Source organism: Paracoccus sp. IB05 (assembly GCF_016405985.1).
In the GTDB taxonomy this organism is placed as follows: Bacteria; Pseudomonadota; Alphaproteobacteria; order Rhodobacterales; family Rhodobacteraceae; genus Pseudogemmobacter.
Genome location: NZ_JAEFCF010000007.1, coordinates 1 through 44,535, shown reverse-complemented (window position 1 = coordinate 44,535; position 44,535 = coordinate 1). Strand labels below are relative to the sequence as shown.

Below are 44,535 nucleotides of genomic sequence, written 5' to 3'. Positions count from 1 at the left end.
TCGCGGGTTCGAGCCCCGTCAACCGCGCCATTCTTCTATAAAACCATTCCATGCAGAACATAAAAACAGCCCGTTCCGGGCTGATTTGAGTATTTGTGTCAAGAGGAAGCCGGCATTTCCTCTTGACTTAAATACTCCCGCCGGAGGCATCCGCCCGCAGTCAGAGGCGCATTCGATAGCGGATATGCCCGTCGCTTTGCACGAATGTATCATAGAGCGCCCGGGCGCGGCTGTTCGTCTCATTCGTATGCCAGTAGAGCCGGTTCCAGCCTCTCTCCCGCCCAAGCGCGACCAGGTCTTCCAGAAGTGTGCGGCCGATTCCCTCACCCCGCGCCGCTTCGGTGACGCAGAGGTCTTCGAGGTAGCAATCCTCGCCGATCACCCAGGTCGAGCCATGTGTCAGGTAAAGCGCGAAGCCGAGCAGACGACCGTCCTGCACCGCCACCCTTCCGTTCAGCGGTGCGGCGGCGTCCATCAGGCGTGACCAGGTATGGCTGGTGATCCCGGGGGCGAGGCTGACCTCGTAATAGGTCAGATATTCATCCCAGATGCCGCGCCAGGCGGCTTCGTCCGCCGCTGCCAGATCGCGAATCTCCGGCGCCTTGTTTGTGACCGCGCCGCTCATGCGATGCGATCCAGCACGCGCGCCCAGGAGCGGATGCCTTTATGGAAACTTTTCACATCGTATTTCTCATTCGGCGAATGGATCGCGTCATCGTCATTCGCAAAGCCGATCAGCATGGCATCCATCCCGAGCACAGATTTGAAAAACCCCGCAATCGGGATCGAGCCGCCCATGCCGACAATCACCGCCTCGCGATTCCATTCGTCGGACAGCGCAAGGCGCGCGGCTTCGAATTCCGGGCGGTCGGTGTTCATCACCGCCGCCGGCGAGCCTTCGAGATTGTTATCCCAGGTGATCCGCGCATCTTTCGGCAGGCGGGCCTCGACATGGGCGCGGACCTTCCGGCGCAGATCATCGGGATCCATATCGCCCACGAGGCGGCAGGTGATCTTGCAATGGGCCTCGGCAGGAATCACCGTTTTTGACCCGGCACCCTGATAGCCGCCCCAAAGCCCGTTGATCTCCAGCGTCGGACGCGCCCATTGCTGTTCCAGCGTCGTATAGCCGGCCTCGCCATGCGGCACGGTAAAGCCGACCGATTCGAGATAGTCCTTCTCGTCAAAGCCGCTCAGCTCCCATTGCCGTTTCAGCTCGGCCGGGACCTCATCCACGCCCTCATAGAAGCCCGCGACCGCGACGCGACCCTGATCGTCATGGAAGCTCGCGATGAGTTTTGCGATTTCGCGCAAAGGGTTAAGGCCCGGGCCGCCGTAATGGCCGGAATGGAGGTCGATCTTTGGCCCGTACAGGGTGAACTCATCCTTGAGCATCCCCCGCAGCTGGCCCGCGATCGAGGGCACGCCGGGCGAGACCATCGATGTGTCGCAGATCAGCGCGATATCCGAGCTCAGCTCGGCCGCATTGTCGCGCATGAACGGGATCAGCGAGGGCGAGCCGGATTCCTCTTCACCTTCAAGGAAAATGGTGATGCGGCAGGGCAGGCTTCCATTCACCGCCTTCCAGGCGCGGCAGGCCTCGATAAAGGTCATCAGCTGGCCCTTGTCATCCGAGGTGCCGCGACCGCGGATCACATCGCCTTTGGGGGTGCTTTCCACAACAGGATCAAAGGGATCGCGGTGCCAAAGCGCCAGAGGGTCCACCGGCTGCACGTCGTAATGGCCGTAAAACAGGATATGGCGCGGCCCCTCGCCGGCATGGGCCACCACCATCGGATGCCCCGGCGTCGGGCGGGCGCTGGCCTCAAAGCCAAGGCTCTGCAGATCGGCGACCAGCCAGTCGGCGGCGCGGGCGCAATCGGCTTTCCAGGCGGGGTCGGTCGAGATCGACGGAATGCGCAAAAGCTCTTTCAGGCGTTCAATCGCATCGGGCAGGGCCCTGTCGATCCCTGCAAGGATCTCGTCCAGGTGATTGTTGGTCTCGGCGGCGCTCATCGCGGTCTCTCCCGGGTCATGTCGGGGAAACCTGCCAGGACCGGGCGCAACTGTCCAGAGCCAGCGCCTGCCATCCCTGCGCGCAAGGCGGTCCGGATCGCAATTTAAGCAATCCGGAGAGGTAGCATTCTGCGTCACACCACGCTAAAGCTGAGTTTAGAATGATTATATGGTGGCAGCGACAATTCGTCAGGTTCACTTGTGTCGTGACATGACGCATATCAAAGCCGGGCGGCGGCTTTAGGTCCATAAAGGGCGCCGCAAAGACGTGAGGACGGACCCATGAATTACGATGCAGCGCTCGATTCCGCGCTTGGCAGGCTTCATGACGAGGGGCGCTACCGCACCTTTATTGATATCGAGCGTCGCAAGGGCCAGTTCCCGCATGCGATCCGCACCCGTCCCGATGGCAGCGAGCAGCAGATCACCGTCTGGTGCGGCAATGACTATCTTGGCATGGGGCAGCATCCGGAGGTGCTGGGCGCGATGCATGAGGCGCTGGAGGCCACCGGCGCCGGTTCGGGCGGCACCCGCAATATCTCGGGTACGACCGTCTATCACAAGCGGCTCGAGACCGAGATCGCCGATCTGCATGGCCAGGAAGCGTCGCTGGTTTTCTCCTCTGCCTATACCGCCAATGATGCGACGCTTTCCACGCTGAAGGTGATTTTCCCCGGGCTGATCATTTACTCGGACGCGCTCAATCACGCCTCGATGATCGAGGGGATCCGGCGCGGCGGTGGGGAAAAGCGGATTTTCCGCCATAATGACGTGGCGCATCTGCGCGAATTGCTGGCGGCGGATGACCCTGCTGCGCCGAAGCTGATCGCGTTTGAATCGATCTATTCGATGGATGCCGATGTGGCGCCGATTGCGGCGATCTGTGACCTGGCCGAGGAGTTCGGCGCGCTGACCTATCTCGATGAAGTCCATGCCGTTGGCATGTATGGCGCGCGCGGGGCAGGGCTTGCGGAACGTGATCGCCAGATGCACCGGATCGACATTGTGAATGCGACGCTGGGCAAGGCTTTTGGCGTTTTCGGCGGCTATATTGCTGCATCTGCGAAGATGGTTGATGCCGTGCGCTCCTATGCGCCCGGTTTTATCTTCACCACCTCGATTCCGCCGGTGGTTGCGGCGGGTGCAGCGGCCGCGATCCGGTTTCTGAAGGGCGAGGGCGGTCGGGATTTGCGCAAACAGCACCAGGATCAGGCGCGCACTCTCAAGTTGCGGCTGCGCGGTCTTGGCCTGCCGATCATCGATCATGACACACATATTGTGCCGGTCCATGTCGGCAACCCCATCCATTGCAAGATGCTCTCGGATATGTTGCTCGACCAGTTCGGCATCTATGTGCAGCCGATCAATTTCCCGACCGTGCCGCGTGGCACGGAACGGCTGCGGTTCACACCCTCGCCGGTGCATGGCGCGGCGGAAATTGACCAGCTTGTGAAGGCGATGGATCAGCTCTGGGGGCATTGTGCGCTGAATCGCGCCGAAGCATCCGCCTGAGCATTCTCGCATGTGCAAAAACTCTTGCCCTGTGTTAGCGTTTTCGCAATACGAAGCGAGGTGAGTCGCGCGAACGTGATAAGGACGCGGAGACTCACCCGGTGGGACAACCCGAAGAGACCGATGCCAGATAAGGCGCGGCCAAACGGGTCCAGAGGCGCAGGCTGGGGGACGGGCATCGCATGATCAGCTGGAGGTCGAAACCTCAGGCAGCGGAAGACGAAAAGCCGAAAGGCTTTGACGATTTCGACTTGCGGCTTGGTGATATTATGCGCGGAGAGCGCGCAACGCTGGGCAAGTCCCTTCTTGATGTTCAGCGCGATCTGAAGATCAAGGCGACCTATATCGCCGCCATCGAGAATGCTGATATTTCCGCTTTTGAATCGCCCGGTTTCGTGGCGGGCTATGTGCGGTCCTATTCCCGCTATCTGGGCATGGATTCGGATATCGCTTTCGCGCGCTTCTGCAAGGAAGCGAATTTCACTCCCGCCCATGGCATGTCGGCCCAGGCCGGGACGCCGCGCGCCGCCCAGGCGCGCCCGCGCAGTGATTTCTCGGAACCGCTTGCCAATCCCAATCTGACCTTCGTGCCGCGCGGCGAAAGCTGGCTCTCGAAGATCGAGCCGGGGGCTGTGGGCTCGCTTGCCGTTCTGGTCGCGCTGATCGGTGCCATAGGCTATGGCGGCTGGTCGATCCTTCAGGAGGTGCAGCGCGTGCAGCTGGCGCCGGTGGATGAGGCGCCTGCGGTCGTCGTCTCCATCGATCCGCTGCAACAGGATGTGGCGCAGCAAACCGCCATGGGCGATGAGGCGAGCCGGACCCCGGTGACCCAGACCGCTCAGGCCGGGGCCGCGCCCGATCTGATGGACCGGCTTTACCGTCCGCAGGCGCTTGATGTGCCGGTGTTTGAATCGCGCAATGGCCCGATCGGCTCGATTGACCCGCGTATGGGCGGGGCCGCGGCTGGCACTGTCAGCGGCGTTGTCGCGGCAGAGACCGGAACTGCGCCGCAGGATGGTGTGATCCAGGTCACCGCCGATGCGCCTCCGGGTGTGCAGATCCTGGCGGTGCGCCCGGCCTGGATGCGCGTGAGTTCTGCCGATGGCACCGTCCTGTTTGAGAAGATCCTGAACACCTGCGAAAGCTATCAGGTGCCGGCGCTGGAAGAGGTGGCAAGCCTGCGCACCGGCAATTCCGGTGGCGTCTATTTCGTGGTGGGCGGCAAGACCTATGGTCCGGCCGCGCCCGGGGCCAATGTCGCGTCGAATATCGCGCTTTCGCCCGAAGCGGTGACCGGCAAATATGCCGAGGCCGATCTGGCGAAAGACCGCGATCTGGCGCGGATCATGACCGCCGATGCCAGCGGCGCGCTGCCCAATCTGGCATCCAGCTGCGCGACCACAAAGCCCGCCCAGTAATCCCGGCGCGGTAGCACGGGCGCGGTAATCTGCGACATTGCTGCAATGTGACCCGGCCCGTGCTGCGGGCCGGTTGCCGTGCGGCACCGCCAGGATTACATAGGGCGAGGCATCAACCGGAGTATGCGGGAATGAGTCTCAACCCGATCCGCCCCTGGCGGAATATCGAACGCCGTCAGAGCCGGAAGATCATGGTCGGCTCTGTACCGGTCGGGGGCGATGCGCCGATCTCGGTGCAGACCATGACCAATACGATCACGTCGGATGTGCGCGCGACGCTGGATCAGGTGATCCGCGCGGCGGAGGCGGGGGCGGATATCGTCCGTATCTCGACGCCCGATACGGATTCGACCGCCGCTTTGCGCGAGATCTGCCGCGAAAGCCCGGTGCCGATCGTGGCGGATATCCATTTCCACTACAAACGCGCCATTGAGGCCGCCGAGGCCGGCGCCGCCTGTCTGCGCATCAACCCCGGCAATATCGGCGACGCGAAACGCGTGGCCGAGGTGGTCAGGGCCGCGAAAGACCATGGCTGTTCGATCCGGATCGGGGTGAATGCCGGGTCTCTGGAAAAGCATCTCCTTGATAAATATGGCGAACCCTGTCCGGATGCGATGGTCGAAAGTGGCCTCGACCATATCAGGATCCTGCAGGATCACGATTTCCACGAATTCAAGATCTCGGTGAAGGCCTCGGATGTGTTCCTTGCAGCCGCCGCCTATCAACAGCTGGCGGCGGCCACCGATGCGCCCATTCACCTCGGGATCACCGAGGCCGGGGGGCTGATGTCGGGCACCGTAAAATCGGCGGTAGGGCTGGGGAGCCTTTTGTGGTTCGGCATCGGCGATACGATCCGGGTCTCGCTTTCGGCGGACCCTGTGGAAGAGGTCAAAGTCGGCTTTGAGATCCTGAAATCGCTGGGCCTCAGGACGCGCGGCGTGCAGATTATTTCCTGCCCCTCCTGCGCGCGCCAGGGCTTTGACGTGATCAAAACCGTCGAGAAACTCGAGCGCCGGCTGGAGCATATTAAGACGCCGATGAGCCTTTCGATCATCGGCTGTGTGGTGAACGGGCCGGGCGAGGCGCTGATGACCGATATCGGCTTTACCGGCGGTGGTGCCGGGAATGGCATGGTCTATATGGCCGGCAAGCAAAGCCATAAGATGAACAATGACCAGATGATCGACCATATCGTCGAGCTGGTCGAGAAACGCGCGGTCGAGATCGACGCCGAAACGGTCAAAGCGGCGGAGTGATCCGGTAAACATCAAAAAGCCCCGCAATCTGAAAGGATTGCGGGGCTTTTTTAATCTGAAATCTGAAGGTCAGCCCTTGCGCTGCCGCTCGACAATCTGGCGCATTCCGTCCAGCGGCACATAGCCCCGCACCATCGCATCGTCGATCACGAAGGTCGGCGTGCCATTGATCGCCATCGTATCGGCCAGCGCATAATTGGCGTCGATCACCGCCTGGACCTCAGGCGTTGCGGCCTTTGCCAGCAGCGCCGCCCCGTCATATCCCAGCCCTTCCGCCAGACGTGTCAGCGTCTCGGGCGTCATATCGCCACGCATCGCGAAAAGCGCGTCATGCGCTTTCTTATAGGCCTCGTCGCCATGGAGCATCTTCACCGCGATGGCGAATTTTGCCGCCAGCACCGACTGGTCGCCCAGAACCGGGAATTCCTTCAGCACGAAGCGGATATTGCCGTCGCTTTTCACCAGTTCTTCGACCTCTTCAAAGGCCTTGTGGCAATAGCCGCAGCGGTAATCCATAAATTCGACCAGCACCACATCGCCCTGGAGGTTGCCGCCCGACCAGTCGGCGGCATTGTTGAAGATCGCATCGCGGTTCGCGGCCAGCATGTCGATATCGCGCGAGGCGGCGGCATCATCCTCGCGGGATTGCAGAACCTTCATCGCCTCGATGATGATTTCGGGATTGGCCAGAAGGTAGTCGGCCACCGCGTCGTTGAAGACCTCCGGCTCGGCGGCGATCATGTCTTTCAGGCTTTCCGCCTTTACCGCAGGAACTGAGACAGCCGTCAGAAGCGCGGCAAGGGCGAGGGCGGGGCGCATAGGGGGAATCCTTCCGGGTTGACCTTGGCACGCGCAGGGTCCAGTCAGCCGGCTGGCGCGTGATTTCCGGCATTTTAGGGGGCAGCGGATGGGCAATTCAAGTCAGGGATCCAGGCGGGGTGATGTCGATCCCTTTATTGTGATGGATGTGATGGAACAGGCCCGCCGGCTTGAGGCCGAAGGCCGCCATATCATCCATATGGAGGTTGGCCAACCCGGCACGCCCGCGCCGAAAGCCGCCCGCGACGCGCTGATCCGGGCTCTTGATCAGCCGCTGGGCTATACGGTCGCGACTGGCCTGCCGGAGCTGCGCGCGGGCATCGCCGCGCTTTACCGGCGCTGGTATGATATCGACCTTGATCCTGCGCGGGTCATCGTGACCTCCGGTTCTTCCGGCGCGTTCCTGCTGGCGTTCACCGCGCTGTTCGATGCCGGCCAGCGGGTCGGGCTCGGGGAGCCGGGCTATCCGAGCTACCGCCAGATCCTGCGTGCGCTGTCGCTGGTGCCGGTCGGCATCCCGGCGCAGGATGAGAACCGGCTGCAGCCGGTGCCGGCGGATCTTGACGGCCATGACCTCGACGGGCTGATCGTCGCATCGCCGGGCAATCCGAGCGGCACGATGCTGGACCGCGATGCGCTGGCGGCGCTGACCGGCTGGGCAGAGGCACGCGGCATCCCCTTCATCTCAGACGAGATCTATCACGGGCTGCATTACGGCGCGCGGGCAGTTTCGGCGCTGGAGGTCAGCGACAACGCCTGGGTGATCAATTCCTTCTCGAAATATTTCTCGATGACCGGCTGGCGCATCGGCTGGATGGTCGTGCCGGAGGATCAGATCCGCAGGGTCGAGCGGCTGGCGCAGAATATGTTCATCTGCCCGCCCCATCCTGCCCAGATCGCGGCGCTGGCGGCGCTGGATTGCGCCGATGAGCTGGAGGCCAATCGCGCCGTCTACCGTGAGAACCGCCGTCTGATGCTGGAAGGCCTGCCGAAGGCCGGTTTCACCCGGATCGCGCCGCCGGACGGGGCGTTCTACATCTATGCGGATGTGTCGGATCTGACGGAAAACAGCCTGGAATTTGCCAGCGAGATCCTGCAGGACGCCGGCGTGGCGGTGACGCCGGGGCTGGATTTCGACCCGGTCCGGGGCCGGCAGCGGCTGCGCTTTTCCTATGCGCGGGCGACCGCGGATATTGTCGAGGGGCTGGCGCGGCTCTCGCGCTTCATGGCCGCAAGGTGAATGGACTTCACATGGCGGATTTTCCATAATCATGGGAACATTTTCCGGCCTTTGACAGGTTCCGGATGCGGGTTGCGGGGATCGGGCTCTATGGGCGTTTCAAGGCTGGCGCGGGCAGTTGTCGTCGCTCTTGGTGTCATCCTGTCCGGCGCATCCGTGCCGGACCTCAGGGCCGAGACAGGCCCGCAGCCCGTCACACCTGTGCTGAGCGCGCTGGCCCGGTTTGATCCGGCGCAATCCTCGCTTTCGCAGGAGACCGGCGATCTCGTGCTGGATCTGTCGATCAGCCAGCCGGTGCCCTGGCGGGTGAGGATGCTGGATAACCCGCCGCGCATGATCCTTGACATGCGCGAGGTGGACTGGAGCGGGCTTGACCGGATGCCACAGGCGGTGGAGCCGGTGCGTGCGATCAGGGCGGGGATTTTCCGGCCGGGCTGGTCGCGCCTCGTGATCGAGCTGGACGGGCCATGGCAGGTGATGCGGGCGGGGATGGAGACGGGGCGGGCAGGCGCGGCGGACGCGGTGCGGCTGACCCTCCGGCTGAGCCCGAGCTCGGCTGCGAATTTCGCGAAGATCACCGCGCTGCCAGAGCCCGAGGAATGGGCGCTTCCGCCCCCTGCCGATGTTCCGGTGATCGAGAGGCGCGCGGGCGGGCCGATCATCGTGGTGCTTGACCCCGGTCATGGCGGCATCGACCCGGGCGCAGAACGCGACGGCCATAAAGAAGCCGATCTGATGCTGACATTCGCGCGTGAATTCAAGGAATTGCTGGCGCGTGACGAAAGGTTCAGGGTGGTTCTGACCCGCGAGGAAGACATCTTCGTGCCGCTTGAGACGCGGATCTCGGTGGCGCGGGCGGCGGGCGCGGATCTGTTTCTCTCGCTCCATGCCGATGCCCTGGCCGAGGGCGAGGCGCATGGCGCAACACTTTACACCCTCTCAGATGCGGCCAGCGATGCCGCGGCGGAGGCGCTGGCCGAACGGCATGAGCGTGACGATCTGCTGGCAGGGATCGATCTTTCGGCCCAGGACGATCTGGTGACGACGGTGCTGATCGATATGGCACGGACCGAGACAAAGCCGAGGATCGACCGGCTGGTGGCGGCGCTGGAGGCGTCGATAAAGGGGGCGGATCTCAGGATGCATCGCAAGCCGCATCAGGAAGGCGGCTTCTCGGTGCTGAAATCCCCCGATATTCCTTCGGTCCTGGTGGAGCTGGGCTTTTTGTCCTCGGCCCGGGATCTGAAACGGCTGACCGATCCGGACTGGCGGGCCAGGATGGCCGCGGCGATGCGGGACGGGATCCTTGTCTGGGCGAAGGAAGACGCGGCTTTGCGGGCGGTGCGCGACTGAGGGCGGCGCGGGACGGGGGCTGCGTGCCGTGACGGGCCGGGCAGGGGGCGCTGCCCCCGTCATGGCGGGGCCATGACTCCCCCGGGATATTTTGAGACAGAAAATGCAGCGGGAGGTCTGGCGCTTTGGTGAGGATCCCAGGGCATGTTTGGTCGGGCATGTTCGGTCGGGCATGTTTGGTCGGGCGGTTTCCGCCGGGGTGACGATCTGGTGATGGCCAGGGTTTTGACGGGGGGGCGCGTCTGATATAGGGAAAGGCAGCATCATCCGGGGATCTGAGCAGTGTTGCGATTCATCGCCTCTTTCTTTGGGGCTATCTTTTCAGCTGTCACGCTTGGCATCTTTTTTGGTGCCCTGACGGTTGGCGCGATTTTCTGGATGTATTCGCGCGATCTGCCGAGCCATGAGAGCCTCGCGAAATATGCCCCCGCCACCATCAGCCGGATCTATTCCGGTGAGGGGCGGATTCTGGATGAATTCGCCGATGAACGCCGGCTGTTTGTCTCGGCCGAAGATATTCCCGATCTGGTGAAACAGGCCTTTGTTTCGGCCGAGGACAAGAACTTCTTCAGCCATCAGGGCTATGATGCCGGCGGTATGCTCGCCGCCTTTTCCGAGGCGGTCAGATCGCGCGGCCAGGATGTGCGCGGCGCCTCGACCATCACGCAGCAGGTGGCAAAGAACATGCTGCTCGACGGCACCCGGAAAGGCGCCGCCGGGGTCGAGCGCAAGATCAAGGAAATCATCCTCGCCACAAGGCTTGAGGAGACGCTGTCAAAGGAAAGGATCCTCGAGATCTATCTCAACGAGATCTTTCTCGGGCAGAATTCATATGGTGTCGCAGCAGCGGCCCAGACCTATTTCAACAAATCCCTGACCGAGCTGTCACCGCATGAGGCGGCGACCCTGGCCTCGATGCCGAAGGCGCCGTCAGACTTCCACCCGGTGCGCAATCGCCAGAAGCTGATCGACCGGCGCAACTATGTGCTGCGCGAGATGCGGGACAATGGCTATATCGACGAGGCCAGCTGGAAATCCGAGCGCGAGGCCCCGCTTTTGTCCGTGCAGAACGGCGATTTTCCGTCTTTCCGCCAGGAGCTTCCCGGGCGGACCTATTTCACCGAAGAGGTCTCGCGCCAGCTGTCCAGGGATTTCGGCCGCAAGGAATTCTTTGAAGGCGGCATGACGATCCGCGCCACCATCGACCAGGAATTGCAGGAGATCGCCCAGGCGGCTTTGCGCAAGGCGCTGGAGAAATATGACCGTGGCATCGGGGTCTGGCGCGGCACCGGCAAGACCATCGCAGCCGATCAGCTGTCCCGCGAGGAAGACTGGCGCGCGGCGCTGAGTGCGACGGATGTGTCGCGCGATATTGAGGGCTGGTATCCGGCGGTGGTGCTCTCGCTGGGCGAGCGCTCTGCCACAATCGGCATCGAGGGTGTGGCGGAAACCGGCGATATTCCGGCCGATGACGTGAGCTGGGCCAGGAAGCGCCTGGCCGATGGCAAGCTGGGGAAGAAGGCGACACGCGCCTCGGATCTGGTCGAGGTCGGGGATGTGGTGCTGGTGCGCCGCATGGTGAAGGATGCGGATGGCGCGTTCATCCGCTGGACCCTGCGCCAGGTGCCGGAGGTGCAGGGCGCCTTCATGGCGATGGATGTGAACACGGGCCGGGTCCTCGCGATGCAGGGCGGGTTTTCGTATCAGTATTCGGTGTTCAACCGCGCCACCCAGGCCGAACGCCAGCCGGGGTCTTCGTTCAAGCCCTTCGTCTATGCGGCGGCGCTGGACAGCGGCTATACGCCCGCGACCATCGTGGTCGATGCGCCGATCGAGATCGAGACGCCGCAGGGGCTCTGGACGCCCAAGAATGCCTCGAACAAATTCTACGGGCCAACGCCTCTGAGGACCGGGATCGAGCAATCGCGGAACCTGATGACCATTCGTCTGGCGCAGGAAGTGGGGATGTCGACGGTCGCGGCCTATGCCGAGCGTTTCGGCGTCTATGACCGGCTGGGCCAGCATCTGGCGAACAGTCTCGGCGCTCAGGAGACGACGCTTTACAAGATGGTGGCAGCCTATGCGATGTTCGCCAATGGCGGTGAGCGCGTGGAGCCCACGCTGGTCGACCGGGTGCAGGATCGCTATGGGCGCACCATCTACCGCCATGACAAACGGTCTTGCGAGGATTGCGGTGCCGGTGATCTGCCGAGAGGCGACGGGGTGAAGATCACCTCGAACCGCGAGCGGGTGATGGATGCGATCACCGCCTATCAGCTGACCTCGATGCTGGAAGGTGTGGTGCAGCGCGGCTCGGGCAGAGGCGTCAGGCTGCCGGTGCCGGTGGCGGGCAAGACCGGCACGACCAATGACGCCAAGGATGTCTGGTTCATCGGCTATACGTCGAACATTGTGGCGGGCTGCTATATCGGCTTTGACCAGCCGCGGACGCTTGGCTCGCGCGCCTATGGCGGCACGCTTTGTGTGCCGGTCTTCCAGGATTTCATGAAAGAGGTCGTGAAGAAATACGGCGGCTCGAAGTTCAAAGTGCCGCCGGGGGGCTATTTCGTGAAGATCGACCGGTTCACCGGCGCACGGCTGTCGGATGATGCTTCGGGCGCGAATGTGGTGGCGGAATATTTCCGCGAGGGCACGGATGTCGATTTCGGGCTGGGTGCCATGGTGGATGGCGGCTTCGAGATGGGCCAGAACCTGCCCTTGTTTGCCTATGGCGAGACGGAAAGCGGTTCGGCTTCGGTCACAACCGCGACGGGCGAGACGCGGGTGATCCCGGGCAAGGCGGATTTCGGCACCGTGTCATCGGGCGGGCTCTACTGACCATGGCAGGCGCGCGCGCCGGGCGCCGCGCCTCAGGCTGGTGTCGCAGGACGCGCGCGCACAGGCCCCTTGTTCCGGAGAGCCCCAGGAGATATGACGCCGCTCGATGATTGAGAGGGTGAGTTATGCGCGCCGAGACGCAAGGCAATGTTGATCAGATCCGCAAGTCGCTGGGCCTTCTGGCACAGCGGATCGACCTTGAGATGGCGCCGCACCGGCTTGAGGAGTTCAACGCGCTGATCGAGCAGCCGGATCTCTGGAATGATCCGGCCCGGGCGCAGAAGCTGATGCGCGAGCGGCAGTCGCTGATGGATGCGCTGAACGGCTACCGGCTGATCGAAAGCGGTCTGAATGACAATCTCGGGCTGATCGAACTCGGCGAGGCCGAGGGCGAGGATGCGCTGGTCGCGGAGGCCGAGGATGCGCTGAAGGCGCTGCTTGAGGTCGCGGCACAAAAAGAGCTGGAGGCTTTGCTGAATGGCGAAGCCGATGGCAATGACACGTTCCTTGAGATCAATGCAGGCGCGGGCGGTACGGAATCGCAGGACTGGGCCGAGATGCTGGCGCGGATGTTCACCCGCTGGGCGGAACGGCGCGGTTTCACCGTCGAGATGCTGTCGGAAGAGGCGGGGCAGGAGGCGGGGATCAAATCGGTCGCCTATAAGATTTCCGGCCATAATGCTTACGGTTGGCTGAAGACGGAATCGGGGGTGCATCGCCTGGTGCGGATTTCGCCTTTCGGGTCAGGCGACAAGCGCCAGACCTCGTTTGCGAGCGTCTGGGTCTATCCGGTGGTCGATGACAATATCGAGATCGAGGTACTGGACAAGGATATCCGCATCGATACCTTCCGGTCGTCCGGCGCCGGCGGTCAGCACGTGAACAAGACCGACTCGGCGGTCAGGATCACCCATTTCCCGACCGGGATCGTGGTGACCTCCTCGCTGAAATCGCAGCATCAGAACCGCGAGATTGCGATGAATGCGCTGAAGGCGCGGCTGTACCAGCAGGAACTCGACAAGCGCTCGGCGGCGATCAACGAAGCGCATGATGCCAAAGGGGATGCGGGCTGGGGCAACCAGATCCGCTCTTACGTTTTGCAGCCCTACCAGATGGTGAAAGACCTGCGCACCAGCCATGAGACCTCGGACACGCAAGGCGTGCTTGATGGCGATCTCGATCCTTTCATGGCGGCAACTCTCGCGCTGGATATGGCCGGCAAAAGCCGCGCCGACGCCGAGGGCTGACAGCTGCGCCTCCGGCGGGAGTATTTTTCTCAAGAGGAATACGGCATTTTTCTGCCCCTTCCTCTTGATCTGAATACTCCGGGGTGCGGGGCAGGGCCCCGCTCTTTTGCCGCTATGCCGCATTGCAAACAGCGGGAAATCACGTCAGGAAAGCGGGCAGAAATCTCCCCTTGCTGATGGATGCCGCCCATGACCTTCCGCATCGCAATTCTCGGTGCCTCCGGCTATACCGGGGCAGAGCTTGTCCGCCTGATCGCCGGCCATCCTCAGATGCGGATCACCGCACTCTCGGCGGATCGCAAGGCCGGCATGGCGATGGCGGATGTGTTTCCCTTCCTGCGCCATCTCGACCTGCCGCAACTCGTGAAGATCGATGAAATCGACTTCGCTCAGATCGACCTTTGTTTCTGCGCGCTGCCCCATGCCACCAGCCAGGCGGTGATCTCACAGCTGCCAAAGGATCTGAAGATCGTCGATCTTTCGGCCGATTTCCGTCTGCGCGACCCGGCGGACTATGAAAAATGGTATGGCCAGCCCCATACAGCCGTCGAGATGCAGAAAGAGGCGGTTTACGGCCTCACCGAATTCTACCGGGATGACATCCGCAAGGGGCGCCTGATCGCCGGCACCGGCTGCAATGCCGCAACCGGGCAATATGCGTTGCGCCCGCTGATCGCGGCGGGGGGCATTGACCTCGATGACATCCTGATCGACCTCAAGGCCGGGGTGTCGGGGGCGGGGCGCTCGCTTAAGGAAAACCTCCTCCATGCCGAACTTTCGGGCGGCACCCATTCCTATTCGGCGGGTGGCAAACACCGCCATCTCGGCGAATTCGATCAGGAATTCTCGAAAATCGCCGGCCGCCCGGTCCTGGTGCAGTTCACCCCGCATCTTCTGCCGATGAACAGGGGCATTCTCGCCACAACCTATGTGAAGGGCGACGCGAAGGCGGTCCATGCCGCGCTTGCGGCGGCCTATGTGCCAGAGCCGTTCCTGCATGTGCTGCCCTTTGGTGCCTTGCCCTCAACCCGGGATATTGCCGGCTCGAACCATTGCCATATCGGGGTGGTCGCCGACCGGATCCCGGGGCGCGTGGTGGTGATCGCGGTGCTTGACAATCTGACCAAGGGCTCATCTGGCCAGGCGCTGCAAAACGCCAATCTCATGCTTGGGATCGAGGAAACCACGGGCCTGTTGATGGCGCCCGTTTTCCCCTGATATCCTGCAGGGAACTTGATCGAGGTCAGGGCAAAGGGCCGCAAAACCTGCCACCTTTGCCCTCACGATGGAAGGACAGCCATGCATAGCACCGCGAAACCGCAATTCCGGGGGATGAAAGGGCTGAAGAAACAGCGCCGCATCCAGATCATCGTGCTGGCGGCGCTTGCCATGGTCATGGCCACGATCCTCATCGGATTCGCCCTGAAAGACGGCATCAACTTTTTCCGCAGCCCGACCCAGGTGCTGGATGAGGCCCCGCCCGAGACCGAAACCTTCCGGCTGGGCGGCCTTGTGAAAACCGGCTCCATCGTCAACCGCGCCGGCGTGCATTTCGATTTCATCATCACCGATGGTGGCGCCGAGATCCCGGTCCGCTATATCGGCAAGGATCCGCGCCCCGATCTCTTCAGGGAAAACACCGGCACCATCGCCACCGGTAATCTCATCAGGGGAACCTTCGAGGCGACCACGCTGCTCGCCAAACATGATGAGACCTATATGCCCAAAGAGGTGATGGATGCGCTGAAGGAACAGGGGCTCTACAAGGATCCGAAAGGTCAGCCGGGCTCCTGATCATTTTCTGTCTCTAAATATCCCGGGGGTGAGCGGCCCCGCCGCGAGGGGGCAGGGCCCCCTTTCCCGACCCGAAATCCAGGGCTTCGCTTGACCAATGCCGCCACCTCTGGCAATGCCTGAACCATCAGGACAGGATTTGATCAGATGAACCTCTTTGCGGATATCCGCGGCGCGGTGGTGGATGCTCTGGGCCGGATGGCTCAGGACGGCGTTCTGCCCGCAGGTCTCGACCTCTCGAATGTCGCGGTCGAACCGCCGCGCGATGCCGCGCATGGCGATATGGCCACCAATGCCGCCATGGTGCTGGCGAAACCCGCAGGCCTCCAGCCGCGCGTGATCGCAAGCGAGCTGGCGACCCGCCTGCTGGAAGATCCGCGCATTGCCGGCGCCGATGTTGCAGGCCCGGGCTTTCTCAACCTGCGGCTTGATGATGCGGTCTGGCAGGGGCTCGTCCGTGCGGCGCTCGCGGCGGGCAATGATTTCGGCCGCTCCGCCATTGGCGGCGGCGAGAAGGTGAATATCGAATTCGTTTCGGCCAATCCGACCGGCCCGATGCATGTCGGCCATGTGCGCGGTGCGGTGGTGGGCGATGCGCTCTCGAACCTGCTGGCCTTCTCGGGCTGGGATGTTACCCGCGAATATTACATCAATGATGGCGGCGCCCAGGTCGATGTGCTGGCGCGTTCGGCCTATGAACGTTACCGCGAGGCCAATGGGCTTGAGCCCGAGATCCGCGAAGGGCTCTACCCCGGCGATTACCTGATCCCGGTTGGCGAGGCGCTGAAAGAGAAATACGGCGCCAGCCTGATCGACCAGCCGGAATCCGTCTGGCTGACCGATATCCGCGAATTTGCCACCGAGGCGATGATGGGGATGATCCGCGAGGATCTCGCAGCACTTGGCGTCCGCATGGATGTCTATTCCTCGGAAAAGGCGCTTTACGGCACCGGTGAGATCGAAGCGGCCATCACTGAGCTGCGCGCCAAAGGTCTGATCTATGAGGGCGTGTTGGAGCCCCCGAAAGGCAAGCTCCCCGAAGATTGGGAAGCCCGCGAACAGACTTTGTTCCGCTCCACCGATCACGGTGACGATGTGGACCGCCCGGTGATGAAATCGGATGGCTCCTGGACCTATTTCGCGCCCGATATCGCCTATCACTACAATAAGGTGAAACGCGGCTTCGATCAGCTGATCGATATTTTCGGCGCCGATCACGGTGGCTATGTCAAACGGATGAAGGCGGCGGTGGCGGCGCTGTCCGGGGGCCGCGTGCCGCTGGATATCAGGCTGATCCAGCTGGTGAAGCTTTACAAGAACGGCGAGCCCTTCAAGATGTCGAAGCGTGCGGGCACATTCGTCACGCTGCGCGATGTGGTGGAAGAGGCGGGGGCCGATGTCACCCGTTTCATCATGCTTACCCGCAAGAATGACGTCGCCCTGGATTTCGATTTCGCAAAAGTGCTGGAGCAGTCCAAGGACAATCCGGTCTTTTACGTGCAATATGCCAATGCGCGGGTGAATTCGGTTCTCAGGAAGTCGCGCGAGGCCGGAACCCCGGTCGATGACACCACGCTTCTGGCGGCAGATCACGCCTCTTTGTCGCATCCGGCGGAAATCGGGCTTTTGAAAAAGATCGCCGAATGGCCGCGTCTGGTGGAAATTGCCGCCCGCAATAACGAGCCGCATCGCATTGCCTTCTATCTCTATGAACTGGCATCCGAGTTCCACGCGCTGTGGAACCGTGGCAATGATGAAACGGAATTGCGCTTCGTGCAGGAGAAAGTGGCTGATTCACAGGCGAAAATCGCCCTTGCGCGTGCCACGGGCGTTGTCATTTGCGCAGGTCTTGCTATCCTTGGTGTGACGCCGGTTGAAGAGATGCGCTGACCAAAAGCGCCCGCAATCGGCCACGAACAGGCAAAGGGCATTATAAGCCCTGAGAGCAGGCGCAGAGGGCAGGCATGGCAAACGCTGATTACGGCGATTACGGCGGCTACGCATCACAGGCGCGGCCGGGCAGTTTTTCCGAGGCCGCTCCGATGCGGGCGTCCCGAATTGGCGGGGCGCAGCGCGGTGGTTTTGACGCCGCGCGGGGCCAGTCGCAGCCCCAGACGCCAGCCGGTATGCGCGGGGCATTTCAGGCTCATGACGGCTATGCGGCCCAGTCTGCCCAACCGCAGCCACAGCCGCAGATCCCGCTGACGCGCGGCCAGCGCATGGTCAATATGGCCGGCGCGCTTGGCTCGGTGGCGCTGGTCCTGTCGCTTGGCTATTGGGGCTGGGAACTCGCGGTGCGCGATGTGCGCGGTGTGCCGGTGGTGCGGGCGCTGGAAGGTCCGATGCGGACCGCGCCGGAAGAGGGCGGCGGCATGGTGGTCGATCATCAGGGCCTTGCGGTCAATGATGTGGCGGCGCGCGATGGCGGCAAGAATTCGGACCGCGTGGTGCTGGCACCGGCGCCGGTCGATCTGGCGGCGGATGATGTGGCGGGTCTTGCCCTAGCCTCAGCCGCGCCTGCGGTCGCGCCTCTGGCCCCGGCACTGGCATCAGCCGGAACGGTGGATGCGCCGCGCATGTCGGCGGCCGAGGAATCTCCCCTGCCGCTTGAGGTCAGCCCCGAACAGCTTCCCGCCGCGCCGGTCCTCGCCACCGAGAGCCAGCCTGCCACCATCAGCCAGGATGAGGCGGTGGCGCTTGCTCTTGCCGAAGCCCTTGGCATGGATGAGACCGCCTCGGCCGATCTGGTCGCAGCGGCGGCACCTGCCGCGACCCCGGCGGCGCCCGGTGCGATGACCTCTTCGCCGCGCCCGCGCGCGCGGCCGTCGACACTTGCTGCAACCGGCAGCACTGCCACAGGCACGCCCGAAAACGTGATGCAGACCGCAGCCGTTACCTCAGCGCCTTCGGGTGCCGGCAAGGATCCCGCCACCATCGAGGCCGGTGCGCGTCTTGTTCAGTTCGGTGCCTATGACAGCGAGGCGCAGGCCCGGGCAGAATGGCAGAAGATCGCCGCCAGACTTGGGCCGCTGATGGTGGAAAAACAGATGGTGGTGCAATCGGCGGAAAGCGGTGGCCATACCTTCTGGCGGCTGCGCGGCTTTGGTTTTTCCAGCGAAGATGACGCGCGCCGCTTCTGCTCGGCTGCGGTGGCGGAACAGATCAACTGCATCCCGGTGACCCACAGATGAGCATGGCGGCAGGGCCCGAAATCGGGCGCGGCGCGGCGATCTTTGGCCTTGCGGGCCCGGATCTGCTGCCGCAGGAGCGCGATTTTTTCCGTGACTATGACCCGTTCGGGTTCATCCTCTTCGCGCGCAATGTCGAAGACCCTGCGCAGCTGTCGCGTCTGACCGCTGACCTGCGCGACGCCGTGGGGCGGGACGCGCCGGTCCTGATCGATCAGGAAGGCGGCCGCGTCCAGCGGATGCGCGCGCCGCATTGGCGCGAATGGGAGCCGCCTTTTGATCTGATCGCCCGCATCGGCCCTGACCACGCGCCGCGCGCGATGGAGATCATGGCGCGGCTGATCGCATGTGAACTGCGCGCCGTCGGGATTGATGCGAATTGCGCGCCGGTTCTCGATGTGGCCCGCGCCGACACCCACCCGTTCCTGAAAAACCGCTGCTATGGTCCCGGCCCCGAGGCGGTGGCACGGATCGGTCGCGCCGTGGCCGATGGCTATCTTGCCGGTGGCGTGCTGCCGGTGATCAAGCATATGCCCGGCCATGGCCTTGCCCGCCAGGACACCCATCATGAACTCCCCCGCGTGACCTCGTCGCGCGCCGCGCTGCATGAGGTGGATTTCTGGCCCTTCACCGCGCTGTCCGATCTGCCGATGGCGATGACCGCCCATATCGTTTTCGCCGATTATGACCCGGATCATCCCGCGACCCAGAGCCCCGGGATGATCCGGGTGATCCGCGACGAGATCGGCTTTCACGGCCTGTTGATGACGGATGACCTGAATATGGAGGCGCTTTCTGGCAGTCTGGCCGACCGCGCCGGTGCCTCGATCCGGGCGGGCTGCGATATCGCACTGCATTGCAAGGGGGATTTTGCCCAGATGCAGGAGGTGGCCACTGCCGCCGGTGAGATGACTGAGTCCGCAAAGGCGCGGGCGGCGCGGGCGCTGTCACGCCGGGTTGCGCCCGGCACGGTTGACATCGAAGGCCTCGGGGCGGAGTTTCTTGCTCTGTCGCGGGATGCCGATGGATGAGTGACGAGAAACAGCTGCCTCTGGCCGAAGACTGGTCCCTGCCGGAACGGCTGGACCCCGCCGCCCGGCTCGCCGCCGAGGCGCTGATCGTTGATGTCGACGGGTTCGAGGGGCCGCTGGACCTTTTGTTGACGCTGTCCAGGACGCAGAAGGTCGATCTGCGGCGGATCTCGGTTCTGCAACTCGCGGAACAATATCTTCTCTTCGTGAACAGGGCCGCGAAGCTTCGGATCGAGCTCGCGGCGGATTATCTGGTGATGGCGGCCTGGCTCGCCTTTCTGAAATCTCGTCTGCTTTTGCCGCCCGAACCGGGCGAGGCGGGGCCCTCCGCCGAAGATCTCGCCGCGCATCTCGCCTTCCAGCTGGAACGGCTGCAGGCGATGCGCGAGGCCGCCGCGCGGCTGATGGCGCGCGACCAGAAAGGCCGCGATTTTTTTGTGCGCGGCCAGCCCGAGACCGTGTCATTGCAGCGCAAGACGCAATGGGAGGCGAACCTTCTCGACCTGATGCGCGCCTATGCCCGCATCCGCACCCGCGACGAGTTTCGCCCCTTTGTGATGGACCGCGAACATGTCTTCACCATGGAACAGGCGCTGGACCGGATGCGCGGGCTGATCGGTTATGTCGGTGACTGGGCGGATCTGGCGGGGTTCATGCCCGAGGGCTGGGATGCCACGCCGATGGCGCGGCGCTCGGTCACGGCGGCCCATTTTGCGGCGGTGCTGGAAATGGTGAAACGCGGCCAGCTTACGCTGCGCCAGGGCGAGACTTTTGCGCCGATCCAGATCCGGCGGAGAGATCCGGAATGAGCCGCGAGCCGGAAGAACAAAGCCTTTTCGACGCACCGCCCATGGGCGAGCAGGAGCGCATGGTCGAGGCCATGCTCTTTGCCGCGACCGAGCCGATGACGGTGGCGGAACTGGTGAAACGCATGCCGCATGGCTGCGATCCGGCCGAGGCGCTGGCCTATCTGCGCAAACGCTATGAGGGGCGCGGCGTGCATCTGGCCCGGGTGGGGGATGCCTGGGCCTTTCGCACCGCCGGCGATCTGGGCCATCTGATGGTGCGTGAACAGGTCGAGACCCGAAAACTGTCGCGCGCGGCGATCGAGACGCTGGCGATCATCGCCTATCACCAGCCGGTCACCCGCGCGGAGATCGAGGAAATCCGCGGCGTTGCCGTGTCGCGTGGCACGGTCGACCAGTTGATGGAGATGGAATGGATCCGCTTTGGCCGTCGCCGCATGACGCCGGGGCGGCCGGTGACTTTTGTGGTGACCGAAGGGTTCCTCGATCATTTCGGTCTCGAATCCGCGCGCGATCTGCCGGGGCTGAAAGAGCTGCGCTCGGCCGGGCTGCTTGAAAACCGCCCGATGCCGGGCCTGGATCAGCCACGTGATGATGATGAAGAGGAAGCGCAAAGCGGCCAGAGCGAGCTGTTCGAGGACTGAGCCTGCCGAAGGCCCGGGCCGCGCCACTCCGAGGAGGATGAGATGGATCTGAACCGGCTGATCAATATGCTTGTGAACATGTTCCTGCGCAAAGCGGTGAACAGGGGCATCCGCTCGGCGACCGATTACGCAGCGCGGCGCGGCAAAAGCGAGGCGGAGCTGACGCCGGAGGAGCGCGAAACTGCGCGCAGGATGCGTGATCTTTCAGATAAGGCGAAGAAGGCGGCGCGGCTTGGGCGGCGGCTGTAACGCCACCGGGCCATGCCGCCTGTTGCGCTGCGGCGCGGGGCAGGGCAAAACTGCCCCTATGGAACTTTTCGATGACAGCGAGCCCGGCCAGGGCGGTGGCAACAGCCCGGAATTCACCGTCTCCGAGCTTTCGGGCGCGGTAAAACGGGTGATCGAGGGCGAATTCGGCATGGTCCGGGTGCGCGGCGAGATCGGGCGGGTGTCGCGCCCGGCTTCGGGCCATCTCTATTACGACCTGAAGGATGACCGTTCGGTCATCGCGGCCATCACCTGGAAGGGCCAGGCCGGGCGGCTGACGGTCCGGCCCGAAGAGGGGATGGAGGTGATCGCCACCGGGCGGATGACCACTTTCCCGGGCCAGTCGAAATATCAGCTGATCATCGATGATATCGCCCCCGCCGGGGCCGGCGCGCTGATGGCGATGCTGGAGAAACGTCGCGCCATGTTGCAGGCCGAAGGCCTGTTCGACCCGGCCCGCAAAAAGCCGATCCCCTGGCTCCCGGGGGTGATCGGGGTGGTGACCTCGCCCTCGGGCGCGGTGATCCGCGATATCCTGCACCGGCTCCGCGACCGCTTTCCGCGCCATGTGCTGATCTGGCCGGTGGCCGTGCAGGGCGAACGCTGCGCCCCCGAGGTCGCTTCGGCGATCCGGGGCTTTAATGCGCTGACGCCCGGCGGGCCGATCCCGCGCCCGGATCTGATCATCGTGGCGCGGGGCGGCGGCTCGCTGGAAGATCTCTGGGGCTTTAACGAGGAGATCGTGGTCCGCGCGGCGGCGGAAAGCCGGATTCCGCTGATCTCGGCGGTGGGGCATGAGACCGACACGACACTGATCGATTATGCTGCCGATCTGCGCGCGCCGACGCCGACCGCTGCGGCAGAGCTTGCGGTCCCGGTGCGCCTTGAGCTGATCGCGGGCCTGGACGGGCTGTCGTCGCGGCTCCTGCGCTCGACCCTGCAATCGGCCGAGCGCAAGCGGCAGCGTCTGAGCGATCTTTCCCGCGCCCTGCCGCGCCCCGAGGCGCTGACGGGCCTTGCGTTACAGCGGCTCGATCATGCGGCGGGACGGCTTGGCGGAGCGCTTGGGCTGATGGTGGCGCGCCGGCGCGGCGATTTCGCGCGGGTGGCCGGGCGGGTACAGCCGGGGTTGCTGCTGGGCTATGTGCGCGAGCGGCGTGCCGCGGTGGCCAATCGCGGCGACGCGCTGGAGGCGCGGTTTGCCCGCCGGTATGAGCGCGCCCAGATGCAGCTGGCACAATGGTCCTCGCGGCTGGAGCCGGCACTGATGCGGCTGACCCAGGATGCATCGCGGCGGATTTCCGAACAACGCCAGCGGCTTGAAGGCGTTTCCTTGCGTCTTGATGCTATGCCCGGCCAGCGCATTGCCCGCGCGCGCGAGGCACTGGAGCGGCTGGACCGGACCCGCCAGAGCCTTGGCTATAGCGAGACGCTGAAACGCGGCTTTGCGGTGGTCTGGGGCGATGGCCATGTCGTGACCAGCGCTGATGCGGCGGGCAAGGCCGCCCATCTTGAAATCGAATTCGCTGCCGGCAGGTTCACGCCTGCAGGCCCGTCAGGGGGCACCGCGACAGATCGACCGACGCCGGCTCCGGCACCAGCCGCCCCGGTCCGGCCGGCAAAACCGGCGAAACCGCGCGGGGATGGCCCGGAAGGGGGCGGTCAGGGATCGCTTTTCTGAGCGCCCCCGCCTTTGCCTTAAGCCAGATCAGGCGCCCAGATAGGACTGGCAGGAGATCGGCCCCTGGGCGGGGTAGAGCATGATCGGCGGCAGCTCATAAAGCCCCTCATAGCGCCCGAGAATCCAGCCGGCACGGTCATGATAGGTCCAGCAGACCGGTTGATCGGGCTTGTCCTCGTAGAAGAAGCAGATGTTGTCGCCGACCTGGTCCCAGCTGCCATGCATGCAGCGTTCGGCATCGCGCCAGATCACCCTTTGACCGGAGAGGAAGCTTTCGACGCCGTAAAGCCCGCTCTCGGAATCATAGGTGTCGAAGGTCTTGCCCCGGGTCAGCGCATCAAACTGCGCCGCGTCGAGCGCGGGGTCAGCGCCGGACTCAGGGGCGGTATCGGGCAAGTCCAGCGGGGCCTCATCGCCGAATTCGGCCTGGGGCGGCGACTGGAATTGCTGTGCGCCTCCGTCCTGAGCCATGACCGGGGCGGCCAGCAGGGCCAGGACCGCCAGCACGGGCGCTACATTACGGAAAGCTTGCGTCATTTTACACCCCCACATCCGGCGCGGGGCAGGCCAGCGGCTCCGGCGTCTCGTTGATCACGGTCAGTTCCGATCCCTCAAAGCCATTGGCCGAGAGCGCGCGCAGCTCCTCCCCTTCGGTCCAGAAGGTCCAGCAATGCTCGCCAACCCCGTATTCATAGACAAAGCAAATCTGGCCCTCTCGTTCAAACCAGCTGCCATACTGACATTCATCGGGCGAGGTCTTCCAGCGCACCTTGCGATTGGGCAGATATTCCTCGATCCCGAAGATCGCACCATATTGCGACCAGGTGAGGGTCTTGCCCTCGACATAGGCGTTGAATTCCGCTGCGGTCATGGGGGTGACCGTGTCAGCCGCGCCAGGCTGAGCGACGCCCTGGAATAAGGCGATCCCGAAAACGAGCCCGAGACTGCGGGAAAGGACAGGGGTGAAACGCATCTGAACTCCTTTAACGCGGTCTGGCGGCGGGGGAGTGCCGGGCCGGGGCCGTCCTGGGGTGAAACCTGCCAGAGGCTGGCGGAATATGCCAGTCAGGCATCTGTTACCCCGGGATTTGCCCGGGCCCCGTGTCGCTTTGACGCCAGCGTTTCAGATGCGGCCGGATGGCCCGCGCCCAGGTGCGGGGCAGGAAGGCAAGCGTACAGGCCACCGGCAGCGGCCATGGCAGGCGCGGTGCCTCATCTGCCGCGGGCAGATGCAGCGCAGGCCAGGGGCGCGTGGGATGGGCGTGATGATCGGAATGGCGCGGCGCGTTCAGCATCATGGCCGAGCTGAACCAATGCGCGGTGTTCCAGCTGTGGCGCGGCCCGACCGGCTCTGGCCGGCCATCAGCAAGGATGCGGCGCCTGAGCCCGTAATGCTGCACATAATCCGAAACGAGGATCTGCATCTGGGCATGAACCCCCAGGAGGATCCAGGCGAGGATCCCGGCAAGGCCCGCAACAGCAAAGGCCAGGCTCATAGCGATCAGACCGCCAAGCGCATAGATCGCGTAAGGATGCAGGCCCTGACGCGAGCGCGCCCTTGCGCGCAGATCGGTTTCCGCCTGCCGGCCCAGACGGAAAGACCAGATCCAGGCGCGGGGGGCAAAGCGGTAAAAGCTCTCGCCTTCGCGGGCGGAATTCGGGTCCTGGTCGGTTGCGACAAAGCGGTGATGCACCAGGCGATGCGCCGAGGCATGCTGGCCGAAAAGGATCGCGGCGTAAAAGGCCTGACCGAGACGGAAAAGCGGGCGCCTGGTCCGGTGGATCAGCTCATGCGCCGCCGGATGGCCGACCTGGCCCAGCCAGAAACCAGACCCGAAGAACATCAACAGACGCTCGCCGGCGGAAAGGCCGGACGCTCCGGCAACAGCCCAGACCACCACCGGCAGCAGCACCAGGGCTGACAAACCGATCCCGGCCAGCAGCGCATCGGCGCCGGGAAACTCCTGGCCCTCTTCGCCCGCGCCCGCGACCCAGGGGATCAGCTGATCAAGCAGCACCGACAAAAGCGCCATGTAAAGGAACCCGGCCCAGAGCCAGGCCCCGCCCATGAAGGCGCCAATGATCAGAAGCGGCACCGGCGTCGCGGCGGCCAGGGCGAAGGCCAGCATCGGGATCGGCGCCGCAGGGGGCGAGAGGAGATCGGGGTCAGACATGATAGCGGCACCGAAGCACGAAACCCGGGCAGGGAAAAGGCCGCGCCTTGTCGCGGGTGACGGGCGGGCGCGACGATCGCAACGGCCATGAGAGGTGGGCGCAGACCCAATGCCCTTTACTTCACAGGTCAAAATGACCAGGTAAAACACGACAGAATGAAGGGTTTTGCCATGTCGATCTTCCGCAAGCTCAAGGACCGGCTGTTCCGCTCATCCGACAAGATCGGCGAGGGGCTTGATGCCCTCGTTCAGGAAGGCGCGGTTCAGGAAGGTGCGGATCAGGCGGATGCGGTTGATGCTGCCCAGGTTCAGGCTGAACCGACCCGGGGTGGCGAGGAGCGGCAGGCGGCAGTTGCTGCGACCGACCTTCCCGAAGCGAAGGCCATTTCGCCAGAACCGGTGCCGGATGCACCAGCGCATCAGGCACCGGCAGATGTCGCGCCGCGCGTCCAGGTCCATCCTGCCGCAGAGCTGGTTCCTGCGGTGCCGCCTGCGGCGCCAGCGCCGGTGGAGCCTGCGAAACCCGGTCTGCTCGGGCGTCTTTTCGGCAGGGGCGAGGCGGCAGAGCCGCGCCGGGTGCTTGATGACCAGATGCTTGAAAGCCTTGAGGAATTGCTGATCCAGGCCGATCTGGGCGTGGACACCGCCGTACGGGTGACCGCCAATATCGCCGAGGGGCGCTTTGGCCGGAAAGTCTCGACCCGCGAGCTGAAAGAGGCGCTGGCCGGTGAGGTGGCGCGGATCATGACGCCAGTTGCCAAACCGCTGCCGCTTTATGCGAAAAAGCCCCAGGTCGTGCTGGTGGTGGGCGTGAATGGCTCGGGCAAGACGACGACCATCGGCAAGCTTGCAAGCCAGTTCCGCGCCGCCGGCAAGACCGTGGTGATCGCCGCCGGCGACACATTCCGCGCAGCGGCGGTAGAACAGCTGAAGGTCTGGGGCGAGCGCGCCGGGGTGCCGGTTCTGACCGCACCCGAGGGCTCTGACCCGGCAAGCCTCGCCTTTGACGCGCTTGGCCGTGCGCAGGAGGAGGGCGCGGATCTTTTGATGATCGACACCGCCGGCCGGCTGCAAAACCGCCAGGATCTGATGGAGGAACTGGCGAAAATCGTGCGCGTTCTGAAGAAAAAAGACCCGACCGCGCCGCATAACACACTTCTGGTGCTAGATGCGACCACCGGACAGAACGCCATCACCCAGGTCGATATTTTCCGCAAAATTGCCGATGTCTCGGGCCTGGTGATGACCAAACTTGACGGCACGGCAAAAGGCGGTGTGCTTGTCGCGCTGGCCGATAAATTCGGCCTGCCCATCCATGCGATCGGCGTTGGCGAACAGATCGATGATCTCTCCCCCTTCGATCCGGATGACTTTGCCCGGGCTCTGGTCGGGCTGGAGAAATAGCGCCGGTCGCGGCGGCGCCAGACCGGGATAGTGGTGATGATTTATAAGGTCTTCGCGGGTTGCACATGTGGTGCCGGCCCGGCTGTGTGCGGGACGCGACCAAAGCCGGTGATCGCGTCCTTTCTTGCTCGGGCACTGACCGGGTTCTGGCTGGGGATGGCTGCCCTGCCGGGAGCGGCGCAGCAGGCCGGCCTGTCGGATGCGGCCTGCGCTGCGACGCTGAAGGATCTCGTCCAGGTCTTGCACAGCAACCAGCTTGATCTGAAGGCGACCGCGCGCAGCCTGAAGGATGGCGGCTGCGCCTTTGAAGCAGTGGAGATCGCCGGCGGCGCGCGTAATGCCCCGACCTTTTACGCCGATACGGTGACCATCCATGGCAGCATCCTCGCCTGGGATCGCAAAGGGCAGATGCCGTCATCCGATATGCTGGTCGAGGCCACGGGGATGCGCTTTGCCAATAAAATGGGCGATGCCCGGCTGGATTATATGCTCGCAGCCCAGTCGCGGGTCGGCGCGATGGCGCTGGAACTGCGGGCGGCCTGGGACAGGTCGACCAGCGAGGTGGAGATCTCCCGCGTTGACCTGACCTTCGCCGGGGACTCGCGGATCCTCTTCACGGCACGGGCGAAGAATATCGACCTTTCCACGCCAGGTGCGGCGCAGATGGCGATCATGGGGGCGGCGCTGACCGAGCTCGACCTCGAGATCAGGAGTTTTGGCCTTTTCGAGCAGTTCTTGCTGCCGGTGCTGGTCATGATGATCCCCGATATGGAAGACGCCGACAGCGAAGCCGAATTCGCGGCGCTGGTGAGCGAGAAAAAACTGGAGCTGCGCAGAGCGATCAATCAGCTGCCGGATGCGGCTTTTCCGGCGCCCTCGCGCGCGGCCCTGGCGGCGCTGTTGTCGGATCTGCCGGGCCCGCGCGGCAAGCTTGTGGTGAAGTTCCGCTCTGCCAGCGGTTTTGGCGCGGCGCGGTTCGCGCGTTTTGCGCTGACGGGCCTGCCGCAGACGATGAAAGAGCTCGCGCCATTGTTCGATGGCACACGGTTTGATATCGACTGGCGCCGGGGGGACCGCAGCTGAGCGGTTGCCGGGCGCGGCAGGTGGAAGGCGAATATGGCAGAGAAAGCGATCAAGCCTGTGCTGAAACAGGTGCTGGAGCTGGGGCCGACGGTGCTCTTTTTCGGGATCTATATGTGGATCAAGGATGAGACATATCTGATCGGCGGCACGGATTATTCCGGTTTCATCGTGGCGGCGGTGGTGTTTGTGCCGATCCTGCTGGCCTCGATTGCGGCGCTCTGGCTGCTGACCGGGCAATTGTCGCGGATGCAGGTCTTTACCGGGCTGGTGGTGATCTTCTTTGGCGGGCTGACGGCCTGGTTCAACGATGCGAGCTTCTTCAAGATGAAGACGACGCTGGTTTATGGGACATTCGCGGCGCTGCTGGGGATCGGGCTTTTGCGCGGGCAGAGCTGGCTGGAATGGGTGCTCGGCTCGGCGCTGCCGATGCAGCATGAGGGCTGGATGATCCTGACGCGGCGGCTTGCGCTGGTGTTTCTGGTGCTGGCGGTGGCGAATGAGCTGATCTGGCGCAATATGTCGGAGGCGACCTGGGTGACGCTGGAGACCTTTGCCTTTCCCGCCGCCCTGTTCGTGTTCCTGATGGTGCAGATCACCATGCTGGGGCGCTATGTGATCGAGCCCGCAGAGCCCGGATCCGAGGATGAGAAACGCGGCGAGGGATGAGAGCGGCGCGCGGGGGGCCAGCCCCCCGATGCCCGTGCCGGGCATTCCCCCCGGGATATTTGCGGACAGAAAATGAGACCCGGGCTTTTCGTCCCGGGCCCTTTCCGTTCAGCGTTTGTAGAGGTTTTCGATGGCGGTCCTGTCGAGGGTGGCGGGCCTGGCATCAGCGGCAAGCGCGATGCCTTTGGCAAAGGCCGGGCGCGCCGCGAGGCGGTCAAGCCAGGCTTTGAAATGCGGTTTGTCACTGATCTGCTGCTGCTGTTTCTCCCAGGCGCGCGCCCAGGGCCAGATCGCGATATCGGCGATGGATAGACTGTCACCGGCGACGAAAGCGCGGTCCGCAAGGCGGCGGTCAAGCACGCCGTAAAGACGCCCGACCTCGCGGCGGTAGCGGTCCTGGGCATAGGGCAGCACCTGGGGCGGGTCCATTTCCGGGGCGTAGCGCAGGAAATGATTGGCCTGGCCTGCCATCGGACCAACGCCGCCCATCTGCCACATCAGCCATTCCTCGACCTGGATCCTCTCGCGCTCGGACCTGCCGCAGAGCCTGCCGGTTTTACGGGCGAGATATTGCAGGATAGCACCGGATTCGAAGAGGGAGACCGGCGCGCCGTCAGGGCCATCGGGATCGACAATGGCCGGGATACGGTTGTTCGGCGCTATCGCCAGGAAGTCCGGCGCGAACTGTTCGCCCTTGCCGATATCGATCAGCTTCACCTCATAGGGCAGGCCGAGTTCCTCAAGCGCGATGGCGATCTTATGGCCATTGGGCGTGGGCCAGAAATAGAGGCTGATCGGGGCGGACATCGGCATTTCCTGCATCGGTTCTGAACTGGAGTGACTTTGCGCGAGGGCTGGCAGGGATGCAAGCGAGGCGGGCCCGGCAGGCGGTCGGTCACACGCATTCTGATCTCTTGCACAAGTGTAAAATTTCGGCTTCCATCCCGATTAGCGACATGAATCTGTCGTATTGAGAAAAGGTCAGCGCAAATGCCCAGCCCCGAGAGCAAGGTGCAACAGTCAGGAGCAGCAAAGCCTGCCACTGGCGGTGTCGCTGAGAGTGCTTTCGGTGGTGTCGGGGCGGGCACCGCGGCCGGGCGCAGTGGTGGCAGCCGGAGATTTGTCTTCCTGCTGCTGGACCGGTTCACGCTGCTGGCCTTTGCCTCGGCGATCGAGCCTTTGCGCATCGCAAATCGGGTGGCGGGGCGCAAGATCTATTCCTGGGTGCTGGCGGGGGAGGGGGGCGAGGCTGCGACCTGTTCCAACGACACTGCGTTCAAGCTGGATATCGGGCTGGATGAGATCGACCGCGAGGACGTAATCCTGGTCTGTGGCGGGCTGGATGTGCAGAAGGCCACGACGAAACCGGTGCTGTCCTGGCTGAGGCGTGAGGCACGGCGCGGCGTGACAATCGGCGGTCTTTGCACCGGCGCCTGGGCGCTGGCGAAGGCGGGTCTGCTGGACGGTAAGAAGGCCACGATCCATTGGGAAAACCAGGACGGTTTCCTCGAGGATTTCGAAGAGGTGCGGCTGACGAAATCGGTCTTCGTGATGGATGGCAATCGCTGGTCGACAGCGGGGGGGACCTCGTCGCTTGATCTGATGCTGAAGGTGATTGCCGCCGATCATGGCGAGACGCTGGCCAATACCGTCGCCGACCAGCTGATTTATTCGACGATCCGCACCGATCAGGACACGCAGCGCCTGTCGATCCCGACCCGGATCGGGGTCAGGCATCCGAAGCTGAGCCTTGTGATCCAGATGATGGAGGGCAGCATCGAAGATCCGCTCTCACCCGCCGATCTGGCCGAGCGCGTGGGGATGTCCACGAGGCAGCTGGAGCGCCTGTTCCGCCGTTACCTCAACCGCAGCCCGAAGCGCTACTATATGGAGCTGCGCCTCTCCAAAGCGCGCAACCTGCTGATGCAGACCGATATGTCGGTGATCAATGTGGCTTTGGCCTGCGGCTTTGCCAGCCCCTCGCATTTCTCAAAATGCTACCGGGCGCATTACAACACCACGCCTTACCGCGAACGTGGCACCCAGAGCGGTATGCCCGGCGCGATGCCGGTCCGGCTGTCGATCTGACCTGCCGGTTTTCAGACCCGCTGCGCGCATTCTTCCTCTTGACGAAAATACTCTGCGGGGAGGTCCGGAGGGGTGCAAAACCCCTCCGGCTGCCGGCCACAGAAACCAGCGCAGGATCACAGGGGGTTAAAAATGCGACCATGAAAAAGGCGCCCTGCGGGGCGCCTTTTCTTACTGATCGAGGAAGCTGCGGAGTTTCCGCGACCGGCTCGGATGTTTCAGCTTGCGCAGCGCCTTGGCTTCGATCTGCCGGATCCGTTCACGGGTGACCGAGAATTGCTGGCCCACCTCTTCCAGCGTGTGGTCGGTGTTCATGCCGATGCCGAAGCGCATCCGCAGCACACGTTCCTCGCGCGGCGTCAGCGAGGCCAGCACGCGGGTCGTGGTTTCCTTCAGGTTCTCCTGAATGGCGCTGTCGAGCGGCAGGACCGCGTTTTTGTCCTCGATGAAATCGCCGAGCTGGCTGTCTTCCTCGTCGCCGATCGGCGTCTCAAGCGAGATCGGCTCCTTGGCGATCTTCATCACCTTGCGGACCTTCTCAAGCGGCATCTGCAGCTTTTCGGCCAGCTCTTCCGGCGTCGGCTCGCGGCCGATTTCGTGCAGCATCTGGCGGCCGGTGCGGACCAGCTTGTTGATCGTCTCGATCATATGGACCGGGATCCGGATCGTGCGGGCCTGGTCTGCGATGGACCGGGTGATCGCCTGGCGGATCCACCAGGTCGCATAGGTCGAGAACTTATAGCCGCGGCGATATTCGAACTTATCGACCGCCTTCATCAGACCGATGTTACCTTCCTGGATAAGATCCAGGAATTGCAGGCCGCGGTTGGTGTATTTCTTGGCAATCGAGATCACCAGACGCAGGTTGGCCTCGACCATTTCCTTCTTGGCCTGGCGGGCTTCTTTCTCGCCCTTCTGCACCTGGTTCACGATGCGGCGGAATTCGCCGATATCGACGCCAATATACTGGCCGACCTGGGCCATGTCAGCGCGCAGCTCTTCGACCTTTTCGAGGCTCTTCTCAATCAGGGTCTGCCAGCCACGGCCGGCTTTCTCGGCCATGCGTCTGACCCAGGACGGGTCGAGCTCAAAGCCCTGGTATTCCGCGATGAATTCCTGGCGGTTGATCCGCGCAGCATCGGCGAGCTTCACCATGCCGGAATTGATCGACATGATGCGTTTGTTGATGCCGTAAAGCTGGTCGATCAGCGCCTCGATCCGGCTGTTGTTCAGATGCAGCTCGTTCACAAGCAGCACCATCTCGCCGCGCAGCTTTTGATACGCGCCTTCCTCGGTGGTGGTAAAGCGGGTCGAGGACGACATGGTCGCCGCCATCCGCTGTTCCTGCATCTCGGACAGCTCTGCGTAATTCGCCGCGATCTGCTCGAGGATCTCAAGCACTTTGGGGCGCAGCGTCGCTTCCATCGCGGCCAGCGACATGTTCGAGCCGTCGTCATCCTCATCATCGACGTCTTCGCGCGAGATCGGATTGCCGTCGGCATCCAGCTCGGGCTCGTTTGACGCGCGGCGCGGCGCGGCATCGGCCGAGACCACGCCCATTTCGTCAAGCGGCGGGCCTTCAAGCTCTTCGTCGCCATCGAGATTGCGCCCGAAGGTCGCCTCGAGGTCGATCACGTCGCGCAGGAGGATCTCTTCGGACAGAAGTTCGTCGCGCCAGATCGTGATTGCCTGGAAGGTCAGCGGGCTTTCACACAGCCCGGCAATCATCGTGTTGCGACCGGCCTCGATCCGTTTCGCGATGGCAATCTCGCCTTCGCGCGACAAAAGCTCGACCGAGCCCATTTCGCGCAGATACATCCGCACCGGGTCATCGGTGCGGTCCAGCGTCTCGGCGGCAGGGCCCGCAAGGGCCACTTCGCGCGAGCCGGGGGCCGCGCCCGGATCGATCAGCTCAGAGCCGGTGCCGCCGTCCTCGGCTTCCTCGGCCTCATCATCTTCAACGACATTGATGCCCATTTCCGAGAGCATCGACATCACGTCTTCGATCTGGTCCCCGGAGACCTGATCGGGCGGCATGACGGCGTTGAGCTGTTCCATCGTGATATAGCCGCGCTCACGAGCGTCGGCGATCATTTTCTTGACGGCAGCCTGCGACATGTCGAGCGAGATGTCAGTCTCGTCGCCATCCTGCTTAACGTCATCATTTTCCTTGAGGGCCATGGATGCTCCTGTGGGGATGGTGCGAATCGCGCTTCTTTTAGTCGAATCAATAACGCGAATCACAGCGGGGGAAAGGGCGAATCATACATGTCAGCCCGGTCTGGCCTTGCCGCCGGCACTGAAATCAATCGAATCGAACAATTTCTGGCGTCTGTCGAGCTCCTCGCGGTCCAGTTCGACGCCATTTGGCGCAATAACCGATTCGGTTTTCTGGTCCTGTGGCCCCCGGCTGGCGCTGACTTTGGCCTCTGCCGCCTTTGACAGCCGCCAGGTCAGACCCTCATCCACGAGGCCAGAGAGGTCCTCGACCGCTTCGGCAAGTTCAACCCGATGACCGCGATCAGCCTGGAGCCGCGCCAGCGCTTCTTCGACACAGGCAGCCGCGAAGTCCTCATCGGCCTTCGGCTGCAAACCGGGGTTGGAACGCACATGGTTACTGCGGGTCAGCTCGTCAAGAAGGCCGGGGCTGTCGCTCTCGATCAGCGCGCGGCAATCGGGGGCATGGAAATGTGTCAGGATCAGGTTGCGCAGCCGGAAATGCGCCTCGCTGCTCAGCTCCAGCCGCTCCAGATCGCTTTCGAACCGCGCGACAAGGCCCGGAAAACGCATCAGAATCGCCAAAGCAACCGCTTCGCGGATCCCGTCCGAGACCCGGCTGGGATAAAGCAGATCCGTCTCGGTCCCCGCCAAAGCCGAGTTTTTTGCCGCATCGGTTGCAGGCAGGGCGGGCGGCACGAATTTGCCACCGCGCATCTGGCCCCGGGGGCCTGGTTGCCATGGCCGGCCAGGTGCGCGCGCCGCCGGACGGCGGCCCTGGCGGAACAGTTCCCAGCGAAGTTCCTTGATATCCTCGCCGTAATGGCTGCGGATCGAGGGGTCCTGGATGCGTTTCAGCGCCGCGCGCAGGTTCTTGTCCAGCGCCGCCTTGCGCTCGGGGCTGTCGAAAACCTGACCCTCGGTTTCGCGGTTCCACAACAGCCGCACCATCGGCTGGGCGGCGTCCAGCACCTCCTGCAGCGCAGGCGCACCACGCGCCCGGATCAGATCGTCCGGGTCGAGGCCGTCCGGCATCACCGCAAATCTGAGCCCTTTGCCTGCCTCCAGCAGCGGCAGCGCAAGGTCGATCACCCGCAAAGCCGCCCGGATCCCCGCCTTGTCCCCATCCAGCGCAATCACCGGCTCATCCGAGATCCGCCACAAAAGCCGCAGCTGGTCTTCCGTGACCGCCGTGCCCAGAGGCGCCACCGCCGCCTGGAACCCGGCCTCGGAGAGCGCGATCACATCCATATAGCCTTCGGCCACGATCAGGCGCTGGCCCTTGCCGGCGGCCTCGCGCGCCGGGCCATGGTTAAAGAGGTTGCGCCCCTTGTCGAACAGCTCGGTCTCCGGGCCGTTGAGGTATTTCGCCTGATCATTCGGGTCCATCGCCCGCCCGCCAAGGCTGATCGCACGGCCCCGGCCGTCGCGGATCGGAAAGATGATGCGATTGCGGAACCGGTCATAGGGTTCTTTGCCCTTGGCCGAGGTCGCGCAAAGACCGGCATCGACCAGCAGCTCTTTCGCGATGCCCCGGCCGGTCATCGCCTGGAACAGCCCCGACCAGCCATCAGGGGCGAAGCCGATCTCCCAGCGATCCTGGGCAGGTTCGGAAAGCCCGCGTTTCGCCAGATAGGCGCGGGCGTCAGAGGCGGCCTGGGTCTTCAGCTGCAGGCGGAACCATTTCACCGCCTCTTCCATCACCTCAATCAGCTGCGTGCGCCGGTCGGCCTTTTCGGCCGCACGCGGGTCGCGCTCGGGCATCTGCATGCCGGCCTCAGAGGCCAGCACTGCCACCGCCTCCATGAAACCGAGATTCTCGCTTTCCTTGATAAAGCTCAGCGCGTCGCCCTTCGCATGGCAGCCAAAGCAGTAGTAAAACCCCTTGCGATCATCGACATGAAAGCTTGCGGATTTTTCCTGATGGAAGGGGCAGGGCGACCACCAGTCGCCTTTGGCCATATTGGATTTGCGCATATCCCAGGTGACCTTCCGGCCGACCACGGCGGAAAGCGAGACGCGGTTGCGCAATTCATCAAGGAAACCAGGCGGCAGGCTCATAGTGCCGAATATGGGGCGTGCCGCGCCCGGATGCCAGCCCCAACCTGAGCCACGGCCGGGCCAGTAAGGTTTCGCTAACCTGTACGGCTCTTCCTTCGAAAATCGGGCCGGGGGAAGCGCTCTGCACCGGGGCACTGCGGGGCTGATATATCCTGGCAGGGAGTGCAGAGGACGGAGATTGCACAAGCCCCTGCCGGAAACGCAGCCCTGCTTCAGCGGTTGACCTCATTCTCGGCATTGCGCTTCGGGCTGTAGCGAAAGCAGGTCTCGCTGACACCAATGGTCCGGCAGGCCAGCGCGATGCTGACCCCATTCGTCGCCACTGCCTTCTCGGCCAGCTCCCGGCGTTGAACTGGCCGCGTCATTAATGAGATGGCCCGCCCCGCGCCCCGGCGTATCGTCGTGGCAGCCCTCAACACATGGAGAGAAAGGATGCGAACCAAACCTGTTACCCCAGCCAATGCTTCCTCCTGGCCTCAGCTCGATTTTGTTGCTGCCCGCCGTGGTACTGCATGTGATCCTCATGTTCCGGCGTGGAAGGAGCACGGTTCTTCAGGCCAAGTAATTGTTGAGGCTGACCGCCCCTGCAACCCAGGCGCGGCGGTCACCGTGGCGCCGGGCGCCACCGTCTCAGCCACCATCCGGCCCTGCGCGGCGTTGGACCATCGCAGCTTGCAGGTTCAGCAGGAAGGTGGGGTGAGGACAGCGCTTACGTTTGTGCTGCCTGCAAGGGGAGCGGCGCGCGACACGGCCCGCATCGGTCAGACCCGCTGCGCCTGGCGCAACGGGTACGGCCCTTGACCGCGTGTGGTGCCGGCGAAAGCGCTCACCGGCCGGGGGAAAACGCGACGGGCGGCCCGAAACGGGCCCCGGCGCGTCTCTGTCAGACCGCCTGCAGCGTGATCTCTTGCGCGGCGAAGCGGGTTGATTGCACGGTCACCCGGATTTCGCCCCTGTCCCCGGTGGCGCGCAGCCAGAACCCTGCAGAGCCGCCGGCCAGCATCACCTGCGACGGCCCGATCAGCTGCGCAGGCCCGGCGACCGACAGGTTCACCATCTCGGGCAGGAACGGCAGCTTGTTGCCGCATTGGTCCAGCGCGCGCAGGATCACCCGCACCTCGTCGCGGGCGGCGGCCTCAAGCGTGGCGGCGTCGGGGGCGATCTCCAGCCGGGTCGGCAGCGGATTGGCGGCGAAGGCCCGGCGCGCGACCTCGACCCCGTTGATAAACCCGACCACCTCCGAGGATTGCCAGGCCTGACCCCAAAGCCCCATCTCTTCGGGGGCAAAATGCCGATGGTCGATAATGACAGGCGCATGGGGCAGATGCGGAAAGCGGGTCCGGTCCGGCCCGACCCGTTTCACCAGCCGGTTGGAGTAATGCAGTTCGACCTCATCGCAATTGGTCAGCACCATCAGCGGCAGGACGCCGCCGATATTGCGCTCGCCCCGCGCGAAGAAGGTGACGGGTTCCAGAACCACGCCGGTTGAGGGATCGCGCTGGCTGGAATAGGCATAGGCGGCGAACTTCGGTTCGCGGAAGACAGTGGCGACCCCGTGGTGGCAGATACGGTCGCCCGAGCCGAAATCGCTGTGGGTGTTGTAGTCATAGAAACACCAGCCGATGCAGCCCGATACCGCGTCATCGCCGAACATCGCGTCCAGCACTTCCAGATGCCGGGTGACATGCTCGACCTGTCGCTGTTCCTGATCCCAGGCCTTGGTCGGATACATATGGCCGTTGTATTCGGTGACCAGATAGGGAACCGGGGCGGGCAGTCCGGTGGTTTCCCTGCGGCTGCGCAGCGCCATGCGCGGGCGGTTCAGGAGCGGGTTCTCGAACTGGCCCATGACGAAATCATTCATCGTATAGACATCTTCCAGCAGTTCGCTTGCAGCGATGAAGCGCACGCCGCCGGTCTGCCGGGTGGGGTCCAGTTCCCGCGCAACGCGGTTGGTCTCGACATAGAAATCGTGGTTGTCGAGGCTTTCGTTGATCCGCACGCCCCAGATGATGATCGCGGGCCGGTTCCAGTCGCGCTCGATCATGGCGCGGACGTTGTTGGCCGTTTCCTTCTGCCAGGCCAGGTCGCCCATATGCTGCCAGCCGGGGATCTCTTCGAAGACGAGAAGGCCGATCTCATCGCAGCAATCCAGGAAATGGCGCGACTGCGGATAATGTGAGGTGCGGACGATATTGCAGGCCAGGTCGTTCTTCAGAATCTCGGCGTCGCGACGCTGCGACATGCGGCCCTGCGCATAGCCGGAATAGGGAAAGCTCTGATGGCGGTTCAGCCCCATCAGCTTCAGCTTGCGGCCGTTCAGCACAAAGCCGTCGACCGTGAAGCGCGCCTCGCGAAAGCCGAAGCGGTCCGAAAGGCGGTCGGTTCCGGCCGGAGAGGTCAGCCGCACCTCGGCATGGTAGAGGACCGGGCTGTCGATATCCCACAGCGCCAGCCCGGCCAGCCCGTCGATGCGCAGGGTGATGCTGGTGCCCTCGGCGCCGGTCGCTTCGGCGCGGGCGATCTCGTCTCCGGCGGTGCTGCGCAGCATAACCTCGACGCTGGCCCCCGCCGCGGCGCCGGAAAGATCGACCCGCAGGAGGACGGTTTTCGTCGCCGCCAGCGGCTCGGGCGTTTCGATCTTCAGCCGTTCGATCCACAGCCCGGGAACCAGCCGCAGGCGCGCCTCGCGGTAGATCCCGGCATAGGTCAGATAGTCGATCTGCCCGCCGAAGGGCGGGATCGCCGGGTTTTCCGACCCGTCGATCCGCACCGTCAGCAAATTGTCTCCCGCACGCAGATGCCGGGTCAGCCGCGCCGCAAACGGAGTGTAGCCATCGGGATGATGGGCGACCTCTTCGCCATTCAGCCAGACCCGGGAATCGGCCATCGCGCCCTCGAAATCGGCAAAGACCTCATGGTCGCGGAAGGCCTCGTCCCAGGGGATCACCCGCTGATAGGTGAAGGGGCGCTGATAGCTTTTCTCGTTCAGATAGGACCAGGGCAGATCGACGGCATTGTGCGGCAGGCTGACGCTCTGTCCGCTCAGGGGCGCCGTTGTCCAGGACGGATCGAAACCCTCGGCAAAGGTCCAGCCATGGTTCAGGGACGTCTCGCGCATATCTTCCTCGGATTTTTCGCTTGGTATGTCAGTAGATCCGGGCGCCATCGGCTGCGAAGGCCAGCGCTCGGTCGGACGGGATCGCCACAGAAATGCGGTCGCCGGCGCTTGCCTCGCGCGCGGCGGCGCGTTGGGCGACGACGGGTTCGCCGGCCTTGGTGTTTGCGTAAAGATAGCTGGTCGCGCCCAGATGCTCGGCAACGTCGACGGTCAGCGACAGATCACAGGCCCCGGCCCCGGCCTCGACGAAATGCTCGGGGCGGACGCCGACCACTGCCATTGCCCCCGGCGCGGGCGGCGATGTCAGGCTGAGCGCGATTTCGGCACCGCCCTGCTGGGGCAGGCGGAAGCGGCCACCTCCCTGGCTTTCGGCAGCGAAGAAGTTCATCCGCGGACTGCCGATGAACCCGGCCACGAACTGGTTCGCCGGGTTGTCGTAAAGTTCCAGCGGGGCGCCGATCTGTTCGATCCGGCCCGCGCGCAGCACAACGATCCGGTCGGCCATGGTCATGGCCTCGGTCTGGTCATGGGTGACATAGATCATCGTCGCGCCCAGCTCCGAGTGCAGGCGTGAGATTTCCACCCGCATCTGCACCCTGAGTTCGGCGTCAAGGTTCGACAGAGGCTCGTCGAACAGGAACACCTGCGGTTCGCGGACAATGGCGCGGCCAATGGCGACCCGCTGGCGCTGACCGCCGGAGAGGGCCTTGGGCTTGCGGGTCAGCAGCGGTTCGATCTGCAGGATCCGGGCCGCCTCGGCCACGCGGCGCTCGGTGTCCGCCTGCGGGTTCTTGTTCATCCGCAGGCCGAACGAGAGGTTCTCGGCCACAGTCATATGCGGATAAAGCGCGTAGGTCTGGAACACCATCGCCGTGCCGCGGTCGGCCGGCTCGACCTCGTTGACCACGCGGCCTCCGATGCCGATCTCGCCGCCCGAGATATCCTCGAGCCCGGCGATCATCCGCAGCAAGGTGGACTTGCCGCAGCCCGAGGGGCCGACGAAGACGACGAATTCTCCAGGCTCGACATCAAAGGAAACGCCATGGATGGTTTGAAGCGAGCCGAATTGCTTGCGCACGTTGCGCAGGGTGACACCAGTCATTTGGAAGCCCTCATTTCACGGCGCCGGCGGTGATGCCGGACATGAAGAAACGTTGCAGGTAGATGAAGACGACGATCATCGGCAGGGTCATCAGCACCGCCCCGGCCATGATCGCGCCCCATGAGACGCGGGTGAAACCTATCAGCGTGCCAAGCGCGACAGGCGCGGTCATCATCTCGGGCTGGTTCGAGATCAGAAGCGGCCAAAGGTAGTTGTTCCAGCTGGCCAGGAACAGGATGATCGACAGCGCCGCCAGCGTCGGCTTGGCCAGGGGCAGCGCAATCCGGGTAAAGATCTGCCACTCCTTCACGCCCTCGACCTGCGCGGCGTCGAACAGCTCGTGCGGCATCATCGAAAAGCTCTGGCGCATGAACAGCACCCCGAGCGAGTTGAAAAGCGGCGGGACGATCAGCGCAAACCAGGTGTTGGAGAGGCCGAAGTCACGGGCGACCATGATAAATTGCGGGATGACCACCACGAAATAGGGCAGTGTCATGGTCCCGAAGATCAGCGCGATCACCATGGCGCGGCCCTTGAACCTGTAGCGGACCAGCGCCCATCCGGCCATCGAGGTCAGCATGACCGAAAGCGCGGTCGAGACGGTGGCGACCACGATTGAAACCAGGAGTGTCCGGGTAAAGCCGGTGGCGGCCTGCAGCTCGCGGAAGTTCTCCATGAACCTGTCGCCGGGAATGAGGTTCAGGTTTGGCGAGAAGATCGCGTTCGAAGGCATGGTGGCGAAGACCACCATGATCCACAGCGGCAGGATCCACAGCAGGGCAAGGGGCCCGAGGACCGCGTGCAGCAGGATCTGGCGAAACCGGCGGGAACCGCTGCGTGTCATGCTTTTTCCCTTCCAAAAAGCAGGTTGAGACCAGCTATCGCGACGGCAATGGCCGCGATCGTATAGGCGATGGCAGAGGCGTAGCCGAAGTTCAGCGAGGTGAAGCCCTGGCGGTAGAGGAACAGGCCCAGGGTTTCCGTCGCGCCTGCGGGGCCGCCGCGGTTGGTGATCAGGAAGGGTTCCGAGAACAGTTGCATGGTGCCGATGATCGACAGGATGATGCAGAACAGGATCACCGGTTTCAGCAGCGGCAGCGTGATGTGGAAGAACTGCCGGACAGGAGAGACGCGGTCCAGCGTTGCGGCCTCATAGACATCGTCGGGAATGGATTGCAGGCCCGAGAGGATGAGGATCGCGTTGTAGCCGGCCCATCTCCAGGTGACGGCCATCATCAGCACGGCCATGGCGGCAGTCGGGTTCGAGAACCAATCGACCTGCGGCAGGCCGATCGATTCCAGCGTCTTGTTGACCACGCCGCGCTCGGCGGTGAACATCAGCCGGAACACGGCGGCATATGCGACCTCACCCACCACGACCGGGGCGAAGAACGCAAATCGCATCAGTCCCCTGGCCTTGAGCAGCCTGGAATTGAGCAGCACCGCCATCAGCGTGGCCAGGGCGATCATCAGCGGCACCTGCACCAGAAGCACGATAAAGGTGTTCTTCATCGCGTTCAGGAACGCCGCATCCTGGAACAGGCGGCCCCAGGTCATGTCGGGGCGGAACGTATAGGGGGGCTGGCGGGTGTTCAGAAAGGAAAGCCAGAAGGAATAGAAGATAGGCCAGATCCAGAAGATCGCGAAGACCAACAGATAAGGCGAGAGGAATCCATAAGCCGTGCCGGTCTTGCGACGCATCGGTGTCTCCCTGCGATAAAGGTGGGCTGCCGGACCTTGCGATCCGGCTGTAAGATCAACGGCCGGTCACTGCGCGAGGGGCAGGCCGGTCACCAGTTCGATCTGTTGGGCGGCGTCGTCCAGGGCCGCCTTGGCGTCAGGATAGCCTCCGTTCAGATAGGAGAGCTGCACCGCGCGGAACACCGCATCAGCATCGCCGAAATAGGGGGTGCCATGGCTGGGCTTGATGGCCGGCAGGGTGCCCAGCACCAGTTGCCAGACCGGCTGGTCGCCCCAGAAGGGCTGGCCCTCGGCGGTGAACGGATCATTCGCGGACGAGAGCAGCGAGGGCACAAGGCCATAGTCGCGCAGCATGGTGATCTGGCCCTTGTCGGTCGCCAGCGCGAATTTGAGGAAGGCGAAGGCCGCTTCCTTGTTGTCCGAGCTGCCGGACATTGCCAGAGACGAGCCGCCAAGGTTGGCCGCGCGTCCGCCGTCTGCGGTGACCGACGGCATCAGATACATGCCCCAGAGTCCCGATTGTTCCTCAGGCGAGGTGGTGCGGATCGAGCCTTCGTACCAGCCGCCGAACATCTGCGTCGCGACCGTCGAGGCGTTGTTCGACTGGATCTTCTCGTCCCAGCTGGCCGAGCGCAGCAGGCCGGCGTCGTAAAGTGACCTGAGCGCGTCAAGTGCTGCGACGCAGCCCGGGGCGTTGATATTGATCGACTGGCCGTCAGCCGAGAAATAGCCGCAGCCCTGTTCATTGGCGATCATGCGGAACCAGTCCGTGTCACCGTTGAGATCGGCCTGCGACATGGTCACGCCCGGGCTTGCCGCCTGGATCCTGGCACCCGCGGCGATGAAATCCGCCCAGGTCACGATGGTCGCGGGATCGACGCCGCCGGCGGCATAGATGTCGCGGCGATAGAACATCACCACCGGACCGGAATCCCAGGGCATCGCATAGGACGCGCCGTTGGATTCAAGTTCGACGCGCTTGAATTCCGGGAAAATCGCTTGCATTTCAGGGGTGTAACCCAGCTCATTCAGATCGGCGAAGCAGGACGGGAACTGCGTCCAGAAGATTTCCGCCTCGTGGTTCTCGACCGTCATTAGATCGGGCAGGTCATTGCCACCCGCGGCGCATCCGGCCAGCATCCGGTCATAGACGCCCTGGTTTCCCAGATCCTCGACCACCACCTTCACGCCGGGATTGGCGGCCATGAACTCGGCCCCGACCGTTTCCATCGCCGAGGCGGCGACGTTCCAGCTCCAGATCTTGATTTCGCCCGTAAGATCCTGGGCCAGGGATTGGTTGCCCGACATCGCCATGCAAATGGCCAGGGGGGCGCAGGCAATGCGCATGTTCATGATGACTCCTCCCACAGAGTTGCCCGAATCCGAGCTGTACCGTAGCATCATGCGGGCCTGCCCCATGAGTCTCAGCGAAAACGGAGCCTGGCTTGTCGAATAGTAATAATTCGCCCCGTTATCGGCATATGGCCAAGCCCACTCCTGTCCCCGGGACGGTGACACTGGGCGCGGTTGACACCGGGCCGGCCTGCGGCCCGCCTGGCAAACGCATGTGGGATCCGCGCAAAAGCGTTGTTGAGCGCACGCCGAACCAGCTGGTGCTCAGCTGCGAACAGCCCGGCATCATGACGGTTCCGCATTGGCACGCGCAGGCTGAAGTCAATTACATTTTCCGCGGCAGCCTGGTCTATGAGATACACGGACTGACGGTGCGGCTGTCTGCCGGTCAGATGGCGCTGTTCTGGGGCGGCGTTCCGCATCGGGTCATCGATACCGAGGTCGACACCTATTTCCATGCCATCCATCTGCCCCTGATCCATTTCTTTCGGCTGCGCCTGTCCTCGCGGACGCAGCAGCGCCTGATGTCCGGGGCGATCCTGATCTCGAGCAATGCAGCGGCAGATGATGACGCGGCCTTCCTGCGCCGCGAAGAACAGCTGATGTCGCAGGCCCCGCGCGTGGCCAATCTGGCCCTTGACGAGCTTTTGCTGCGGATCGAGAGGCTGACGGTCGAGCCGCATCATGTGATCGAGCCGCCGGGATCAGAGGCCGGGACCGACTCGGGCGAGCTGCCGAGTTTCCAGGGCCTGAACCGCATCAGCCGCTTTATCGCCGAAAATTTCCGCGAGGATATTGATTCCGTCGATATTGCGGTGTCCGCGGATATCCACCCCAAATATGCGATGAGCATTTTCAAGAAGTCGACCGGGATGAGCCTGGGCGATTATGTAACCCTGATGCGGATCTCTTACGCCCAGTCGCGGCTTTGCGCGCAGGAAGAAAGCATCATCGACATTGCGATGGACAGTGGATTCGGCTCGCTTTCCGCCTTCAACAAGGCGTTTCGCAAGCGCACCGGCCAAACGCCGTCCGAGTTCCGCCGTCAACGGATGAGCGCCGCTCTGGACCAGCCGCAGGGGGAATAGGCCCGGCTCGAAAGGGCGGACTGTTCCTGAAGATGCAGGGCCGGTGTCTTCTTTCCCGCCGACCGCCTGGAGCGCGCCGTCGGTATCCGCGGCTGACAGTCGCTGGTTGTACGACCATGGTTCGCCGCACAGCGCAGAGCAGAGGTCTGTCTTGACGCAGGCGCAAGGAAAGGGCCTGGTTTGCCGACCCATCGCCTCGCCCCGCGGTCAGCTCCCGCCTCCGGCGGCGCAGCACACTCTCCGCAATGTCGAGGTCTCGCGCCCCTGTCCGAGGTGGACGCCTGCTCACTGCGAAAGAGCGCCAGATGATGGCTGAGTTGCGTGACGGCGGCGCGAGCTTCCGGGCGATTGGCCGGTATCTCAACCGCAGCTACAGTCACGTCTACAGCGTTCTGGGGTGACATTTTGAACTCCGCCCCCGGCTTCGGTCGGGGGTGAAATCATCACAAACCGGTGAAGTCGATTCCGCTATGTTCCGTGATGATCCGCAGCTGAATGGGGGAAGTGCTGGTGGAATAAAGTTTAAGAATGCCGATATTATTCAGTAAAATCAATAGTTTAAAAGCAATAAGTGGCGGACAGTGAGGGATTCGAACCCTCGAGACGGTTCCCCGCCTACACACTTTCCAGGCGTGCGCCTTCGACCACTCGGCCAACTGTCCATCACGGGCTGTCTATACGCAGGAGCTCACTGGCTTCAAGCCCTGTTTACAGTCCTGTAGTCATCCCCACGCAGAAAATTCAACAGGGGTGACGACGCCTCAGGGCTGGCATTGTCAAATAATTCGATACCTTCCGCCATTGAGGCGTCAATCAGCGTTGAATTGTGCCCCCTGCACGTCGCCTAAAAGGGACCCCTCAGTGATGTGTGACACCTATTCTTTCAGGGATACCGGAAGACCCCAACTGACCCCGGAAGATGCCGGACAGGTCAACAAAATCAGGGGTTTCCGGAGGTTCTGGGCCTATAAACAGGCCCAAACGGCGTGTCATGCAGGACGGCCCGATAATGGCCGTTTAAGAGGCTTTGAAGCCTGGTCGAGCCAAGTGCTCAAGACGGCGCCTACTGGGCACATCAACCAACAAAATAAGGCTGTTGCCTGCGCGATAGTGCAGCTTCAATACCACAGCAGCCGCTCTTGCCAGTTCCTCAGTGCAGATTGGGGGGCTTTTTTCGGTGCCGGTCCGCGCCAATGGCATCGAGTATCGCGTCTGCCGTAAGGAGGCGGGGCCGAACTGACCTTCCCCCACGGAGTGGACCGATTGGTTTGTTAGTGGATTAAGCCCATCGCCGCCATATCCGGACGGAGGTGGAGCGAAGCGGAACCGGAGGCCGGATATGGCGGTGTTGCCGTTTCTGGTGCCGG

The 44,535-nt window shown here is 63.4% G+C and carries 36 protein-coding genes, 2 tRNA genes and 1 pseudogene (1 of these 39 only partly in view); 23 read left to right on the top strand and 16 right to left on the bottom strand.

Translation table 11 applies throughout. The features are described from left to right. Nucleotides 1-30, top strand: a tRNA-Asp gene (locus JC607_RS06600); it begins 147 nt to the left of the window's first position. Between the two features lie 130 nt (nt 31-160). Here JC607_RS06600 and JC607_RS06595 read toward each other — a convergent pair. Together JC607_RS06595 and JC607_RS06590 are read right to left on the bottom strand one after the other, a co-directional pair. Beyond that, nucleotides 161-625, bottom strand: a complete 465-nt coding sequence (locus tag JC607_RS06595) for a GNAT family N-acetyltransferase (protein ID WP_198836157.1) — start codon at nt 623-625, stop codon at nt 161-163. Further along, nucleotides 622-2,016, bottom strand: coding sequence for a M20/M25/M40 family metallo-hydrolase (locus tag JC607_RS06590; protein WP_198836156.1), 1,395 nt, complete (start codon nt 2,014-2,016; stop codon nt 622-624). The genes JC607_RS06595 and JC607_RS06590 overlap by 4 nt, the downstream gene beginning before the upstream one ends. Nucleotides 2,017-2,298: 282 nt before the next feature. Between JC607_RS06590 and hemA the strand changes: the two genes are divergently transcribed. The 3 genes from hemA to ispG all read left to right on the top strand — a co-directional run bounded on the left by hemA (nt 2,299) and on the right by ispG (nt 6,202). Beyond that, the gene (hemA, locus tag JC607_RS06585) at nt 2,299-3,528 is read left to right on the top strand and encodes a 5-aminolevulinate synthase (RefSeq protein WP_198836155.1); all 1,230 of its coding nucleotides are present in this window, start codon (nt 2,299-2,301) and stop codon (nt 3,526-3,528) included. Nucleotides 3,529-3,710: 182 nt separating this feature from the next. Further along, complete coding sequence (locus JC607_RS06580) at nt 3,711-4,946, top strand: helix-turn-helix domain-containing protein (protein WP_198836154.1); 1,236 nt, start codon at nt 3,711-3,713, stop codon at nt 4,944-4,946. 131 nt (nt 4,947-5,077) lie between these two features. After that, complete coding sequence (ispG, locus tag JC607_RS06575) at nt 5,078-6,202, top strand: flavodoxin-dependent (E)-4-hydroxy-3-methylbut-2-enyl-diphosphate synthase (RefSeq protein WP_198836153.1); 1,125 nt, start codon at nt 5,078-5,080, stop codon at nt 6,200-6,202. A 69-nt stretch (nt 6,203-6,271) separates the two neighbouring features. Here ispG and JC607_RS06570 read toward each other — a convergent pair whose 3' ends face one another. Next, complete coding sequence (locus tag JC607_RS06570; protein ID WP_198836152.1) at nt 6,272-7,021, bottom strand: DsbA family protein; 750 nt, start codon at nt 7,019-7,021, stop codon at nt 6,272-6,274. Nucleotides 7,022-7,109: 88 nt separating this feature from the next. Between JC607_RS06570 and JC607_RS06565 the strand changes: the two genes are divergently transcribed. From JC607_RS06565 to xseA, 13 genes are all read left to right on the top strand, one after another. Further along, the gene (locus JC607_RS06565; RefSeq protein ID WP_198836151.1) at nt 7,110-8,261 is read left to right on the top strand and encodes a pyridoxal phosphate-dependent aminotransferase; all 1,152 of its coding nucleotides are present in this window, start codon (nt 7,110-7,112) and stop codon (nt 8,259-8,261) included. Nucleotides 8,262-8,351: 90 nt separating this feature from the next. After that, nucleotides 8,352-9,614, top strand: coding sequence for an N-acetylmuramoyl-L-alanine amidase (locus JC607_RS06560; protein WP_198836150.1), 1,263 nt, complete (start codon nt 8,352-8,354; stop codon nt 9,612-9,614). Between the two features lie 282 nt (nt 9,615-9,896). After that, nucleotides 9,897-12,452: a PBP1A family penicillin-binding protein gene (locus JC607_RS06555; RefSeq protein ID WP_198836149.1), complete on the top strand. Its 2,556-nt coding sequence runs from the start codon at nt 9,897-9,899 to the stop codon at nt 12,450-12,452. Between the two features lie 125 nt (nt 12,453-12,577). Further along, entirely contained in the window at nt 12,578-13,699 is a 1,122-nt protein-coding gene (prfB, locus tag JC607_RS06550) for a peptide chain release factor 2 (RefSeq protein WP_198836148.1), read from the top strand. A 189-nt stretch (nt 13,700-13,888) separates the two neighbouring features. After that, nucleotides 13,889-14,917 carry an N-acetyl-gamma-glutamyl-phosphate reductase gene (gene argC, locus JC607_RS06545; RefSeq protein WP_198836147.1) on the top strand — a complete coding sequence of 343 codons (1,029 nt, stop codon included), beginning with the start codon at nt 13,889-13,891 and terminating at the stop codon, nt 14,915-14,917. Nucleotides 14,918-15,031: 114 nt separating this feature from the next. After that, nucleotides 15,032-15,493, top strand: coding sequence for a cytochrome c maturation protein CcmE (gene ccmE / locus JC607_RS06540; protein ID WP_198836295.1), 462 nt, complete (start codon nt 15,032-15,034; stop codon nt 15,491-15,493). Between the two features lie 147 nt (nt 15,494-15,640). Continuing rightward, a complete protein-coding gene (gene argS, locus JC607_RS06535; protein WP_198836146.1) occupies nt 15,641-17,383 on the top strand; it encodes an arginine--tRNA ligase in 1,743 nt (580 codons plus the stop codon). A 74-nt stretch (nt 17,384-17,457) separates the two neighbouring features. Further along, on the top strand, nt 17,458-18,684 hold the full coding sequence (locus tag JC607_RS06530) for an SPOR domain-containing protein (protein WP_198836145.1): 1,227 nt from the start codon (nt 17,458-17,460) through the stop codon (nt 18,682-18,684). After that, on the top strand, nt 18,681-19,712 hold the full coding sequence (locus tag JC607_RS06525; protein ID WP_370584763.1) for a glycoside hydrolase family 3 N-terminal domain-containing protein: 1,032 nt from the start codon (nt 18,681-18,683) through the stop codon (nt 19,710-19,712). The genes JC607_RS06530 and JC607_RS06525 overlap by 4 nt, the downstream gene beginning before the upstream one ends. Further along, a complete protein-coding gene (locus JC607_RS06520; protein WP_198836144.1) occupies nt 19,709-20,521 on the top strand; it encodes a ScpA family protein in 813 nt (270 codons plus the stop codon). The genes JC607_RS06525 and JC607_RS06520 overlap by 4 nt, the downstream gene beginning before the upstream one ends. Further along, complete coding sequence (gene scpB, locus JC607_RS06515; RefSeq protein ID WP_198836143.1) at nt 20,518-21,162, top strand: SMC-Scp complex subunit ScpB; 645 nt, start codon at nt 20,518-20,520, stop codon at nt 21,160-21,162. Before JC607_RS06520 ends, scpB begins: the two co-directional genes overlap by 4 nt. 42 nt (nt 21,163-21,204) lie before the next feature. Further along, nucleotides 21,205-21,411: a hypothetical protein gene (locus tag JC607_RS06510; RefSeq protein WP_198836142.1), complete on the top strand. Its 207-nt coding sequence runs from the start codon at nt 21,205-21,207 to the stop codon at nt 21,409-21,411. 58 nt (nt 21,412-21,469) lie between these two features. Next, nucleotides 21,470-23,110, top strand: a complete 1,641-nt coding sequence (xseA, locus tag JC607_RS06505; protein WP_198836141.1) for an exodeoxyribonuclease VII large subunit — start codon at nt 21,470-21,472, stop codon at nt 23,108-23,110. Nucleotides 23,111-23,137: 27 nt separating this feature from the next. Here xseA and JC607_RS06500 read toward each other — a convergent pair whose 3' ends face one another. The 3 genes from JC607_RS06500 to JC607_RS06490 all read right to left on the bottom strand — a co-directional run bounded on the left by JC607_RS06500 (nt 23,138) and on the right by JC607_RS06490 (nt 25,284). Beyond that, complete coding sequence (locus tag JC607_RS06500) at nt 23,138-23,647, bottom strand: hypothetical protein (RefSeq protein ID WP_198836140.1); 510 nt, start codon at nt 23,645-23,647, stop codon at nt 23,138-23,140. Nucleotide 23,648: 1 nt separating this feature from the next. Then, nucleotides 23,649-24,083, bottom strand: a complete 435-nt coding sequence (locus JC607_RS06495; protein WP_198836139.1) for a hypothetical protein — start codon at nt 24,081-24,083, stop codon at nt 23,649-23,651. A 103-nt stretch (nt 24,084-24,186) separates the two neighbouring features. Further along, the gene (locus JC607_RS06490; RefSeq protein ID WP_198836138.1) at nt 24,187-25,284 is read right to left on the bottom strand and encodes an alkane 1-monooxygenase; all 1,098 of its coding nucleotides are present in this window, start codon (nt 25,282-25,284) and stop codon (nt 24,187-24,189) included. A gap of 171 nt (nt 25,285-25,455) precedes the next feature. On the opposite strand from JC607_RS06490, the gene ftsY reads away from it, so the two are divergent. From ftsY to JC607_RS06475, 3 genes are all read left to right on the top strand, one after another. Beyond that, the gene (gene ftsY, locus JC607_RS06485; RefSeq protein WP_198836293.1) at nt 25,456-26,688 is read left to right on the top strand and encodes a signal recognition particle-docking protein FtsY; all 1,233 of its coding nucleotides are present in this window, start codon (nt 25,456-25,458) and stop codon (nt 26,686-26,688) included. Between the two features lie 108 nt (nt 26,689-26,796). Then, a complete protein-coding gene (locus JC607_RS06480) occupies nt 26,797-27,771 on the top strand; it encodes a hypothetical protein (protein ID WP_198836137.1) in 975 nt (324 codons plus the stop codon). 33 nt (nt 27,772-27,804) lie between these two features. Then, nucleotides 27,805-28,437 carry an inner membrane-spanning protein YciB gene (locus JC607_RS06475; protein WP_198836136.1) on the top strand — a complete coding sequence of 211 codons (633 nt, stop codon included), beginning with the start codon at nt 27,805-27,807 and terminating at the stop codon, nt 28,435-28,437. A 108-nt stretch (nt 28,438-28,545) separates the two neighbouring features. Here JC607_RS06475 and JC607_RS06470 read toward each other — a convergent pair whose 3' ends face one another. Beyond that, entirely contained in the window at nt 28,546-29,244 is a 699-nt protein-coding gene (locus JC607_RS06470) for a glutathione S-transferase N-terminal domain-containing protein (protein ID WP_198836135.1), read from the bottom strand. Nucleotides 29,245-29,427: 183 nt separating this feature from the next. Here JC607_RS06470 and JC607_RS06465 point away from each other — a divergent pair, with 183 nt between their 5' ends. Further along, nucleotides 29,428-30,525 (top strand): GlxA family transcriptional regulator, encoded by a 1,098-nt coding sequence (locus tag JC607_RS06465; RefSeq protein WP_198836134.1) that lies wholly within the window; start codon nt 29,428-29,430, stop codon nt 30,523-30,525. Nucleotides 30,526-30,696: 171 nt separating this feature from the next. Here the strand turns inward: JC607_RS06465 and rpoD are convergent, their stop codons facing one another. The 8 genes and pseudogenes from rpoD to JC607_RS06425 all read right to left on the bottom strand — a co-directional run bounded on the left by rpoD (nt 30,697) and on the right by JC607_RS06425 (nt 42,080). Then, a complete protein-coding gene (gene rpoD, locus JC607_RS06460) occupies nt 30,697-32,706 on the bottom strand; it encodes an RNA polymerase sigma factor RpoD (protein ID WP_198836133.1) in 2,010 nt (669 codons plus the stop codon). 90 nt (nt 32,707-32,796) lie between these two features. Next, nucleotides 32,797-34,803: a DNA primase gene (gene dnaG, locus JC607_RS06455; protein ID WP_198836132.1), complete on the bottom strand. Its 2,007-nt coding sequence runs from the start codon at nt 34,801-34,803 to the stop codon at nt 32,797-32,799. 224 nt (nt 34,804-35,027) lie between these two features. Then, nucleotides 35,028-35,165, bottom strand: a pseudogene (locus JC607_RS06450) (IS3 family transposase); the annotation flags it as partial. A gap of 521 nt (nt 35,166-35,686) precedes the next feature. After that, nucleotides 35,687-37,924 carry a glycoside hydrolase family 2 protein gene (locus JC607_RS06445; RefSeq protein WP_198836131.1) on the bottom strand — a complete coding sequence of 746 codons (2,238 nt, stop codon included), beginning with the start codon at nt 37,922-37,924 and terminating at the stop codon, nt 35,687-35,689. Between the two features lie 28 nt (nt 37,925-37,952). Continuing rightward, nucleotides 37,953-39,026 carry an ABC transporter ATP-binding protein gene (locus JC607_RS06440; RefSeq protein ID WP_198836130.1) on the bottom strand — a complete coding sequence of 358 codons (1,074 nt, stop codon included), beginning with the start codon at nt 39,024-39,026 and terminating at the stop codon, nt 37,953-37,955. A gap of 10 nt (nt 39,027-39,036) precedes the next feature. Continuing rightward, nucleotides 39,037-39,870 carry a carbohydrate ABC transporter permease gene (locus tag JC607_RS06435; protein WP_198836129.1) on the bottom strand — a complete coding sequence of 278 codons (834 nt, stop codon included), beginning with the start codon at nt 39,868-39,870 and terminating at the stop codon, nt 39,037-39,039. Further along, a complete protein-coding gene (locus tag JC607_RS06430; RefSeq protein ID WP_198836128.1) occupies nt 39,867-40,727 on the bottom strand; it encodes a carbohydrate ABC transporter permease in 861 nt (286 codons plus the stop codon). Before JC607_RS06430 ends, JC607_RS06435 begins: the two co-directional genes overlap by 4 nt. Nucleotides 40,728-40,793: 66 nt before the next feature. Next, nucleotides 40,794-42,080, bottom strand: a complete 1,287-nt coding sequence (locus JC607_RS06425; RefSeq protein WP_198836127.1) for an ABC transporter substrate-binding protein — start codon at nt 42,078-42,080, stop codon at nt 40,794-40,796. A gap of 128 nt (nt 42,081-42,208) precedes the next feature. Between JC607_RS06425 and JC607_RS06420 the strand changes: the two genes are divergently transcribed. Continuing rightward, on the top strand, nt 42,209-43,168 hold the full coding sequence (locus JC607_RS06420; RefSeq protein ID WP_198836126.1) for a helix-turn-helix domain-containing protein: 960 nt from the start codon (nt 42,209-42,211) through the stop codon (nt 43,166-43,168). A 245-nt stretch (nt 43,169-43,413) separates the two neighbouring features. Then, on the top strand, nt 43,414-43,569 hold the full coding sequence (locus JC607_RS25975; RefSeq protein WP_370584762.1) for a helix-turn-helix domain-containing protein: 156 nt from the start codon (nt 43,414-43,416) through the stop codon (nt 43,567-43,569). A 171-nt stretch (nt 43,570-43,740) separates the two neighbouring features. Here the strand turns inward: JC607_RS25975 and JC607_RS06410 are convergent. Further along, a tRNA-Ser gene (locus tag JC607_RS06410) sits at nt 43,741-43,830 on the bottom strand. Nucleotides 43,831-44,535 lie beyond the last annotated feature (705 nt).

Coding starts and splice junctions, on each gene's coding strand:
- xseA (WP_198836141.1), top strand. CDS start 21,470: ATGGAACTTTTCGATGACAGCGAGCCCGGCCAGGGCGGTGGCAACAGC.
- JC607_RS06425 (WP_198836127.1), bottom strand. CDS start 42,080: ATGAACATGCGCATTGCCTGCGCCCCCCTGGCCATTTGCATGGCGATG.
- JC607_RS06475 (WP_198836136.1), top strand. CDS start 27,805: ATGGCAGAGAAAGCGATCAAGCCTGTGCTGAAACAGGTGCTGGAGCTG.
- ftsY (WP_198836293.1), top strand. CDS start 25,456: ATGTCGATCTTCCGCAAGCTCAAGGACCGGCTGTTCCGCTCATCCGAC.
- JC607_RS06430 (WP_198836128.1), bottom strand. CDS start 40,727: ATGCGTCGCAAGACCGGCACGGCTTATGGATTCCTCTCGCCTTATCTG.
- JC607_RS06420 (WP_198836126.1), top strand. CDS start 42,209: ATGGCCAAGCCCACTCCTGTCCCCGGGACGGTGACACTGGGCGCGGTT.
- JC607_RS06560 (WP_198836150.1), top strand. CDS start 8,352: ATGGGCGTTTCAAGGCTGGCGCGGGCAGTTGTCGTCGCTCTTGGTGTC.
- JC607_RS06470 (WP_198836135.1), bottom strand. CDS start 29,244: ATGTCCGCCCCGATCAGCCTCTATTTCTGGCCCACGCCCAATGGCCAT.
- JC607_RS06530 (WP_198836145.1), top strand. CDS start 17,458: ATGGCAAACGCTGATTACGGCGATTACGGCGGCTACGCATCACAGGCG.
- JC607_RS06495 (WP_198836139.1), bottom strand. CDS start 24,083: ATGCGTTTCACCCCTGTCCTTTCCCGCAGTCTCGGGCTCGTTTTCGGG.
- JC607_RS06590 (WP_198836156.1), bottom strand. CDS start 2,016: ATGAGCGCCGCCGAGACCAACAATCACCTGGACGAGATCCTTGCAGGG.
- JC607_RS06525 (WP_370584763.1), top strand. CDS start 18,681: ATGAGCATGGCGGCAGGGCCCGAAATCGGGCGCGGCGCGGCGATCTTT.
- JC607_RS06510 (WP_198836142.1), top strand. CDS start 21,205: ATGGATCTGAACCGGCTGATCAATATGCTTGTGAACATGTTCCTGCGC.
- ccmE (WP_198836295.1), top strand. CDS start 15,032: ATGAAAGGGCTGAAGAAACAGCGCCGCATCCAGATCATCGTGCTGGCG.
- prfB (WP_198836148.1), top strand. CDS start 12,578: ATGCGCGCCGAGACGCAAGGCAATGTTGATCAGATCCGCAAGTCGCTG.
- JC607_RS06435 (WP_198836129.1), bottom strand. CDS start 39,870: ATGACACGCAGCGGTTCCCGCCGGTTTCGCCAGATCCTGCTGCACGCG.
- hemA (WP_198836155.1), top strand. CDS start 2,299: ATGAATTACGATGCAGCGCTCGATTCCGCGCTTGGCAGGCTTCATGAC.
- JC607_RS06440 (WP_198836130.1), bottom strand. CDS start 39,026: ATGACTGGTGTCACCCTGCGCAACGTGCGCAAGCAATTCGGCTCGCTT.
- JC607_RS06490 (WP_198836138.1), bottom strand. CDS start 25,284: ATGTCTGACCCCGATCTCCTCTCGCCCCCTGCGGCGCCGATCCCGATG.
- rpoD (WP_198836133.1), bottom strand. CDS start 32,706: ATGGCCCTCAAGGAAAATGATGACGTTAAGCAGGATGGCGACGAGACT.
- JC607_RS06570 (WP_198836152.1), bottom strand. CDS start 7,021: ATGCGCCCCGCCCTCGCCCTTGCCGCGCTTCTGACGGCTGTCTCAGTT.
- scpB (WP_198836143.1), top strand. CDS start 20,518: ATGAGCCGCGAGCCGGAAGAACAAAGCCTTTTCGACGCACCGCCCATG.
- JC607_RS06565 (WP_198836151.1), top strand. CDS start 7,110: ATGGGCAATTCAAGTCAGGGATCCAGGCGGGGTGATGTCGATCCCTTT.
- dnaG (WP_198836132.1), bottom strand. CDS start 34,803: ATGAGCCTGCCGCCTGGTTTCCTTGATGAATTGCGCAACCGCGTCTCG.
- JC607_RS25975 (WP_370584762.1), top strand. CDS start 43,414: ATGTCGAGGTCTCGCGCCCCTGTCCGAGGTGGACGCCTGCTCACTGCG.
- JC607_RS06595 (WP_198836157.1), bottom strand. CDS start 625: ATGAGCGGCGCGGTCACAAACAAGGCGCCGGAGATTCGCGATCTGGCA.
- argS (WP_198836146.1), top strand. CDS start 15,641: ATGAACCTCTTTGCGGATATCCGCGGCGCGGTGGTGGATGCTCTGGGC.
- JC607_RS06580 (WP_198836154.1), top strand. CDS start 3,711: ATGATCAGCTGGAGGTCGAAACCTCAGGCAGCGGAAGACGAAAAGCCG.
- ispG (WP_198836153.1), top strand. CDS start 5,078: ATGAGTCTCAACCCGATCCGCCCCTGGCGGAATATCGAACGCCGTCAG.
- argC (WP_198836147.1), top strand. CDS start 13,889: ATGACCTTCCGCATCGCAATTCTCGGTGCCTCCGGCTATACCGGGGCA.
- JC607_RS06520 (WP_198836144.1), top strand. CDS start 19,709: ATGAGTGACGAGAAACAGCTGCCTCTGGCCGAAGACTGGTCCCTGCCG.
- JC607_RS06465 (WP_198836134.1), top strand. CDS start 29,428: ATGCCCAGCCCCGAGAGCAAGGTGCAACAGTCAGGAGCAGCAAAGCCT.
- JC607_RS06445 (WP_198836131.1), bottom strand. CDS start 37,924: ATGCGCGAGACGTCCCTGAACCATGGCTGGACCTTTGCCGAGGGTTTC.
- JC607_RS06500 (WP_198836140.1), bottom strand. CDS start 23,647: ATGACGCAAGCTTTCCGTAATGTAGCGCCCGTGCTGGCGGTCCTGGCC.